Origin of the sequence: Rhodococcus maanshanensis NBRC 100610 (assembly GCF_001894865.1) — a bacterium.
GTDB classification, from domain to species: Bacteria; Actinomycetota; Actinomycetes; order Mycobacteriales; family Mycobacteriaceae; genus Rhodococcus_G; species Rhodococcus_G maanshanensis.
Genome location: NZ_BCXA01000008.1, coordinates 1 through 55,008 on the forward strand (window position 1 = coordinate 1; position 55,008 = coordinate 55,008).

A 55,008-nucleotide genomic window follows, 5' to 3' on the forward strand; every position below is an offset into this window, starting at 1 on the left:
GTCATCACCAGCCGGTGGGTGTCGGGGCCGGTCCGGATGAGCAGGAATCGCAGCAGCGGAGGCGATTTCATGTCGAATCCGTTGTGCCAGCAGGATGCCGGAGCAGATCTTCAGCGTCGAGGTCTTCCCGCCGCCGTTGGGTCCCAGCAGCGCGACCACGGCGCCCGGGTGCAGCGCGAGGCTCACCCCGTGCAGCACCTCGATCGCCCCGTACCCGGCGCGAACGTCGACGAGCTCGAGCAGCGGCTCGGGCACGGCACTCATGCCACCTCCTCGGTTCCGATGTAGGCGGCGATGACCGCCGGGTCCTTGCGCACCTGCTCCGGGGTACCCGACGAGATCAGTGCCCCGTAGTCGAGGACGTGGATCCGCGAACAGACCCGCATCACCAGCGGCAGGTCGTGCTCGACCAGGCAGATCGCCAGACCGTCCACGGCGAGCCGGACGAGCAGCTCGGCGAAGTCCTCGGTCTCCTGCTCCGTCTGCCCCGACGCGGGCTCGTCGAGCAGCAACACGCGCGGCGAGGTCATCAGCGCGCGTGCCACCTCGACCACCCTTGCCCGCCCGGTCGGGATGTCCGAGACGTCGCGGTGGGCGACATCGGTCAGCCCGGTCAGCTCGAGCAGCCGATCCGTCTCCGCTTCGATGTCCGCCCTGCCGCGGCTCCCGCTGCGGTGGATGTCGCCCGCCACCCGCAGGTTGTCGCGGACCGACAGCGACAGGAAGAGTTCCAGTCGCTGGAAGGTCCGGGCCAACCCGCGCTGCGCGCGCTTGTACGGTGCCATCCGGGTGACGTCGACGCCGTCCATGAACACCGTTCCCGCGGTTGGCTTCTGCAGCCCCGTGATCGTGTTGAACAGGGTCGTCTTACCGGCACCGTTCGGCCCGATCAGCCCGGTCACCGCACCACGTTCGACCGCGATGCTCACGTCGTTCACGGCGACGTGACCGCCGAACCGGACCGTGACGCCGCGCGTCTCGAGCAGCGGCGTCGACTCCGCGTCAGACATGGACACTCTCCCTTTCTGCTTCGACGGCCGACCCGCTGCCCGGCCAGGGCATGGCCGCGGGTAGACCCAGTTCGCGGTCGAGCAGGTCTCGGCCCTCCTGCGTGTACGGCTCGTCGATGCCGACCGACTCCGGCGGCCGGCCCCGGCGATCAGCGGCTGCGTCGCCGAGAACCGCACTCGGCATGACCATCTCGCCGACGACCGGCAACGCGAACACGGTGACGATGGTCAGGCTGGCGAACCACCAGTTACCGAGGGTGCCGCTCAGTGCTAGGACATAGAGCAGGGCGACAACGGCCGCGCCGCCGATCAACACCGGCTTGGCCTTGTGCAGCCGCCGGTAGCCCTCGACCACCTGGTGCACGCTGCCGCTCGGGTTGTGCCCGACACCGATACCGATCAGCGCGGGGCTCACCGCGGCGAGGTTGCCGAGCAACAGGTAGAGGCCCTCGAGTTCCGGCTGCGCCTTCGCCAGGTTGTTGAACGAGACCATGATGATCGAGAACCCGACGCCTGCCATCACCCCACCGAAGAGGGCGCCGCTGACGTAGCCGATGCCCGCGACCACCGTCAGCATCAACAGCGACAGGCTCAGGACGATCGTGAACGAATCACCGGAGACCGAGCCGAGGGCACTCGACATCAGGATGCCGCCGAGGCCGGCGATGCCCGCCGAGATCATGAACACGCTCAGCTTCAGCTTCACCAGGTTCTGGCCGAGCATCGCCGAGGCCGCAGGGCTGTCCTTCATCGCGGCCAGCCGCCGTCCGTATCCGCTGTTGCGCAGCGCCACCACTGCGACGCCGAGGACCGCGAAGGCCACCGTCACCGTCATCAGGAAGGTGGTCTCGTCGCCCAGGTCGAGCGGGCCGATCTGCAGCGGCGGGATCACCAGCGAGCCACCGGTGAACAGCGAGAACTTCACCCCGAACAGTTCGTGCTCGGTGGTGTCGCGCAGCACCATGTTGCTCAGGAACACGCCGAACGCCATCGTCGCCAGCGCCAGGTACAGCCCGCGCAGCCGCAGCGCGGGCAACGCCACCAGACCGCCGACAAGTGCGGCCGCCAGAACCCCGACCAGCACGCCGACGATCGTCAGTCGCTGGGCGAGCCCGGAGCCGGAGATGCCGAAGTGATAGACCACGATCGTGGCGACCGCCCCGAATGACAGCGGCGCCAGGTTCATCTCGCCCGCGTAGCCGGTGAGCAGCGTCAGCGACAGCGCGACGATGGCGAAGCAGATGCCGACGGTGAGCGTGGTGATCGCGGACTCGACCATCAGCAGCCGGATCAGATAGACGATCACCACGAGGGCGGCCCCCCACGCCACGGCCTTGCGGACGCTCGGCACGTGATAGCGCTCGCGGGTTCGGACGGCGGTGCCGCGCAGTCGGTCCTGCGGCAGCACGATCAACACCACGAACAGTGCGATCATCGGAAGCGAGACCCGCAGGTTCGAGGTCCACGTCCAGCTCGACGGCCCGTACCCGAGCAGATAGGTCCCCGCAAGGCCGAGCACGATCGCGCCGACGAAGGTGCGCGGGATGCTGCGCAACCGGCCGAACATCGCGGCCGCGAACGCGTCGATCACCAACAGCGTCAACATGTTCGCCTCAAGGGTTCCGCCACTGATCGGGGTGACGAGGATGCCGGCGAGCACCGCAAGCACCGAGCTCAGCGCCCACGAGAAGCCGGCGATCCGCTCCGGGTTGTGCCCGTTCATGCGCAGCAGGTCCGGGTCGTCGACGACCCCGCGCATGGTCGCGCCCATCCGGGTGCGGGTGAACAGCAGCCGCAGCCCGACGGCGATCGCGACCGCCGCGACGAGGCAGATCAACTCGTGGACGTGCACGGTCGCCCCGAGCACCGAGAACTCGGCGTCGTCGCCGAAGAACATCCGCAGGGTGCGGGGCTCCTCCGGATGCCAGAACCACTGGGAGGCGAACAGCATCCCCAGCATGATCGAGACGGTGACCACGATCTTGGTCACCTCCGCGGTGTCCCGCAGGCCCCGCATGATCAGGAAGTACAGGGCCAGACCCATCAGGGGGCCGAACACGCCGAGCACCAGCACCAGGGCGATCGGGGTCGGCAGATTCCAGCCGTATCGGAGCTGCCAGTAGACGAACGCGCCGAGCATGGCCTGCGCGCCGTGGGCGAAGTTGAAGATCCCCGAGGTGTTGTAGGTGAGTACCAGCCCGGAGGCTGCGATCGCGTACACGGCGCCGAGCACAAGGCCCAAGATCGTGAACGTCACGAATGTGTCCATGTGAGATCCCTTGGTCGAAGGTCGGGACCGAGATCAGTCCTGCGGCTTGATCACGTTCGGACCGAGGAACTTGGTCGAGATGCGGTCGGGACCCAGATCGGTGCCCCAGGTCGAGGGGTCGGTCTTGACGACGTACTCGGCTGCGCACTCGAACTCGCCCTTGTCGGCCGGGTACGCCTGGGTGTACTCGGCGCCCTTGAGCGAGACGGTCAGGCCGCACTCGGCAGGCATGTTCTTGCCGGGGTCGGTGGGGGCGTGCAGCCCGCCGCCGTCCCACTCGTGGATGTCGGCGAGCTCGTTCACCATGCACTGACGGGTCAGGTCCGAACCGCACTCCTTCGCCGCGGTGGCCCACAGCAGGAACGAGGAGGTCGCCTGCATCCCGAGCAGCGCGGTCTTGCCGCCCTTCGCGGACACCAGCTCCACGTACTTGCCGACCGCGGGCACGGAGTCGGCGTGCTCGAGCATCTGGAAGGTCATGCCTGCGTTGAGGTTGTCGAGCAGGCCCGACTCCTTGTTGAACTGCTGCGCGGCGTTCCCGTACCAGGTGGCCTCACCCAGGATGATCGGGTCGATGCCGACCTGCTCGACCGCCTTGAAGAAGTTGAACTCGTTCGGCACGGGTGAGCGCGAGGTCCACAGGCCCTTGACGCCGCACTGCTTGTACTTCTCCGCGAACGGGACGTAGCTCGGCTCGCCCTGGTAGTTCAGGGTGACGCCGCAGTCCTTGAGCTTGAATCCCGCGGCCTCGGCCATGGACCTGGACTTCGCCAGCGAGGTGATGATGGTCGGCATGGTCGACCCGACCAGGTCGAAGTCGTTCTTCAGGTCGGGGTGCGTCTGGGCCATCTGGAACCAGGCGGCGGCGTTCCCGTAGTCCACCGGGAACGGCACACCCTGATAGGTCATCGGGCCGTTGGCCGCCTCAGGGGAGACGGTGAAGCCGGGAACCGCGGCCATGTTGCACGCCACCCGGGTCTGCTCGGCGGTCTGGTCCATCGCGAAGCCGTGACCGACCATCATGAACTCGGACCGGCAGGCCTCCTGCATGACCGTGTTCGCCTGCGTCAACGCCGCGTCGTAGTCGGTCCCGACGATCGTGCGGCCGTTGATGCCGCCCTGCTCGTTGCACCAGTCGATCATCGCGGAGACGGCATCGGACATCTCCTTGTTCAGCCCGGGGCTCTGGGCGTAGCCGCGGTCGTCGCCGTAACCGATCCTGATCTCGGTGTCGGTGATCCCCTGATCGGTCGCGCCCTTCGCCTCGCCGTCCCCGCACGGCGAGTCGAGGGTGCCGAACGAGCCCGAGGACGCGGAGGCCTGCGAGTCGCCCGACCCTCCCCCGCCGGTCACACCGGTGACCGCATCGCCCCCGCGGTCGGTGGCACACGCGGACACCAGCGCGGCCGACATGGCCAACGCTGCCACCAGCCTGGCTGTCTTCTTTCGATTCACGATCGGTGCTCCTTCTCGGATACCCGGGGACCGGGCGGATTCCGTGGGGGTCGGATCCGAGCGCGCGGCCACTCACCCGGGCGGGTGAGACCTGCGTCACTCGATGCCGGGACGGTAATCAGCCGCGGGGAAGGCAATTCGCCGGTTCCCGGTGAGTGAGACCCCCGGTGAGCTTCGCCACATTTCGTTCCGGGCCATGACGGTTTGCAGGCCCACAGACGTCGTTGCGCGCGCCGTTCTGGACCCTCTCGAACCCCCAGGACCTGGCCCGACGGGCGGCGGCGTTGCGCGCTCGAAAGCACGCGCGAACAGCGGGTACAGACTCGACTTTTACGCGTTCGTAACGGAGGATCAAGGCCGTGAACGCGGAACTCATCGTTCTTCTTGTCGTAGTTGTCACAGCCCTCGGGTTCGACTTCACCAACGGCTTCCATGACACCGGCAACGCGATGGCGACGTCGATTGCAACTGGGGCGCTCAAACCCCGAGTCGCGGTTGCGCTTTCCGCAATCCTGAATCTGGTGGGCGCGTTCCTCTCGGTGGAGGTCGCGGCCACCGTCGCGAAGGGCGTGGTCAACCTCAGCTCCGTCGGCGGCGAGGATCTGCTGTTCATCGTCTTCGCCGGACTGGTCGGCGGAATCATCTGGAACCTGGCCACCTGGCTGTTCGGCATCCCCTCGAGTTCCTCGCACGCACTGTTCGGCGGCCTGATCGGCGCGGCCATCGCCTCCCTCGGGATGAACGGTGTGGTGTGGAGCGGCGTACTGAGCAAGGTGGTCATCCCGGCACTGCTGGCGCCGGTGGTCGCCGGCCTCGTCGCCGCGGCGGGCACCTGGCTGATCTACCGGATCACCCGCAGCGTCAGCGACGAGACCAAGGAATCCGGGTTCCGGTTCGGCCAGGTCGGCTCCGCGTCGCTGGTGTCCCTCGCGCACGGCACCAACGATGCGCAGAAGACGATGGGCGTGATCTTCCTGGCCCTGGTCGCGCACGGCACCATCAACGCCGACTCCGACATGCCGTTCTGGGTGAAGCTGAGCTGCGCGGTCGCGATCGCCCTCGGCACCTACCTCGGTGGCTGGCGCGTGATCCGCACCCTCGGCAAGGGCCTGGTGGAGATCGCGGCGCCGCAGGGCATGGCCGCGGAAGCGTCCTCCGCCGCCATCATCCTGACCTCCAGCCACCTGGGGCTGCCGCTGTCCACGACGCACGTCGCGACCGGCTCGATCATGGGTACCGGCGTCGGCCGCCGCGGCGCCGAGGTGCGCTGGGGCGTCGCGGGCCGGATGGCGGTCGCCTGGCTGATCACCCTGCCGTCCGCCGCGCTGGTCGGCGCCGTGTGCTGGGGCATCGCGCAGCTGATCGGCGGCCTGCCCGGCGTCCTGGCGGTGTTCGCGATCCTGCTACTGCTGGCGGGCTGGATGTACGCGCGCTCGCGCAGGCAGCCGATCGACTCGAGCAACGTCAACGCGGAATGGGACGGCGGCCTGATCCCCGCCGAGGACATCCCCGGACCGCCTGCGCCGCCGAACCCCACCCCCGCCCCCGCGCCTGCCGTCGAACCGGCCCCGCGCAACAACGTGACGGCCTGAGGAACTCGCAGACATGGATCTTCTCTCGAAAACCGTCGATTCGCTGTGGCAGGTTGTCGCGGTCGGACTGCTGCTCGGCGCGGGCCTGCCCGCGATCTTCGCGCTCGGCCTGCGGGCGCTCGACTCCGGTGCCGCGACCGATCCCGCGGCGGCGACCACCGATCCCGCGGCGACGGCGACCGCCCGCAAGCCGGTCGCCGTCATCGCCGCGGGCGCATGCTTCGCCGTGGTGATCGTGGCGATCATCACGGGCATCCTGTTCATCATGCAGGGCTTCCTCAGCCACACGTTCGGCATCGAGATCTTCTAGCGTCGGCCCACGAGTCGAGAGGCAACATTTCGTGACCTCAGCAAAACCAGCGTTCCCACTGTCCGTGCTGACCTGGCTGCAGGACGGGTACCCACAGGGCATCCCGCCGAAGGACCGCATCCCGTTGGTGGCCCTGCTGCACCACGCGCTGACCGCCGAGCAGATCAAGGACGTCGCCGTCGCGCTCGCCGAATCGCGGGGCGAGGGCGAGGACCCGACCGTCACCCGCGCCGAAATCGGCGAGCTGATCGAACACATCACCCACGAGGCCCCGTCGGATCACGACATCGCCCGGGTCCGGTCCGTGCTCGCCGCGGCCGGGTGGCCGCTCGGCGACGAGCCGTAGGGACGCACAGGCGTGGCCCTTCCACCTTTCCTCACCTCGATACTCGGATGGCTGCGTGCCGGGTACCCCAACGGCGTGCCCGAACAGGACTACATCCCGTTGATCGCCCTGCTCCGCAGGCGCCTGTCCGACGAGGAGGTCCACGCGGTCACCGACGCGCTGGTCGAGCAGTTCCCGCCGCCGATCGACAAGATCGACATCCAGGTGCTCATCACCAAGGTCACGGACGAGATGCCAACCGAATCCGATGTGGAGCGGGTACGCGCACACCTCGCGGCCGGAGGCTGGCCGCTCGCCGACGAACCCGGTGACGGGCCGAACGGGGCGGCAACCCTGCGCGCGCTCGACCGTGACGCCGAGTCGACCGCGGAGGGCGGGGCATCGGCGGACGGCGACACTCCCCCGGAGACCGGCTAACCGAGCAGCCCGTCGATGATCCCCCTTGCGATCGGCGCCGCCTCCGATTCCCCCATCTGCAGCGCGGTGTTGACCGCACTGAGCAGCGCTTCGATCTCGAAGGCCAGCGCCGCGGCATCCTTCCCCTGCGCTGCGCCCTGGTCCTGGGCCCGACCGATCTCTCGGATGAGCAGGTCGCGCCAGTCCCGCTGATCTGCTGCGATCGCGTCCCGCACCGGCCCAGGCCTGCTGTCGAACTCGGAGACGGTCGCGACCCGGAAGCAGCCGCCGGGGAACACCGGCGCCGACACGAAGTCGAACCAACGATCGATCAGCGCCCGTAGCCGGGGCAGCCCGCCGGGCTCCTTCAGGCTCGGCCGCACGACGTGCTCGATGAACACCTCCCTGGCCGCCTGCACCGCGGCCAACTGAAGGTTCTCCTTGGTGCCGAAGAGCGTCGCGACGCCACTCTTGCTCAGCCCGAGATCGGTGGCGAGCCTGCCGATGCTCAGACCGGTCAACCCCTCGACAGAGGCGACATCCACCGCATGCCTGGCGATCGACGCGCGGGCGAGCGCCCCCTTGATCAGCCGCTGGTCAGAAGTCTGAGCCGTGTCCACCATCGCTCCATTCTCCACGAGATCTTGCCAAATTGCACGAACGGTCGTACGTTCACTATCTACACGAACGATCGTACGTTTTCTTTGGTGCGGTCACCATCTCGTCGGACCACCTCCGAAAGGAACCCCCATGACCGAAGTGTCCGAGCAGGCGCCGCCTTCCCCGGCGCGGGTGTCATCCCGCATCGCGCTCCTGATCGCCTGCAGCGCAACCTTCGTCGCCTTCCTCGATCTCTCCGTCGTCAACATCGCATTCCCGGCGATCGCCAGGGACTTCACCACCGCTGCGCCGACCACCCTCACCTGGGTGGTGAGCGGCTATGCGGTGGCGTTCGCGGCGCTCCTGACGCCGGCAGGCCGACTCGCCGACAGCCTGGGCCGTCGGCGGGTCTTCCTCGTCGCCCTTGTCGGGTTCGCCGTCACGTCGCTGCTGTGCGCGGTCGCACCGAGCGCGCCGTGGCTGATCGGCGCCCGGGTCCTGCAGGGCGCGACCGCCGCGCTGATGATCCCGGCGGCCCTCGCACTGGTGCTGGCAACCACCGCCCCCGACCGGATCGCCGCCGCAATCGGGGCCTGGTCGGCCGCGGGCGGATTGGCTGCGGTGGTCGGCCCCGCGATCGGCGGCGCTCTCGTCGAGTCGTTCGGCTGGCGCGCCGTGTTCGTCATCAACGTGCCGATCGCGGCGGCTCTGGTGGCGCTCGGCGCCGGTCTCCGAACCGGCGACGCCGCGCCAAGGGAGGTCGGCGCACCGGCCGTCCCCGACATCGCGGGCACCCTCGCGGCGGCGCTCGGCATCGGCGCGGTGGTGGCGGGCGTGACCGAGGGGCAGAGTTGGGGCACGACGTCGCCCGCGACGCTGCTCACCGTCGGCGCCGGGCTGATCCTGGTGGCCGTCGCCCTTGTCCGGTCCAGGCGGCATCCCAGTCCGGCGATCGCGGTCGACCTGTGGCGCAACCGGCGGTACGCCCTGACCAATGCCACCTCGTTCGTGTTCGGTGCGGCGATGTTCGCCTGGCTGCTGGCCGGCCCGCTGTTCCTGGACGCGATCTGGGGGTACACCGTCCTGCAGTCCGCCGCGGCGCTCAGCATCGGAGCGGTGGCCGCGATGGTGACTGCCACGGTGACCGGCCGTGTGGGCTCCGCCAACGCACTGCGCCTGCTTGGGGTGCTGGGCGCACTGATGTTCGCATGCTCGGCACTCTGGGCGAGTACCGATGCGTTCAGCGCAACCCCCCGCCTGTGGTCCGTCTGGGTTCCGGCAGGCATCCTCGGCGGCGGCGGGATCGGATTCCTCGTCACGGTCCTCGGCACCGTCGCGGCGAGTTCCCTTCCGCCTCAGCAGTTCGCGTCAGGGGTCGGGATGAACCTGATGTCCCGCCAGGTCGGCGGCGCCCTCGGCGTGGGTGTGCTCGCCGCGATCCTCGCCGCCCACCCAGGCGATGCGTTGGCCGGCTTCCACCTCCTCTACTTCGCCTGCGCGGTCACCGCTGTGGTCGCCGGGATCCTCGCAGCGACCCTGGCCGAGAAGCATGCGGCCAACACCGACACCACGATTCTCACCGAGAGCAAGGGGTAGAAACGATGAGCCACAACACCATCCGAACCGAGGCAACGGATCCGATGTGCCTCGGCGCCGATGAGATCCGCGTCCTGCTGACCGACGCACCCTGGTCGCGGTTCGCCGTCATGGGCGACTCGATAGCGAAGGGCATCGGCGACCCCAGCCCCGGATACGAGACCTCCTCCTGGGCGGACCGGGTCGCGGCGGGATTGAAGGCGGTACGTCCGAACGTGTCGTACCTGAACACCGGGCGGATGGGCGCGACCAGCGCACAGGTCCTGGACGAGCAGCTCCAGACGGTGCTCGACTTCGAACCCGATCTGGTGCACATCACCTTCGGCGGCAATGACCTGTGGCTGCCGGACGCCGATCTCGACGCGATGGCCCGCAACATCGAGACCGCGTTCGCATCGGTACAACGTTCCGGCGCACAGATTTCCACGATCGCGCTGGCGGACGTTTTCATCGATCGACGAATGCAACCGATGAGGGACCGGATCTCGCACCTCAACGACGTCACTCGCGGGCTGGCCGCGAAATACGACGCTGTTCTGGTGGACCTGTGGGAGCACCCGCTCCGCTTGCGCCCGGATCTGATGAGCGCGGACCAGATCCACTTCACGATGAGTGGGTACGCCGTGGTGGCGTCGGAGATGGTGCGGGCACTTCACGACCGCCTCGCTCGACTAGCGCAACAGGCCCCGCTCTATTGAGGACCGGACATGTCCGCTATTGGTGTGATGGTGGATGTCATGACCTCCAAAGACAGCATTCGCCCGTTCCGCGTCGACATCCCTCAGGCCGACCTCGACGACCTGTCTGACCGCCTCGCCCGGTCCCGTCTCCCGGCTCCGTTGCCGGACGACGGGTGGGACACCGGGGTCCCGGTGTCGTATCTGCGGGAGCTCGTCGACTACTGGCGCGACGACTTCGACTGGCGCGAACAGGAAAGCACCCTCAACGCGCATCCGCAGTTCATCACCGAGATCGATGGGCAGAACGTGCATTTCCTGCATGTTCAATCCCCCGAGCCGGACGCATTGGCGCTGGTGCTCACACACGGATGGCCGGGGTCCGTGGTGGAGTTCCTGGACGTGATCGGGCCGCTGACCGATCCCCGTTCACATGGCGGCGACCCCGCGGATGCGTTTCACCTCGTGATCCCGAGCCTGCCCGGCTTCGGGTTCTCCGGGCCCGTCGCCGACAAGGGCTGGGACACAGCTCGCATCGCACGGGTCTGGGTCGAGCTGATGGCGCGACTCGGCTATGAGCGATACGGAGTGCAGGGTGGCGACATCGGCGCAGGGGTATCTCCGGAGGTGGGCAGGGTCGCCCCGCAACGCGTCGTGGGGGTCCACGTGAACGGCAGCCTCGGCGCCCCACTACACGAGATCGACGACGTCGAGCGGGGGTCGCTGACCGATCTCGAACGGGACCGGCTGGCACGGGTAGAGGCCTTCATGCAGGAGGAGTTCGGCTACATCTCGATCCAGTCCACCCGGCCGCAGACCCTTGCGGCGGGCCTCGTCGACTCCCCCGTCGGCCAACTGGCCTGGGTCATCGACAAGTTCCGGGAGTGGACCCGTCCGCGCACCACGCTTCCCGACGAGATCATCGACCGCAACCGACTGCTGACCAACGCGATGATCTACTGGCTGACCGGAACAGCCGGGTCCTCCGCATACGTGGGATACGCCCAGGAATCCGCTTGGGGTGCAACGAAGGAGCCCTCGGGCGTGCCGACGGGAGCGATCATGTTCGCGCACGATGTCGGAATCCGCAGATACGCCGAGACCGAGAACAGGATCACCCGATGGGTCGACGTGGAGGGTCGCGGCGGACACTTCGCCGCGCTCGAGGAGCCGGCGCTGCTCACCGACGACATCCGGGAATTCTTCCGCGACCTCCGGTGACCACCGTTCAGTGGGGTTGTTGCGGCCGGCTGCTACGGGAGACCGTCTTCGGCCGGCCGTTCACCCCGGCTGACCCCGGGCACCCTTAGCTCACCCCGTCGGCGTACATCGGTCTCCCTGCGGGCGTTGGCTTTTCGTCGGGCTCGCTGGAGGAGCTCTCGTGGGTGGTGGCGGTGGTTGATGCGGGGTGTCTGGTCGGGGTCGAGGTGTGGCGGCGGAACCCATTGGGTGCGTCCGGCGTATTCGGTGCCCTCGGGTGCGGTGCGGGTGTGCCAGCCGCCGGGGCCGTCGTGGATGAGGGCGTGGCAGGCGTCGCAGCCGAGTGTCAGGACGCCGATGTCGGTGGCGCCGCCCTTGGACCAGTCTCGGACGTGGTGGACGGCGGTCATCGTGGCGGGGGCGTCGCAGCCGGGTCTGGTGCAGCCGCGATCGGCCGCGATGAGGGCCAGCCGCTGATCCGCGGTGGCGAGACGCTTCGAGCGCCCGAGGTGCAGGGGCCTGCCGTTGTGGTCGAAGAGCACCAGAACGGGGTGCGATCGCTCGGCCATTTTCAGTGCGTCCCGGATGGGGAGGATCCCGCCGCCTGCGGTCGTGGCGATGCCGGTGGCGTGTTCGAGTTGGTCGAGGGTCATGGTGATGATCGCCGTGACCGGTAGCCCGCGATGGGAACCGAGTGCGCCGGAACCGAGGAGCGTGCGTAGTGCTTCCTTGATGGCGTCGTGGTTTCTTTGGGTGGCGGTGCGGGTGTCGCGGCCCGCCGCGGCGGCGAGCTTGTCGCGGTCGACGTGTGGGTGTTCGGCGTCGCCGGTGGGTGATTCGGGGTCGTCGGGGTTGTTCATCCCGGGCCGTGCCCATTTCGCGAGGATCGGTTCGAGCATGGCTCTGGTCTCGGGGTCGAGGTGACCGGAGATCGGGGTCATGAGGTTCTGGTCTTGGCGGCCGAGCCGGATTCCGCGCAGTCGCTTGCGGTCCTTTCCGTCGGTGAGGTCGCCGTCCGGGTTCAGGTAGGCAAGCAGGTCGTGCCCGGCCTTCTCCACGTCCTCCGGGGTCGCCGAACGCGCCAGGTCCGCCAGGATTTGCTCCGCGACCGCGACGTCGGAACTGCTGACCGCGTGCGGGATCTTGCGGATGACCTCACGTACCGCGCGGGCGTGATCCGGGCCGATCGCGCCGTCGCGTTGCGCGGCAGCGGTTTCGGGCAGATCCGCAGGCAATGGCTGACCGGAGAGCGCATGCCAGGTGCCCAACGACTTGGCCGCGGTGACCCGGGCGGAGGCGTCGGCCGCGGAGATCCGCAGCACCCCGACGAGCAGCTTGTTGACGGTCTTGTGGCCGAGCTTGCCCGGCAGGGAACGCTCGACGGCCTCGACAATCAGGTTGTGGCCGACCGCCGACGCCCGGCGCAAGGACTTCTCCAGCCGTGCGAGTGCGTCGATCAGTTCGCGATCGGCAAGGCTGGTCAGGTCGGCGTCACAAAGCTCGTCCACGACATCGGCGAGTCCGGCCAGCTGATCGCTGACCCGACCGGAAGCCCCGACACCAGAAGTCGAACTCATATTCGAACACTACCGCCGGGGTCCGACACGAATCGGACACACGAAGCGGGGCCCACGAGGGACCGCACCCCAGGTCAGGCAGTCGCGATCCGGAGCACGACGGCGGCGACTGCGGCCAGCCCGAGAACGACCGCGGGCGCGATCGCGTAGTCATGCGCCCGCACGTGCGCGACGACGGCGCCGACGAAGTACAGGGCCACCCCGATCGCCGCGGCGATGCCGATGACAGGCACCACCAGCCCGATCAGCAGGCCGGCCGCGCCCGCGGCCTTCGCGAGGGCGAGCCGCGGCAGCCAGGTATCCGGAACGCCCATCTCGATGAAGCCGTCGACCAGCTTCTCGTTCCGAGTGAAAGTGAGAAACGCCGACATGCTCAGCGCAAGGGCGAGGACCACGGCGAGGACGGCATAGGCGATGAACATGATGAACTCCAATGATTCAACCGGGAAGATCGTTGAACCGTACCAATGATTGACAAAGCTCCAAAATGGAGCGACTGATACCGTAGGGAGATGCCAGCAGCACAGGTCAACGGCGCTCCGACGGACCGTCTCGGGTTCCTCCTCGCCTGGCGCGGCGAGGCCACCAGCGCCCGGATTCGCGGCGCCCTCGCCGTCACCGGGCTGCACCCGCGCCAGGCGATGACGCTGCTGCACCTCGGCACCGGTCCGGTGAGCCAGCGCGAACTCGCCGACATGCTCGAGGTCGACCCCAGCCAGCTCGTCGCGATCCTCAACGAGCTGGAGGGCGAGGGCCTGGCCGAGCGTCGCAGGGACCCGGCCGACCGCAGGCGTCACATCGTGGAGATCACCGAGGCGGGCACGGCCGCCGTCCGGAAGGTCGACTCCGCACTGAACGACGCCGAACGCGAGCTGTTCGCCGCCTTCTCCGAGCGCGACCTCGCGTCGCTGAGGACCATGCTCGACCGGGTCGACGTGGCGTCGGTGCAGCACGAGTGCGCGGAGGACTGAATCCGTGACCGGCACGCTCGAGGTCCTGCCCGTCCGATCCGGCCCGGCCGCCCGCGAGGCACTCTCCCGGCTCGAACGCGCGCTGGCGGGCAACGGCCCGGCACTGCTCCCCGTGCCCGCCGACGACGACCGCGAGATCCGGCGCCTGACCGATGCCCTGCGCCCGGGTGAGCCGATCGACGAATCGACCGCCCTGGTCGTCGCGACATCGGGGACCACCGGGACACCCAAGGGCGCCCTGCTCACCGCCGCCGCGCTGCGCGCCAGCGGCGAGGCCACCCACGCCCGCCTCGGCGGGCCTGGATCGTGGCTGCTGGCACTCCCCGCCCACCACATCGCGGGGATCCAGGTGTTGTTGCGCGGCCTGCTGGCCGGCGCCGAACCCGTGATCATCGACGTCGCAACGGGTTTCGACCCCGGCCTGCTGCCGGATGCCGTCGCGGCGATGACCGGGCCGCGACGCTACACCTCGCTGGTGCCGACCCAGCTGATCAAAGCGCTCGAGCACCCGGCGGCGACCGCCGCACTGGCCGAACTCGACGCGGTGCTGCTCGGCGGCGCCGCCACCCCGGCGCCGGTGCTCGAACGGGCACGCGCCGCGGGCATCACGGTCGTCCGCACCTACGGGATGAGCGAGACCTGCGGTGGCTGCGTGTACGACGGGGTTCCGCTCGACGGGGTGCGGGTGCGGATCGCGGACTCCCGCGTGCTGCTGGGCGGGCCGGTGCTGGCCTCGGGATACCGCGGGCAGCCCGACCATCCGGCGTTCGCCGAGCCCGGCTGGTTCCGCACCGACGACGCGGGCCTGCTGTCGGACGGCGTGCTGTCGATCACCGGCCGACTTGACGAGGCGATCTCGACGGGCGGGCTGACGGTCGTCCCGCAGGTGGTGGAGGCCGCGCTGTCCGCCCATCCCGCGGTGGCCGAGTGCGCGGTGTTCGGGGTGCCCGATGCGCGGCTCGGCCAGCGCGTTGCGGCTGCGGTGGTGCCTGCCGCAGGCGCCGTGCCGACCCTCGAGGATCTGCGTGCCCACGTCGGACGGACCGTGGATTCGACCGCGGCGCCCCGTGAACTGCACCTGATGGCCGCGCTGCCACTGCGCGGACCCGGCAAGGTGGACCGCCGGGCACTGGCCGAGCAGTTCACCGCCAGCGCGACGGGATAACCCTCCCAGCAGCACGACGCGATCCTGGACGCGCACTCCAGGCCGCCTACCGGGGCGAAGTCACCTCGCTTGCACCGCGAACGCATCGATCGGTCGCGCCGTGACAACGCCTGCATGCGCGACGCAAGGCCCGTGCAAGGGCGGCCCCGCACTGTTGTGTCATTCGAATTCCACGAAAGGACACCGCATGAACCTCTCGGTTCCCCCCGCCATCGAAGCGGTCGGGTTGGTCAAGCGATTCGGCGACGCCACCGCAGTCGACGGCGTCAGCCTCACCGTCCCCACCGGTTCCGTCTACGGCGTGCTCGGCCCCAACGGCGCGGGCAAGACCACCACCGTCCGGATGCTCGCCACCCTGCTGCGACCCGACGGCGGTCAGGCCCGGATCTTCGGCCACGACGTGGTGCGCGAACCCATCGCCGTCCGCTCGCTGGTCGGCGTCACCGGCCAGTACGCCTCTGTGGACGAGGACCTCACCGCCACCGAGAACCTGATGATCTTCTCCCGGCTGCTCGGCCTGTCCCGATCGGACGCGCGCCGCAAGTCCGCCGAGCTGCTGGAGGAGTTCGACCTCGTCGAGGCCGCGACCAAGCCGCTGAAGAACTTCTCCGGCGGCATGCGCAGGCGCCTCGACCTGGCCGCCAGCCTGATCGCGCACCCGCCGCTGCTGTTCCTCGACGAGCCGACCACCGGTCTCGACCCGCGCACCCGCGCCCAGATGTGGGAGACCATCCGCCGACTCGTCGCGGAGGGGTCCACCGTCTTGCTGACCACCCAGTACCTCGACGAGGCCGACCAACTGGCCGACCGGATCGCGGTCATCGATCGCGGCAAGGTCATCGCCGACGGCACCGCCGACGAACTCAAGGCCTCGGTCGGGATGTCCGCGCTGCAGCTCAAGCTCGTCGACAAGGCGCGCGTCGAGCAGACCCGATCGCTGCTCGCCGAGTCGCTCGGCGTCGAGGTCGCGATCACCCCCGAGGCGGGCAGGCTCACTGCCCCGCTGACCGATCCGTCGGTCACCCCCGAGCTGCTGATCAGGCTGCGCGAGCACGGGATCGCGGTCGACGAGATCACGGTCAGCAAGCCCAGCCTCGACGAGGTCTTCCTCACCATCACCGGCCACGGAACCGACGAATCCGATTCCGCCGCAGCCGAGTCCGATACCGAACGGAGCGTCGCATGACCACCGCCACCCTCGCGCCCGACACCAGGACCACCCACCCGGGGCCGCCACCGGCGGCTCGGTCGATCAGCCTGAGCCAGACCGTCGCACAGTCGATCACGATGGCCCACCGTGGTCTGATCAAGCTCAAGCACAATCCCGAGCAGCTGTTCGACGTGGTGATCCAGCCGCTGATCTTCACTGTGATGTTCACCTACATCTTCGGCGGCGCCATCTCCGGCGACGTCGAGTCCTACCTGCCGATCATCATTCCCGGCATCCTCGTGCAGACCGTCATCACGGCCTCGATCGTCACCGGCACCCAGCTGCGCGAGGATATGGACAAGGGCGTGTTCGACAGATTCAAATCCCTTCCCATCGCCCGCATCTCGCCGCTCGCCGGCGCGCTGCTCTCGGACATGGTCCGCTACTTCATCGCCACCACCATCACCTTCGCGATGGGCCTGGCGATGGGCTACCGACCGGGCGGCGGCGTGATCGGCGTCGTCTCGGCCGGGCTGCTCGTCATTGTGTGCGCGTTCGCCATCAGCTGGATCTTCGCGCTGATGGGTGTGCTGATGAACAAGGCCTCGTCGGTGCAGGGCATCTCGATGCTCATCTTGTTCCCGCTGACCTTCATGTCCAACGCGTTCGTGCCCGCCGACACCATGCCGGGCTGGATGCAGGCCTTCGTGAACGTGAACCCGGTCTCGCACGTCGTCACCGCCGTGCGCGATCTGGCCAACGACGGCCACTTCGGCATCCACGTCGTGTGGTCCCTGCTCGGTGCCGCGATCATCGTCGCGGTGATGGCGCCGCTGACCGTCCGGACCTACATGCGCAAGACGTAACTGATTCGGCCACCCGTGCGCGCGTTCACCCCGACCTGGGGGGGACGCGCGCACGGTTGTGTCAACGCTCGCGCAACGCCGCGAGGATCTCGTCGCGTGCGACGCGCCGCGGCATCCGTTCGACCCGAGCCAGCTCCGCGTCCACCCGGTCCGCACCGAGTGCCTTTCGCGCCGCGGCGAGGTGCCGCGTCCTCTGCATCGACGGAAGGTCCTGTCGGGCAGCGACCCTGGTCGACAGGGCGATCATCCGCAACCCGCCCTCGGGGTTCCTCCCGGTCGCGATGTCGAAGCTGCCAACCGCGCACGCCACCCCACCGGTCTGCGGCAGATCCGGGTAACCGTCCGGGCCGAGGTGCGTCATGACCAGCCCCGCGTAGGTGTCGACCAGGTCCGCGATCTCTTCCCCGCGACCGGCGAGCGCGTGCGCGGCCACCGCCGCCGCCAACAGCATGAAGCCGAACGGATCGGGGTTCTGCCCCGCGTTCTGCCAGCCGACCAACTCCAGCGCGTGGCGGTATCCGCGCAGGCCGGCGTCCACCGAGCCCTCGGCCAGGTCCACCTCCGCCATCGCCGCCGCGATGGCGCCCGCGCTCTGTCTTGCATCGCCAAGCCCGAACGTCGAACGATCTCCCGCGGCGGACAGTTCCAACTGCTCGACAGCCGACCCGCCCGCGACCATCTCCCGTCGTGCCTCCTCGACCCGGCCCGCACCGACCAATGCCGCCCCGATATAGCTGCGCAGCGTGGTGCTCTCCTCGTACGCGTGCAGGTCCCAGAGCAACTCGGCTGCCCGCCGGTAGTGCCCGACCGCCTCGCCGTACCGCGCGGACTGCCCGGCCAGGCTGCCGAGGTGCTGTAGCACCATGGCCATGCCCCAGACGTCCCCGCCCGCCTCCGCGAGTTCCCTGGCCGCCGTGGCGTCGGCCCAGGAGCCGTACAGGTCCCCGCTGTTCTCCCGCAGGTTGGCCCGCGCCATGTACGCCGACGACCGTGCCCCCGGATCCTCGGACCGGATCGCGCGAGCGAGCTTGCGGGCCAGCCCCTTTCCCGTTGCGGGCATGACCACCAGCGAGGCGTTCATCCGCACCACCGCGTCGATGTCCGTCCGGGACGCGAGGACCCAGCGGAGCCTCAGCCGGGTCACCGCCAGCGCCCTTCCGACGCCACCGAATGCGGTGTGGCCGACGATCACCAGGTAGGTCAGTGCCAGGCAGTTCCCGGACAACAGGTCCGGGCCGTGCCGCCTCGGGTCGATCTCGAGGACCCGGGGCGCGAACCCGATCACCTCGGAATGGGCCCCACGGAAGGACCACGTGACACCGAGCACCGGGAACACCGTGAGTGCGCCCACCCCGTCACCGACGGACAGCGTGTGGCGAAGCACGGCGAGGAGGTTGTCGTGCTCGGCCTCGATCCGGAGGGCAGTGACGACCTGATGGCCGTCCAGGAAGTCCCGCACCGCGTCGAGGCAGAACGTCCGCGCCCAGGCGACAGTGCGCGCGGCGACCTCCCCCGACTCGTTCTCGCGGGCCAACTGCCCCTCGCCGAATTCCCGCACGGTCTCGAGCATGTGGTACCGCAGCCCCGACGAGTCTGCACCCTCGACGACCGAGAGCATCGACTGGTTGACCAGTCCGTCGAGGGCATCGGCGATGTCGGTCACCTCTCCCCACTGGGCCACCTCGACGGCAGCGGCGAGGGTGAAACCCGCAGGGAACCTGCACAATCGGCGCAGCGCGGCCTGCTGGTCCTGCTCGAGCAGATTCCAGCTCCACTCGATCACGGCCCGCAGGGTACGGTGCCGCTCCGGCGAGGTCCGGTCGCCGGAGCGCAGCAGCGCGAACCTGTCGTCGAGCCTGGCGTTGATCTCCGCCACGCTCATCGTGCGAACCCGGGCGGCGGCCAACTCGATGGCGAGCGGAAGCCCGTCGAGCGTCCGGCACAGTCGCGCGACCTCCACCGGATCGAGCAGGGCCGCCGGACGCACGGCCAGCGCACGGGTCCGGAACAGATCCGTTGCGGGCGATCCGGACTCGTCGATCACCAGGGGCGGCAACGGGTACACGGCCTCGGCGGTGATCGCCATCGGGGCCCGGCTGGTGGCGAGCACGGTCAGGTTCGCACTGGCCGCCACCAGGTCGGCCACCACCTCGGCGACGTCGTCGATCAGGTGCTCGCAGTTGTCCAGGATCAACAGCGTCGGCCGGGCCGACAGCGCCTCCCGGAGCCGGTCGCGAGCGTCGTAGCGCCTTGCCCTTGTCAGCGCGGTGCCCGGGGTGAGCTCCGCCTCGCTGAGCCCGAGCGTGCCGCTGATGGCCGCGACCACGTCCTCGCCGCTGCGCAGGGACGCGAGCTCGACGAGGGCGACAGGAACCCGCTCCGCGGCCCGCGAGCCGAGCGCGTGCGCCACCCGGGTCTTCCCGGTTCCGCCGGGACCGAGCACCGTCACCACCCGGGAGGTCGCCAGCAGGTCCTCGATCGCGTCCAGGTCCGCCTCGCGCCCCAGCAGCGCGTTCGGCGCCGCGCGCAGGCCGACCGCCATCAGGGCCGGCCGGGGCGCTGGGCGGGTGGGCTCCGGCGCCTCCCCCGAGGCCGCGCGCACCGGCAGGTCTCCGTTCAGCACAGCGGCATTGAGCCGCACCAGCCGCGGCGAGGGGTCGGTGCCGAGCCGGTCCGCCAGCCGCGCGCGGAGTCCGGCGAACACCTCGAGCGCGTCGTTCGCGCGACCGAGTCCGTACAGCACCACCATCAGCTGTTCGTGCGCACGTTCGTCGAGCGGGGCGCGCGCTGCCATCTGCTCGGCCAGCGGCAGCGCCTCGCCCAGCTCGCCAACCCCGACGAGGGCGACGACCTCGACCACGTCCAGCGCGGCCAGTCGCGCGTGCCCCTCCTCGACCAGCTCCCGCGCCAGGTCGCCTGCAGGCAGATCGGCACCAGGCTCCCCGCGCCAGAGCGCCCTTGCCCTGCGGATCGTGTCGATCGCCCCGCGCGGATCACCCTCGGCCATCAGCTGCTGTGCCTGCTGCTCCCACATCCGCGCGAGTGTGAGGTCGACCTGCGCCCGGGTGAGGTCGAGCCGATACCCGGCTGGCCCGATCTCGATCGCTCCCTCGGGCAGCGCCCCGCGCAGCCGCGAGATCTGGGTGTGCAGCGCATTGATCGGTGAACGCGGAGGAGTCTCTCCCCACACGTCCTCGATGAGTGACTGGGCGCTGCGGCTGCGCCCCGGCCTGCCCGCGAGGGCCACCAGCAGGCTGCGCGCCCTTGCCCCAGGCAACGGCACCAGCTCACCGCCTCGGCGCGTCGAGATTTCGCCCAAAAGGGACACCACTATCAGTGGCCGTGGATCAGCGGTCACTGCGGAGTCGCTCGTTTCGGGTTGCACCGGCGACAATGCTAATCGGAGCGGCGGTCCACAGCCGGATTGTGGGTAGGTGCAAGGATCGCCTCATGGCTTCTGTCTCGCAGTGGATCGAGGGTGCCCGACCGCGCACCCTGCCGAACGCGATCGCCCCGGTGCTGGTGGGTACCGGCGCCGCGGCCTCCCTCGACGGCGCGGTGTGGTGGAAGGCCGTGCTGGCGCTGGTGGTCTCGGTGGCGCTCATCGTCGGGGTGAACTACGCCAACGACTACTCAGACGGGATCCGTGGCACCGATGACGTCCGGGTCGGACCACTGCGGCTGGTCGGCTCGAAGCTGGCCTCGCCCGCCGCCGTGAAGCGGGCCGCGTTCATCTGTTTCGGGCTCGCCGGGGTGGTCGGGGTGGTGCTCGCACTGACCTCCGCCTGGTGGTTGATCCTGGTCGGCGCGCTCTGTATCGCCGGCGCCTGGTACTACACCGGCGGCAGGAATCCGTACGGGTACAGCGGGTTCGGCGAGGTCGCGGTGTTCGTCTTCTTCGGCCTGATCGCCGTACTCGGCACCCAGTTCGTCCAGGCGGAACGGATCGACTGGGCCGGCGCGGTCTCGGCCGTCGCGGTCGGGTCGTTCTCGAGTGCGGTGCTGGTGGCGAACAACCTGCGTGACATCCCCACCGACACTGAATCCGGCAAGCGCACCCTCGCGGTGCGGCTCGGCGATCGGGGCACCCGCACCCTGCACCTGGCACTGCTGGTGGTGCCGTTCGTCGTGACGCTGGTCCTGGTGGCCCGTACGCCGTTGGCCCTGGTCGGACTGCTCGCACTTCCGTTGGCGGTCAAGGCCAATGCCCCGGTGCGCTCCGGCGGACAGGGCCTGGCCCTGATCCCGGCGCTGGCCGGGACCGGGCTGGCGATGCTGGTGTGGGGCGCGACCACCGCGCTGGCGCTCGGCCTGGGCTGAGGACCCTCCAGAACGCCGAGCAGCCGAACGGCGCGGCCCCGGTTCCCTCAGCGCTTCGCCGAGGGCACCACCGCGGTGAGCACGAAGTTCACGATCGAGATGATCAGCGCACCCCAGACCGCCGTCCAGAACCCGTCCACGGAGATCCCGAAATCGGTCGTCTCGGTGATCCAGGAGGTGAGCAAGAGCATCAGCGCGTTGATCACCAGGGTGAACAGGCCGAGGGTCAGGATCAGCAGGGGCAGCGACAGCAACTGCACCAGCGGCTTGATGAAGGCGTTCACGACCGTGAACACGAACGCGATGAACACGACCACCAGGATGTCGTTGCCCGTCCCCCCGTCCGAGGTGGTGGCGATGTCGATGCCGGTCACCCAGGAGGCGGCCAGCCAGATCGCGATCGCATTGATCGCCAGACGAATCAGGAAAGTCATGGGTGCATGCTGGCACATCGGCGAGGCACGGGCGGCGCGGCGGCGGCCCAGCCGCTAGAAAGGACGGGTGATCCGTTCGGCCACCACCACAGACCTCGTCCACCTACCTGCCATCGAGATCGCCGCGGGCCTGCCGTTCCGCTCGGTCGGGATGGACGCGGTTGCCGACGACGCTCCACCGACGGTGAGCGAGCTGGCCGAGTATCAGCGCGCGGGCCGCGCCTGGGTCGCGACATCGGAGGACGATCTCCCGATCGGTTACGCGCTCGCCCTTGTGGTCGACGGCACCGCTCACCTCGAGCAGGTGTCCGTCGATCCCGCCCACGCGGGGCGGCGGCTGGGGGCGGCGCTGATCGACGAGGTCGAGCGCTGGGCCGCCGAGCGGAAGTACCCCTGGCTGACCCTCAGCACGTTCGCCCAGGTGCCATGGAACGCGCCGTACTACGAGCGACTGGGGTTCCGGGTGGTGCCCGCCGACGAGCTGACGCCCGGCCTGAGGGCGATCCGTGAGCACGAGGCGGACCGCGGCCTCGACGCGTGGCCCCGGGTGACGATGCGGCGCATCGTGGGATCGGCACTTTCCCCGCGGCCGGACCGGCGCGATACTGACTGAGGGAGGGCCCCGGCCGGGCTCGCGCACGCGGACGACCCGGGCGGCGCAACACCGGGGGCACGAGGAGCCATCATGAGCGTGGTCGTCATCCTGCATTTCGACGTCGCGGATGTGTCCGCGGCCAAGCAGTCACTCGCCGACAACGCCGCCTTGCTCGAGGAGATCAGCGGCGACGCGAAAGGTCACGGTGCCCGTCATCACCGGTTCGCGGCGAACTCGGGCGGATTGGTCGTGGTCGACGAGTGGGACAGTGCGGAGGGCTTCCAGCGCTTCTTCGACGGCAACGACAAGGTCGCACGGGTCACGGCCGCGGCAGGCGTCCAGGGCCCGCCGACGATCGAGGTCCTGGATCCGGTCGAGGCGGCAGGCACCTTCTGACCGGGCAGGCCGCCCCCAGGCCCTAGGTGTAGTTCCCGGGGACGTTGTGGACGCCGACGCGGCCGATGGGTGACTTGCCTCCGATCCCGGTGTGGGGTCGGTGGTGATTGTAGTGATGGATCCACTGCTGGTAGGTCGCTGCACGGGCCGCTTCGGAGGTGTACGTCTGGGCGTAGGCCCATTCGGCGGCGAGGGTGCGGTTGAATCGCTCAACCTTCCCGTTGGTCTGCGGTCGATATGGGCGGGTCCGCTTGTGGACGATTCCACCCAGTGCGGCGGCGAAATCTTTTGACCTATAGCAGGATCCGTTGTCGGTGAGCACCCGTGTGACGGTGATTTGGTGGGCGGCGAAGAAGGTGTTGGCGCGGTTCCAGAACCCGGCGGCGGTCTCCTTACGTTCGTCGCAGAGGATCTCGGAGTACGCCAGGCGGGAGTGGTCGTCGACGGCGTGGTGCAGGTAGGCGTAGCCCATCGCGGAGCGGTTCCTGCGGCCTATCTGGCGGCCGATCCTGCGGTGTCCACCGCCGTCGGGGATGCGACCGAGTTTCTTGATGTCGACGTGGACCAGGTCGCCGGGCTTGTCGTGTTCGTAGCGTCGGGCGGGCTCTCGCCGGACGGGCAGGCCGGTGGCCTGGTCGAGGTGGACGAGTTTGGGCATCTTGTAGCGCCGCAGGACCGCCTCGACGGTCGATCTGGCCAGGTGGAGGTGGTAGGCGATGCGGTGTGGTCCCCAACGGCGGGTGAATCGCAGCCCGATGATGCGGCGTTCGGTGCGGGTCGGGGTTTGGTGCGGGCACGAGTGTGGTCGCGACGAACGATCGACCATGCCGGCCTCGCCTGCGGCGCGGTAGCGGTCCGCCCACTTCTTCGTGGTCGACGGTGAGCACTGAAACCGTTCGGCGGCGCGACGGAGGGACCAGCCATCGGCGACGACGAGCCGTGCGAGGGCCAAACGACCACGGGGAGACAGGAAGGCATTAGCGTGTGACACGAGGACCTCTCGGTGGTCGGGGTGTGTGTGGTAACCACACCGATACCGGAGGTCCTCGCCTACTTCGTCACGGCACGCCGTTCGCAACCTGTCTGGGAACTACACCTAGGCCGCGCGGTCGAGCAGTTCGAGAATCCGCCTGCGCAGGTCCGCCGGGTCGAGCTGCGCCGCCATCACGTCGCGGGCACCCGCATCGTCTCCGCACAGGATGCCGAGCAGGATGTGCTCGGCACCGATATGGTCGTCCTTGCGCGCCAGTGCTTCCCGGAGTGAGAGCTCGAGAGCCTTCTTCGACGCCGCCGTGAACGGGACGTGCCCGCCGACCAGCCGCCCGAACCAGCCGCGCCGTTCGCCCGGTTCCGCACGATCGAGGGCGTTCTCGCCGAAGCCGGCGTCGAGGCTCTCCCGCACCGCGTCGAGATCGATGCCGATCGATCGGAGCGCCTCGGCGTCCTCCGCGCCGAGCGCCTGACCGCTCCGCGCCTCGGCGACCGCTGCCCGCGTCGCGTCGAGAGTGAGTCCGGCATCGTCGAGCGTGCGCCCCAGCGGTGTGCCCTCCGCCGCCGCGACGACGCCGAGCAGCAGGTGCTCGGTACCGATCTGCGGGGACCCGAGCGCCCTTGCCTCCGCCTGCGCGCCGATAACCGCGGTGCGCGCCTCGGTCGTGAACCGTTCGAACATGCCGCTACCTGCCCTTCCTGTTGTGTTTCTGGTGAACTGCCTGCCTGCTGACCTCGAGCGAGTCGGCGATGGCCTGCCAGGACCAGCCCTGCCTGCGGGCGTTCTGGACCTGGATCGTCTCCAGTCGTTCGAGGAGCCTGCGCAGTGCGAGCACCGCCCGCAGGCCCACCTTGGGGTCGGGGCTGCCCGCCGCGGCCGCCAGATCCGTTGCTTCGGTCATGTCTGTCAATCTAAATTGACACGTCGAACGTGTCAAGCAGGGTTGACACGAGTGGTCGCGGCCGGCCGGCGGTTACCGTGGTGATGAGTTGACGTCGACCAGAGGAGCTATACCGATGGCACTGCCCAAGACCGCCGTATCCGCGCTCGCCGCAGGAGGACTCGTCGGCGGCTTCGCCGTCGCCCAGCAGACGGGCAACCGACCGCTCGGCGGCGCCGTGCTGGCCGCGGTCGGCGCCGTGTGCACCACCAACTGGGCGCGGAGCTCGGGACCAGCGCGGGGCGCCGCGCTGCTCGCCACCTACCTCGGCGCGTTCGGCGCCTCGCATCCGCTGGCGAAGAAGATCGGCGCGTGGCCGTCGGTTGGCGCCGTGGCCGCGGGCACCGCGCTCGCCTCGCAGTTGATCAGCAAGGACTGAGTCCGGACCAGGGGCCCGTCAGCCCGCCTGCCGTCCGCTCAGAAGAGTGACTTCGGCCTGATGTGCGCGACGATGGCGTGGATGGTTCCGTCCGGGACCTCGAAGGTCTCGGTGATCTCGACGGTCATCAGACGCACGTCACCGACGCCGGCGTCCAGCAGATACGTGGTGGTGACCACGTCGCCGGACTCGGACATCCGCAGGTCCCTGATGCCCCGGATGACCCGGTACTGCGGGCCGTGCTCGAGGTCGCGGGTCATCTGCGGGCCGGAGAAGCCGGTCTTGAGCCCGGCCTCGACCCTGGTCGCGTCGGGGGCGAACTTCACGGCGGACGCGTCGTGCGAGACAAGCGCGTCGATGTAGGCCCGGGCCACCGCCTCGCGCTCGGTGTCGACCCGCGTCGGGTCGGCCGACACGGCGGGACCGGCGGCCGCGGGTCCCGCCGTGGCCACGACGGCCACCACGGCCATGGCGATTCCGGCGGCCGACAGGGCGAGAACTCGACTGGTGCGCATGGACGAATCGTAGCTAGAACCTGTTCCAGATGCGACGGGATCCGGGCGGACACGCACTGAATCCCGTCGTCCGTTCCGTCGCGGAATCGACCGGACTGCGAGACGATCGATACAGGCGAGAGCCGTGCCGCGGGCAATCCCGCCCCGCCGCCGCCCCGGTTCTCCGAACCGAACGGATCCGGACATGACCGCCGTGACCAAGTTCGCCCGACTGGCCGTACCCGCCACCCTCGCCGCACTGTGCGCGATCAGCGTCGGCGCTCCCGCCCTTGCCACCCCGCCGACTGGCGTGACCGCGGAGACCCTCGCCGAACTCGAACTCAATCCGATCCTGCTCCCGCCGCCGCCACCCGGGCACCCGCCGGTCTCCGACGAGGTGGAGGGCACCCTGCGCCGGATCGTGATCGCGCCGGGCGGCAGCACCGGTTGGCACCACCACAACGGACACGTCCAGGGGATCGTGGCCGCGGGCACGCTGACCCGGGTGCTCGCCGACTGCTCCCGGCAGACCTCGCCCGCGGGCTCCTGGGTCACCGAGGATCCCGGCGACGACCACGTCGGGCTGAACCTCGGTACCGAGCCGGTGGTCCTGCTGGTGACCTACGTGCTCCCCGACGACGAACCATTCTCCGAGGACGCGCCCGCGCACTGCCCCTGAGTGCACTCGACAGTGACGGACGAACCGACTTGACCTCAAGTTAACTCGAGGTTTTACGGTCGGTGCAGACGGGCGGGGAATCCGGGTATGTCGGACCCCCTCCGTAGCGTTGCACCGGTCACAACAACCCGAGAGGTCCACCATGAGCATGGAATCCGTCGCGTGGAGCTCGATGTACCGCATGATGAACTCCCACGACGAGAAGCGGCCGTTCTCGATGGCGACGGTCCGTCGAATCCTCGGCTTCGCCAAGCCGCACCACCGCAAGCTCGCCCAGTTCCTGCTGATCAGCGTCGTCACTGCCGCGCTGGCCGTCGCCACCCCCGTGCTGGCCGGACGCGTGGTCGACGGCATCGTCAACGGCTCCGACACCAGCGTCGTGATCAAACTCGCGGTGCTGATCGCGCTGATCGCGATCGTCGAGGCCGGCCTCGCCCTCTACAACCGCTTCCTGTCCGCGAGCATCGGCGAGGGCCTGATCCTCGACCTGCGGACCGCGGTCTTCGACCACGTGCAGAAGATGCCGATCGCGTTCTTCACCCGCACCAGGACAGGGGCGCTGGTCAGCCGTCTCAACAACGACGTGATCGGCGCCCAGCGGGCGTTCAGCGACACCCTCTCCGGGGTCGTCGCGAACCTGGTCACCCTCACCCTGACCCTGGTCGTGATGCTCAGCATCTCCTGGCAGATCACCCTGCTCTCACTGCTGCTGCTTCCCGTGTTCGTGTTGCCCGCCCGCCGGATCGGATCGCGGATGGCGCACCTGCAGCGCGAGGCCGCGAACCACAACGCGACCATGAGCACCCAGATGACGGAGCGGTTCTCCGCTCCCGGCGCGACGCTGGTCAAGCTGTTCGGTCGCCCCGCGGAGGAATCCGCTGAGTTCGCGACCCGCGCGGGCCGGGTGCGCGACATCGGGGTTCGCACCGCGATGGTGCAGTCCGCCTTCGTCACCGCGCTGACCCTCGTCTCCGCGCTTGCCCTCGCGCTGGTCTACGGACTCGGCGGTTTCTACGCACTCAAGGGTCAGCTCGACGCGGGTTCCGTTGTGGCCCTTGCCTTGCTGCTGACCCGGCTGTACGCCCCGCTGACCGCGCTCGCGAGCGCACGTGTCGAGGTGATGAGCGCGCTGGTCAGCTTCGAGCGGGTCTTCGAGGTGCTCGATCTCGAGCCGCTGATCGCCGAGAAGCCGAACCCGCTTCCGGTGCCGGACGGGCCGGTGTCGGTGGAGTTCGACAAGGTGCGCTTCGCCTACCCGTCCGCGGACAAGGTGTCACTGGCCTCGCTCGAGGAGGTCGCACAGCTCGACAACCGCGGCGGTGTCGAGGTCCTGCACGAGCTGTCGTTCCGCGTGGAGCCCGGCCAGATGGTCGCACTGGTCGGCTCGTCCGGCGCCGGCAAGTCCACCATCGCGCAACTCGTGCCCCGGCTCTACGACGCCGACTCCGGCGCCGTGCGGCTGTCCGGCGTTGACGTGCGTGAGCTGTCCGCCGCCTCGATCCGCGGCGCGGTCGGGATGGTCACCCAGGACGGTCATCTGTTCCACGAGTCGATCCGGGCGAATCTGCTCCTGGCCCGGCCCGAGGCGACCGAGGAGCAGCTGTGGGAGGTGCTCGGCCGGGCCCGCCTGACCGAGCTGATCGAGGCCCTGCCCGACGGGCTGGACACCGTCGTCGGTGAGCGGGGATACCGCCTCTCGGGCGGCGAGCGTCAGCGACTGACCATCGCCCGTCTGCTGCTCGCGCACCCGCGGGTGGTGATCCTCGACGAGGCCACCGCGCACCTGGACTCCACCTCGGAGGCCGCGGTGCAGGCGGCACTCGGCGAGGCACTGGCCGGCCGGACCTCGGTGGTGATCGCGCACCGACTGTCCACGATCCGGGCGGCGGACCTGATCCTGGTCATCGAGGACGGCCGGGTTGTCGAGCGCGGCACGCACAACGAGCTGCTCGCCGTCGGCGGACGGTACGAGGAGCTGTACCGCACCCAGTTCGCGGACACCGACGCGGAGGCGAAGGTCGCCGCGAGCTGAGAGGTCGGGCAGGCCGCAATCGACGATCGCGGCCTGCCCGAACCCGGCGTTCGGGTCGTGCCGGCTCCTGCCGGACCGGAACTAGGCGGTCCCCGCGACCGCGGCCAGCACAGATTCCAGCGCCGACGCGGTGACCGAGGAATCGAGTCCAACGCCCCACCGCGTGCCCCCGTCGATTCGGCACCGCGCGAAGGTGATCGCGCGGCCGTCGCTGCCCTCGCTCACCGACTGCGCCACCAGGCTCAGCACCTCCACCTCCCGCCCGTGCTCGGACAGGATTCGGGTCAGCGCCTCGACGGGTCCGCTCGCGGTCGCGGCACCCTCGACGGGCGCGCCGCCCACCGTGGCCTCGATCCGCAGCCGATCGCCGTCCTCCCGGTGCTCGACCGCCCACCGAGCGAGCTCGCCGTGATTGCCGTACTCGGCGAGCAGCAGGTCCCACAGCTGTTGCGCGGTCACCTCAGCCCCGCTGTCATCTGCGGTGCGCTGGACCCGCCGCGCGAAGTCGATCTGCAGGCCCCTCGGCAGGTCGATCCCGTAGCCGCTCAGCAGCAGGTACGCGATGCCGCCCTTGCCGGACTGGCTGTTCACCCGGATCACGGCCTCGTAGTCGCGGCCGACGTCACGGGGGTCGATCGGCAGGTAGGGCACGTCCCATGGCGCCAGGTCCGGATCCGTCCCCTCCGCCCGCGCCTCGGCGCGGTGTTGGGCGAGGCCCTTCTTGATCGCGTCCTGGTGCGTGCCCGAGAACGCGGTGTACACGAGGTCGCCGCCGTAGGGATGACGCTCGTGCACGCTGATCCTGTTGCAGTACTCCACCGTTCGCCGCACCGCGTCGAGGTCGGAGAAGTCGATCATCGGGTCGACGCCCTGCGCGTGCAGGTTCAGCCCCAGCGTCACCAGGTCAACATTCCCGGTCCGCTCACCGTTGCCGAACAGGCAGCCCTCCACCCGCTGCGCGCCCGCCAGCACCGCGAGTTCCGCGGCGGCGACGCCGGTGCCCCTGTCGTTGTGCGGGTGCACCGACAGGATCACCGAGTCGCGGCGATCGAGGTGCCGGTGCATGTACTCGATCTGGTCGGCGTAGACGTTCGGTGTCGCGATCTCCACTGTCGCGGGCAGGTTGTGGATCACCGGCCGGTCCCGGCAGGCGTCCCACAGTTCGGTGAGGCTGTTGCACACCTCGAGGACGAAGTCCGGCTCGGTCAGGTTGAACACCTCGGGCGAGAACTCGTAGCGCACCCCCGCCGCGGTGTCGCCGCACCTGGCCACGTCCTGCGCCGCGTCGAAGATCAAGCGGTGCAGCTCGTCTCGATCGCGTCCGAGCACGACCGACCGCCAGGTCGGCGCGGTCGCGGTGTACATGTGAAGCACCACGTTCGGCAGCCCGCGCACCGATTCGAAAGTTCGCTCGATGAGGTCGGTGCGGGCGGCGGTGAACACCACGACGGTGACGTCGTCGGGCACCAGTCCGAGCGTCGCCAGGTCCCGGACGAAATCGAAGTCGGTCTGGCTGGCGGAGGGGTAGCCGACCTCGATCTCCTTGTAGCCCATGGCGATCAGGTGCTCGAAGAAGCGGCGCTTGCGGGCCGGGTCCATCGGCTCGGCCAGCGCCTGGTTGCCGTCGCGCAGGTCGACGGGCACCCAGAGGGGCGCGACGGTGGTCCGGTTCGACGGCCAGCTGCGCTCGGTCGGCGGCACCTGCACCCGGTCGGTGTACGGCCGGTAGCGGTGCGAGGGCATCGGGGACGGGGCTTGGGGGTTCCAGTTCACGTGGGGCTCCTGTGCGGATCGGGATCGATCGACCGGCACGGCTGAACCCCGCGGCGGGGAGCCGGTCCGGTCAGACCCCGCCGCGGCGTCCGAGGAGCAGTCCGCGAATGGCCACGTCGGCTAAGCTAGACGAGATCAACTTGTCTGACAACCTGAGGAGTTTGCGTGGTCGCGACGCCCCGCCGAAATCTGCTCGCCGACCAGACCGCGGATCTGCTGTTGGCGCGACTGGGCGCGGGCGAATGGGCGGTCGGCGCCAAGCTCCCGGGCGAGACCACCCTCGCCGCCGAACTCGGCGTCGGCCGATCCACCGTCCGCGAGGCGCTCCGGATGCTCGCCGGACAGGGACTGCTGCGGTCACGGCAGGGTGCCGGCGTGTTCGTCGAGCGCACCGAACCGCTGGCAGCCGATGGCTGGGACGGCGTGCTCCGCGCCGAGGCCATCGCCGCGGTCGTCGAGGTGCGCAACGCGATCGAGGTGGAGGCCGCCCGACTGGCCGCGCAGCGCGCCACCGCGCGGGACGTGACGGCGATGCGGCGCGCACTCGATCGGCGCGCGGCGGCCGTGACCTCGGACCATCACGCCTTCGTCGAGGCCGACATCGCGGTACACCGCGCGGTGGTCGCGGCCGCACACAACCGGGTCCTGAGCGAACTGTTCGAGACCTTCGTGCCCCGGCTGACCGAGGCCCTTGTCGAGATGATCGAGCTGCTGGGCCTGCGCGAGACGGACAAGGAACCGGACGCCGACGAGCACCTCGCCCTGGTGGAGGCCATCGCGGCGGGCGACGAGGAGGCCGCGGTCCGGGTCAGCCGCGCGCACCTGGGCGCGATGCTCGCGGCGGTCAGGACGCCCGGCTGACCGCGACCATCGGCGACACCGGGCGAGGGGACGTCAGGCCGACCAGCGTCCAGTGGCCGCGAAGGACTCCAACACCTCGGTCGGCGCGGCCAGGTCGATGCCCTCGCCGCGCACCCACTCGTCGTTGAAATACGTTCCCGCGTAGCGTTCCCCTCCGTCGCAGAGCAGGGTCACGACGCTGCCCGTCCTGCCGGCGGCGAGCATCTCCGCGATCACACCGAAGGCGCCCCACACGTTGGTCCCTGTCGACCCGCCGACCCGTCGGCCGAGGACCTCGCTGACGTGCCTGGCGGCCGCGATCGACCCCGCGTCCGGCACCGCAACCATCCGGTCAACGACCTGCCCGACGAACGAGGGCTCGACCCGCGGCCTGCCGATGCCCTCGATCCGCGACGGCATCCCGGTCTCGTACGCGGCGGACCCGGTCTCGTAGCCGCCGATGAACGCGGAGTTCTCGGGGTCGACCACCAACAGCCGGGTGGCGTGCCTGCGGTATCGGATGTATCGCCCGATGGTGGCGCTGGTGCCGCCGGTGCCCGCGCCGACCACGACCCAGTCCGGAATCGGATGCTGCTCGAGCGTCATCTGCTGGAAGATCGACTCGGCGATGTTGTTGTTCCCGCGCCAGTCGGTGGCCCGCTCCGCATGGGTGAACTGGTCCATGTAGTGACCGTTGCACTGGGACGCCAGCCTGCTCGCCTCCGCGTAGATCTCCGAAGGACGATCGATGAAGTGGCAGCTGCCGCCCTGCGCCTCGATGAGCGCGATCTTCGCGGGGCTGGTGCTCCGCGGCATCACGGCGACGAAGTCCAGGCCGAGCAGCTTCGCGAAGTAGGCCTCGCTGACCGCGGTCGACCCCGACGACGCCTCGATCACCGTGGTGCCCTCGGTCACCCAGCCGTTGCAGATGGCGTACAGGAACAGCGAGCGCGCGAGCCGATGCTTGAGGCTTCCTGTGATGTGGGTGGACTCATCCTTGAGATAGAGCTGGATGTTCCACTCGACCGGCAGCGGATAGCGCAGCAGGTGGGTGTCCGCGCTCCGCTGGGAATCGGCGTCGATCAGCCGAACCGCGTTGTCCACCCAGTCCCGTGGCGCGCTGTGGTCGACGACCCCCATCGCGGCGGTCACTTGCGGCCGTCGGCGTCACCGGATCCGTCGCCGCGCAGCTTGGCCCGCAGATCGTCACGGTCCGCCCTGCGCCGGGCGTCCACCGCGGAGATCTCCTCGTTGACCCGGGTACGCAGCTTGCCGAACAGCACCAGCGAGAGCGGCAGCGCGATGATCACCGCGAAGATCAGCGCCACCAGCAGCGGCACGTCCACGTTCACCAACTGACTGACGCCGAGAATGATCGCCGCGATCAGGACGACGAGGCCGAGCCGGGCCACGGTGTACAGACCGAGATCCCGCGCCAGCGAGCGTTTGGCGTTCGACGGGGCGGGGTTCTGCGAGGAATCAGTCACCCTCCCAGGTTACCGACCCGCCGATCACGGGACTCGGGTGCCGGACTTATCCGATTTGCGAATTACCTCCGCTTTACCAAATCGGGATCGTTCGAGTACCCAGGGCACCGGGTGCCAGGATGTCCGCACCGTTCGTACCGCACAAGCGCATGGAGGATCCTCGATGAGCGCCCCGTCGTTCCGCGCCACCCAGGAATCGCTGCTGACCCCCGGTCAGGTTGCCGCCCTGTTCCACGTCGACCCGAAGACGGTCACCCGATGGGCTCACGCCGGACGCCTCGGCTCCCTGCGCACCCCCGGCGGTCACCGCCGATTCCGCGAGTCCGAGGTGATGGAGCTGCTCCGGTCGCTGACCACCGAGGCCACCACCCGCTGACCGAGTCCGGTCCGCCGCCTCACCCCCGCTCGGGTTCCGGCGGCACGGCGGCACCGTCGCGCGCATCGCGCTCGGCCCACTCGAGCAGGGGCGAGATGTCGAAAGTCGCGTCGTCGATCCCCTTGTGCAGGTCGCCGAGCTCCGCGAATCGAGCGGGCATCGTGCCGATCGTGAAATCCTCTGGCCGCGCACCGTCGATCTCGTCCCAGCGCAGCGGCGCCGACACCCGTGCGTCCGGGACCCCGCGCACCGAGTACGCCGCGGCCATCGTGTGGTCGCGGGCGTTCTGGTTGTAGTCGACGAACAGCGCCGCCGGGTCCCGATCCTTGCGCCACCACGTCGTGGTCACCTCATCCGGCGCACGCCGCTCGACCTCCCGCGCGAACGCAAGCGCCGCCAGCCGGACGTCGCCGAAACCGTGATCCGGCGCGATCCGGACGTAGACGTGCAGGCCGCGCCCACCCGACGTCTTCGGCCAGCCGGTCGCGCCGATCTCGTCGAGCACCTCGTGCACCACGGCCGCGACGCGGCGCACCCGGCCGAAGTCACACTCCGGCATCGGATCAAGGTCGATCCGCCACTCGTCGGGCCTCTCCGTGTCACCGCGACGGCTGTTCCATGGATGGAACTCGACCGTGCTCATCTGCACCGCCCAGGCGACGGCGGCCAGTTCGGTCACGCACAGCTCGTCGGCATACCTGTCGTAGCGAGGGAAGTGCAGGCGGACCGTCTCCAGCCAGGGCGGCGCGCCGCGCGGGATCCGCTTCTGGTGCACCTTCTCCCCCGCCAGCCCCTCGGGGAACCGGTGCAGCATGCACGGCCGCTCGTAGAGCGCGCGCACGATGCCGTCGCCTACGGACAGGTAGTACTCGACGAGGTCGAGCTTTGTCGCCCCGGTTGCGGGAAAATAGACGCGATCCGGGTTCGAGACGCGCACCATCCGGCCGTCGACCTCGATCTCGACGGCCGGACTCCCGCCCTTCCCGGCAGCCATGGTTCACAACGTATCCGGATCGGACGCCCGCTGGGCGGGATCTCGCCCTCGACATCGCCGATCCCGTGCGATACTGCAACACGTTCTACTTCGGGACACCGGTCCCGACCGTCCGATCAGGCTCGACAGCAGATGAGGTTTGCATGAGCGACACCGCCACACAGGCCGCCGGCGACAGCGTCACACCAGCGGTAGCGGGCTGGTTCACCACCGGCCCGGCACCGGCCCTGATCGGCACCTCGTGCCAGTCGTGCGGCACGATCTCGTTCCCGCGGGAGACCACCTTCTGCAAGAACCCGGCCTGCTCGGGCGAGGAGTTCGAGGACGTCGAGCTCTCCCGCCACGGCAAGGTGTGGTCGTACACCGACGCCCAGTACCAGCCGCCTGCCCCGTACATCCCGGTCACCGACCCGTACGTGCCGTTCGCACTGGCCGCGGTCGAGCTGCCGGAGGGCCTCGTCGTGCTCGGACAGGTTGCCGAGGGCTTCGGCGTCGACGACCTGAAGGTCGGCGACGACGTCGAGTTGGTCGTCGAACCGCTCTACACGGACGAGACCGGCGTGCGCACCATCTGGCGCTGGAAGCCGACCACCACCGACACGAACGCGAACGGAGCACAGGCATGAGCGGCGCAGGATCCAACAACGACGTCGCCATCCTCGGTGTGGGGATGCACCCCTGGGGCAAGTGGGGCCAGTCGTTCGTGAAGTACGGCGTCGCGGCGGCCAGGGCTGCCCTCGCCGACTCCGGCGTGAACTGGCAGGACGTCGACTTCATCGTCGGCGGCGAGACCGTCCGCAACGGCTACGGCGGCTACGTCGCGGGCGCGACCTTCGCCCAGGCACTCGGCTGGAACGGCGCCCGCGTCGCCACCTCGTACGCCGCGTGCGCGACCGGCGCCCAGGCGCTCGACACCGCTCGGGCCCGGATCCTGGCCGGCCTGTCCGACGTCGCCCTCGTGGTCGGCGCCGACACCACGCCGAAGGGCTTCCTGGCACCGGTCGCGGGCGAGCGCTGGGACGACCCGGACTGGCTGCGGTTCCGCCTGATGGGCATGACCAACCCGGCGTACTTCGCGCTCAACGCGCGCCGCCGCATCGACCTCTACGGCGCGACCGCGGAGGACTTCGCCGCGGTCAAGGTCAAGAACGCCAAGCACGGCCTGAACAACCCGTACGCCCGCTACCGCAAGGAGGTCACGGCTGCCGACGTGCTGGCCTCCCCCGTGGTGTCCAACCCGCTGCACCTGCTGGACATCTGCGCGACCTCCGACGGCGGCGCGGCGATCATCCTCACCTCGATGGAGTACGCCCGCAAGATGGGCATCGCGGAACCGGTTCGGATCAAGGCGATCTCGACCGTGACGCCGACGTTCCCGCAGACCATCATGGACATGCCGAACTTCTCCACCGACTCGGCCTCGGCTGTGCCCGCTCCCGAGCGGACCTTCAAGGAGTCGATCGGCTACGCGGCCTACGAGGAGGCAGGCATCTCGCCGGAGGACGTCGACGTCGCCGAGGTCTACGACCTGGCCACCTCGGTCGAGCTGGACTGGATCGAAGACCTCGCGCTGTGCAAGCGCGGCGAGGCCGAGCACCTGCTGCGCGCAGGCGAGACCACCATCGGCGGCCGGATCCCGGTCAACCCGTCCGGCGGCCTTGCCTGCTTCGGCGAGGCCGTGCCCGCCCAGGCGCTGGCGCAGGTCTGCGAGCTCACCTGGCAGCTCCGCGGACAGGCCGAGGGCCGTCAGGTCGAGGGCGCCCGCATCGGCATCACGGCGAACCAGGGCCTGTTCGGCCACGGCTCCTCGGTGATCGTCTCGGCCTGACCACACACGCCTGTCACGAACGGGCGGTTATCGGGGCATCGGCCGAAAGGTCTGCCCGATAACCGCCCGTTCGTGCGTCCAGACCATGGTGCCGCCGCGCCGTCACGCGGCTACGCTCGAATCAAGGAGGTGCGTCGTGATCTATCTGGTGACGCTGATAGCGCTGGTGATACTGGCGGTGCTGTTGTGGAAGGCCTTCGGTCCCGACACCTCCGCGCCGCCCGCGGGACGCGTTCTCGGCCCGGACGACGATCCGGAGTTCATGTGGCGGATGAACCATCGGACCCGCCCCACCACGGGCGAGAATCCCGAGAGCGGCCCGGTCGACCCCAAGGAGTGAGCGGGGCGCAACGGATCAGGGAGTCGGCGGCTTCGCCATCTCCTTGAACAGCTTGCTGGTCATCTTGACGGCCTGATCCGAGCCGTCCGCGTCCTTGACGAGGACCGCGAACGCGAGATCGCCCTTCGCCCCGTAGAACCACCGGTCGTCCTCGAACGAGCCGGTCATCCCGATGAGGTCGCCCTGGTCGGCCAGCATCGAGGCGGGCCCGCGGTGCACGTTCTCCCACATCATCGTGCGCAGCCGGTCGTTCACCTCCCGCGGCATCGGAGCGGGCGACTCGTTCGTGGTGGCCGGCTGACCCGCGGCGATCACCGGCACCGCGGTCGATCCGCGGGCGACCGACGCCGCGACAAGGGCCATCCCGAGGGGGCTGACCTTCACCTGCTTCTCCGAGTCGGGCCCCGACGCCGTCCTCACGAGGTTGGCGCCCTTGCCGTCGAGGTCGTCGGTCCGCTGTTCGAGGCCGGTGATCTCGTAGTCCATGCCGAGCCCGAGCTGTCGGCCTGCCTGCTGGAGGTCGATGTTCTGCGCGGTGGCCGCGGCCCCGACCACATCGAACGCCGACCCGGCCGGGAACTGCCCGGTGAACGCCACCGGCCCCATCTCCGCGGCCTGGTTGTTCTGGGTGACCGCCAGCAGCGCGCCGGTCGAGGGCTGCATCATCACGATCACCGCGGGCGTGCCGACGCTGACCACCGCCTCCTCCGCGGCCAGCTGCACCCGCGGGTCGAGGGTGGACCGGATGTCGGGCCCGGGCGGCCCCTGGAAACCGGTCTGCCGGATCGGCGTTCCGTCGGGGTCGACCGCGTTCACCGCCCAGCCCGCGGTCTCGTCGCGGTTGAGCTGCCAGACCTTGCGCATCGCGTCGACCATCGGCCCGGAGATCCTGCGGTCGTTGCTGATCAGCTTGAGTTGCTGAACGATAACGACGCCGGGCACGGCCCGCAGGTCGTCCTCGAGCACCGCGAAGTCGTCGTCGCGCAGGCTCACCGCGGTCACCCGCTGGCCCGGTGTCGCGGCCAGCTCCTGCATCAACGTCTGCCCCGTGATGAGCGGCGCGACCGGCTCGATGACCTTCGCCAGCCTGTTCGTGCTGAACACCGGGTCCGGCATGGCGGCGGGGTCGAGGGTGACCGTGTTGATCCGCTGCTCGGTCATCATCAGGTTCCCTGCGATGTCGAACACCCGCGGGGGCGCGGCGTCCGTGCGGTCGTACCGGAGGGTCCTTCCGTTGCCCAGCCCAGGCGCGAGGGTCTGCGGCTGCCACGACACCCGCCAGCCGACGCTGAGCTTCCTGACGCGGCCATTGATGTTGTACTGCCAGTTCTTTCCGTCGCCGAAGGTCCAGTCCGCTGTCGCGTTGAAGATCCCGGCATCGTCACCGAGCGGGATGTACTGGTTGACGTCGAACGTGGCCTTCTCGGCATGCAGGCCGTCGAAGGCCTGGGTGATGGCCGCCTCGGCCGCGGCCGGGTACGAGGTCAGCTCCGCGGCCGCGCCTGCGTCGCCCTCGGTGAGGGCGGCGGTGAAGCGCTTCACCACGGATTCGGGGTCGGTCTTCGGCTCATCGAAAAACCCGCTGACCACCCCGACCGCGAGGGAGAGTGCCGTGGCCAGCGCAATACCATTCCACATCCGAAGCCTGTGCCGGACCGCGCGCATGTTCCGATCATCCGCCCGAAGACCGTTATCGCAGCGAACACGGGGTCACAAGTCCGCCACAGTTGGGTGACGGAGCGCGAACGCTGAGCCTGACGTTCAGGGTCGGATCACGCGCCGCTCACGGTCCGATCAAGATCAAATCGCTTGTGTCAGAGCCGATCCTGCATCGCGAAACTCGACATCGGGAAGTCCGAGGCGACCGCGGCGGCCAGCTCGAGCAGGGCGTTCCTGGTCTGTGGGCGGAGCCGGTCGAGGTCGATCTCGGCGCCCTCCTCCAGGTGCGGGTCGAACGGGATCAGGCGCACGGCCCGGCAGCGCTGCTCGAAGTGCTCGACGACCTTCGCGAGGTCCACCTTGCCCGAGCGCGGCCGCACGGCGTTGACCACCGCCACCGACTTGCTCACCAGATCCGCGTAACCGTGCGCGTCGAGCCAGTCCAGCGTCGCCGACGCGCTGCGGGCGCCGTCGACGGAGCCCGAGCTCACCACGACAAGCGAGTCGGCCTCCTCGAGGATGGACTGCATCGCCGAGTGCATGAGACCGGTGCCGCAGTCGGTCAGCACGATCGAGTAGAACTTCTCGAGCATGTCGATGGTGGTCGAGTAGTCCTCGGCACTGAAGGCCTCGGAGACGGCAGGGTCACTGTCCGAGGCGAGCACCTCGAGCCTATGGCCGCTCTGCGAGGTGTACCCACGGACGTCGCTGTACTTCTCGATGCTGTCGGCGTCGCGCAGCAGGTTGCGCACGGTCGCGGGCGTCTCGAGCGGGATCTTCTGGCTCAGGGTGCCGCGGTCCGGGTTCGCGTCGACCGCGATGACCCGGTCGCCGCGCAGCGAGGAGAAGGTGGAACCGAGCGTCGCGGTCGTCGTCGTCTTGCCGACGCCGCCCTTGAGGCTGAGCAGCGCGATCTTGTAGCAGCCCTGCAGCGGCTGGTTGACCTGCTTGGTCAGCTCGAGGCGGCGCTGCTCCTTTGCGCTGTTCCCGACGTTGATGTACCGGCCCGACAGCTGGTACAGCGCCTTGCGCCACCCGGTCGTCGGAGCGGGCTTGACCTGCTTGAGCAGCAGCGACGTCGACAGGTCACGGGCCGAGACGACATGGTGCCGCTCGGGCGCCTGCGGCGCAGGGGCTGGCCCTGCCTGCGCGAACGGCTCCTGCGCCTCCGGACTCACGGACTCCCACGAACCGACGTTGTTCTCCGCCACGGCGGCACTCCCCCTGTTGCTCACTTCCCCCCGAACTCGTCCAATCGCCGAGTCCGCGCTGGGACAATAGCAGGCCGCGCGGTCTGGTTCCTATCGGAGAATCAGGTCAGGCCTGCATAGGAGTGCAGGCCGGAGACCACCATGTTGATGATGAACAGGTTGAACAGCATCGCGACGAATCCGGCGATGTTGATCCACGCGGCCCTGGTGTCGCGCCACCCGGAGGTCGCCCGCGCGTGCAGGTAGGCGGCGTAGATCACCCAGGCGATGAAGGACACCGTCTCCTTGGGGTCCCAGCCCCAGAATCGGCCCCAGGCCGCCTCCGCCCAGATGGCGCCGAGGATCACGCCCGCACCGAACAGCGGGAAGGCGATGATCGTGGTCTTGTAGGCCAGCCGGTCGAGGGTCTGCGCGTCGGGCAGTCGCTCGGCGACCTTGCCCCAGAAGCCGTCGCTCTCCTCGCCCTTCGGCTGCCGCATCCGGAGCAGGAACATCAGGCTCGCGACGCCGGAGACCAGGAAGATGCCGCTGCCGGTGGCCACGATGGTGACGTGAATGGGCAGCCAGAACGACCGCAGCGCAGGCACGACGGGCGCTGCGTCCGCGTACAGGACGGTCGCAGCCATGAACATCAGCGGGATCACAACGACGATCACGAACACCCAGAGCGAGCGGTAGGTCTGCTTGCGCAGCAGCACCAACCCCATCAGCATCGCGGCCGCGGTCGCCATCGTGACGAACTCGTACATGTTGCCGAGCGGGAACCGGTCGGTGGCGAAGCCGCGCAGCACGATCGAGCCGACGTGCAGCGCGACGCCGACGACCAGCAGCGCGAGCGCCATGTTGCCGAGCCGTTCGGACCAGGGCTTACGCGGCGCCTCGATCACCTTGCCCGGCACGGACGGCGCCGCGGGCCCGGCGCCGCCACCGGCGGCCACCAGTTCGCGGGCCTCGCGGGCCTGGACCTCGTTCGCCCGCGCGGTCGCGTACTGGGCGATCAGCAGCACGAAGGCAAGGACGTAGATCGCGAACGCAGACTCGAACGCCCAGTCGCTGTACTGGGCAATGGTCTCGTTGATCGGCATGGTTCTCTCCTGCGCCTCAGGCGCGGTTCTCCGAGGTGGTCTTCGAGGTCTCGAGGTCCGCGAGCAGACGGCTGCTCAGCCGGTCGAACTCGTCGCCCCAACCGGCCTGGTCGGTGCGGGCGAGCCCACCCAGCTCTACTACGGTACGTCGTCGATGCGGATCCAATGTATCCGACACCGTGTCGGCATCTGAATCGGCCGGGTACACCCGCACCCAGATCCGGCGCCGCTTGATCAGCAGCGACACCAGCAGGCCCGCCATCATCGAGATCGCGAACACCAACACCCACTGCTGCGCGGGGTCGTGCGAGACCTGGAGATTGACGAATTCCTTGGCCCCGTCGAACTGCACCTTGGTGCCGTCCGCCAGGGTCGCGCTCTCGCCCGGCCGCAGGTTGACCCGGTCCTGTTTGGCCATCCGGCCCTGGTTGACGAGTTCCTTGCTGAGCGAGAACAGCGACTGGGGATTGCCGGTGTCGAGCCCGGTGTCGCCCTTGTAGATGTCGATCGCGACGGCCGGATCGGTCATCGCCGGGTAGCTCGACGCCAGCAGGTTGCCGTGGAACAGCGCGGTCGGCGCGAACAGGCCCTCGATGCCGATCTGGTTCTTGCGACGCTCCGCGGGATCGGGGTACATCCCGCCGGGCGGGTCGAACCGCATCGCCCCGCTGGAGAGGAAGGTGGTCGCGTCGTCGGGACGCCACTGCAGCGTCTCGGTTCGCGTCTCCCCGTTCGGGAAGGTCACGGTGAACGTCGGCGCGTAGCCGTGGCCCTGCAGGTACACCCGGTCGCCCGCGACCCGCAGCGGATGGTTGACCTGCAGCCGGTCCTCGCGCCAGGTGTTGTTCACCAGGTCCTCGCCCGCCTGGTACTCGATGTTGGAGGTGAACATCTCGGCCTGGCCGTTGTCCAGGTAGTCGGCCTTGAAGTCCTTGACCTTCACGCACAGCGGCGTCAGTCCGGTGCCATCCTCCTTGTAACCCGCACGGAACCCATCGAACGCCGCGGGCGAGGTGGTGCAGAAGCCGGGACCGCCGGCGGCGATCACCACGACGTTGCCCTCGTATCCGAAGAGCTTTCCGAGGGCGATCGCGGCCAGCAGGCCGACCAGCGACAGGTGGAAGAGCAGGTTGCCCGCCTCGCGCAGGTAGCCCTTCTCCGCCGACACCGTGACCTCGCCCGGCCTGCCCGCGCGCAGCTCGCCGCCGGTGCGGGTGACCGTGCGCCAGCCACGCAGCTGCCCGCGGACCAGGGCCGCGACGGCCTCGGGCTCGTCGGCGACGGTGACCTCGGTGTGGTGCGGGAGCCGGGCCAGGTTGCGTGGCGCCGCGACCGGCTGCGTGCGCAGGGCCTTGTAGTGCTCCCAGCACCGGGGCGTGATGCAGCCGATCAGCGAGATGAACAGCAGGGCGTACACGGCGGTGAACCAGAAGCTGCCGAAGACGTCGAACAGTTCCAGCTTGTCCATCAGCGGACCGAGGGTGGGCCGGTTCGCGATGTACTCGTCGACCTTGCCCGCGTTCAGGCTGCGCTGCGGCAGCAGCGCGCCGGGGATGGCCGCGAACGCCAGCAGGAACAGCAGCACCAGCGCGGTCCGCATGGAGGTGAGGCCGCGCCAGGTGTTGCGCACCAACGCGACGCCCCGCCCGGCGAGGGATTGCCGCCGCGGCGGCGTCGGGGCCTGCCTGTCTTCTGTCACCGTCATATCGGCAACGTCACCTCCGAGATGAACGCGTCACGAACCCAACCAACGAAGACGTCCCATGCGCCGGTGACCAGGGCGACGCCCACCGCCACCAGCATCAGGCCGCCGAAGATCTGGATGGCGCGCGCATTGCGGCGCAGCCAGCCCACCCCACGCAGCGCGCTCACCGAGCCGAACGCCAGGATCACGAACGGCATCCCGAGGCCGATGCAGTACGCCACGATCAGCGCAACGCCCCGCGCGGCGGTCGCGCCCTCGGTGCCGGCCGCAACGGACAGCACCCCGGCCAGGGTCGGGCCGAGGCACGGCGTCCACCCGAGCCCGAACACCGCGCCGAGCAGCGGCGCTCCGATCAGCCCGGACACCCGCCGCGGCTCGAAGCGCACGTCCCTCTGCAGCGCGGGCACCAGCCCGATGAACACCAGGCCCATCGCGATGGTGATCACCCCACCGACCCGCTGCAGCACCTCCCGGTTGACGGTGAGGGCGGAGATCAGGCCGAACACCGATGCGGTCGCCAGCACGAAGACCACCGTGAACCCGAGCACGAACAGCCCGGCGGCACCCGCGACGCGCATGCGCGCTGCGGACCTGGTGTCGGTCTCGGTCTTGAGGGCGCCCGCCTCGGCCGCGGTCACTGCGGGTGCGTCCGCACCCACGATCCCGGCGAGATAGGACAGGTAGCCGGGCACCAGCGGCACAACACACGGCGAGGCGAAGGACACCAGTCCCGCGAGCACGCAGGCGCCGAACGCCAGCAGCAGCGGCCCGGAGGCCGCGGTGTTGCCGAAGGTCTCACCGATCCCGGCGGCCAGGACGGCGTCGTTCATGGTGCTCACTGTTCCCGCGCAACCCTCTCCACCACCGGCTGGAGATCCTCCGCCAGCAGTGCCTTGAGGAACACGGCCGCGACCCGGTGCTCCTTGTCGAGCACAAGGGTGGACGGGATGACGCTCGTCGGGAACTTGCCGCCGAGCGCGGTCAGGGTGCGCATCGACGGGTCGTAGACCGACGGATAGCCGACCTTGTTGTCGGTGACGAAGTCCTGGGCCTTGTCCTGCTGCAGGTCCCGGACGTTGATGCCGAGGAAGGCGACGCCGAGGTCCTTGGTGCTCTCGTAGACCTTCTCGAGGTCGTCTGCCTCACCGCGGCACGGCCCGCACCACTGGCCCCAGAGGTTGATGACCACCGGTTGGCCCTCGAAGTCCGACAGCGAGGTGGTCTTGCCCTCGACCATGAGGTCGGGCCCGGAGATGTTGCCGATGGTGCCGCGTTCGCTCGGCGGGTCGTAGAAGATCTCCGTCTGCCCGCCAGGCGAGACGAAGTCGAACGTGCCGCCCTGCGCGACGGCGTCGGTGCCGGTGCCGCAGCCGGCGGTGACGGCGGCGACCGCCAGCACCGCGGCAGCCACCCGGACGAACCGCCTCATGCCCCGGTCACCCTCGGATCGGACGCGCCCGCGGGCTCCGAGTAGACGATGTCGACCAGGGTGTCGCCCTCGTAGACCAGCGAGGTCAGCGAGGCCAGCCCGCACTGGCGGTGCCGCGGGTCGTGCCAGAGCCGCTCGCCCTGCAGGAACCTGCGCAGCGTCCACACCGGCAGCTGGTGGCTGACGCACACGGCCTCGTGTCCCACGGCGGCGACGCGCGCGGTGTTGACGGCGGCGAGCATGCGGTGCGCGATCTGCAGGTACGGCTCGCCCCAGGACGGGGTGAACGGGTCGCGCAGCTTCCACCAGTGCCGAGGCCTGCGCAGCGCGCCATCGCCGACCGAGACCTTGAGGCCCTCGAAGTCGTTGCCCGCCTCGATCAGGTTGTCGTCGGTGACGAGGGTCAGCCCGTGCTTCCCCGCGATCGGCGCCGCGGTCTCCTGCGCCCGCTGCAGCGGCGAGGCCACCACGTGGGTGATGTCGTGACCGGCGAGCACCGAGGCGACCGTCCTGGCCTGCGCCTGACCGGTCACGGACAGCCGGTAGCCGGGCAGCCTGCCGTACAGGATGCCCTTCGGGTTGTGCACCTCGCCGTGGCGGAGGACGTGCACGATGGTGCGCGACTCGGCGGGGTCGGGCGTCGGCGTCTGCTGCAGGGTGCTCACGTGGTTTGGCTCCGTGATCTAGGGGGTGCGGGATCTAGGTGGTTGGTGCCTGCGCGGCGGCAGCCGCCTTGGCTGCGGCCGGCAACGCGGCGGCGATGCGGTCGAACGCGGCGTCGTCGAGGGCAGAGGAGACGAACCAGGCCTCGAAGGCGCTCGGAGGCGCGTAGACGCCGCGCGAGAGCAGCGCATGGAAGAAGGCGGGGAAGCGCCAGGTGTCGCTCGCCTTCGCCTCCGCGTAGTTGGTGACCGGACGGTCGGCGAAGAACACGCTCACCATGGTGCCTGCAAATTGCACCTGGTGCTGCACACCCGCCTCGGTGAGGGCGTCGCCGAGCAGCCTGCCGAGGGTCGCGGAGTTGCGTTCGAGGGCGTCGTACACGCTCTGATCAGCGGCGCGGAGGCTGGCGAGCCCCGCAGCGACGGCGACGGGGTTTCCGGACAGGGTGCCCGCCTGGTACACCGGGCCTGCGGGCGCGAGGTGGCCCATCACGTCGGCGCGGCCGCCGAACGCTGCGGCGGGCAGTCCGCCGCTCATCACCTTGCCGAAGGTCATCAGGTCGCCCGCGACGCCGTCGATCCCGTACCAACCGGCCGAGCTGACGCGGAAGCCGGTCATCACCTCGTCCATGATCAGCAGCGCGTCGTGGGCGGTGCACAGCCGGCGCAGGCCCTCGTTGAACCCGGGCTTCGGCGCGACGGCGCCCATGTTGCCCGCGGCGGCCTCGGTGATCACGCACGCGATCTGCTGGGGGTTCGCGGCGAAGGCCTGCGCGACCGCGTCCAGGTCGTTGTAGGGCAGCACGATCGTGTCCGAGGCCTGCGCACCGGTGACGCCGGGCGAGGTGGGCAGACCGAGGGTGGCGACGCCGGAGCCCGCGTCGGCGAGCAGGGCGTCCACGTGGCCGTGGTAGCAGCCGGAGAACTTGATGATCTTGGTGCGGCCGGTGAACCCGCGGGCCAGCCGGACCGCGCTCATGGTGGCCTCGGTGCCCGAGTTGACCAGGCGGACCTGCTCGACGGGGGCGACCCGGTCGACGATCGCCTCGGCGAGCTCGATCTCGCCCTCGGTGGGGGCACCGAACGAGAGCCCGGTGGTCGAGGCCTTCTGCACGGCCTCGACGACCGCCGGGTGCGCGTGTCCGAGGATCATCGGTCCCCACGAGCAGATGAGGTCGACGTAGTCGTTGCCGTCGACGTCGGTCAGCGTGCAGCCGGACGCGTTGGCGATGAAACGGGGGGTACCGCCCACAGATTGGAAGGCCCGCACCGGGGAGTTGACGCCCCCGGGGATGACGGCGCCCGCCCGCTCGAAGAGCTGCGCGGAGGTGCTGGCGGGCTGAGAAGAGGCGCTGGTGGGAACAGTCACGGCCTCCAGTGTCCCAGTTGTCGAGATTTTGCCAACGACAGGGTGTAGGAGAGCGACCGAGGACACATCGGGGCGACCGACATCCCGGCCGATCGGACACCCGAAGTCGTGATGCCAGGATGTTCGGCATGGAACCGACGCTGGACGCATTGCAGGATCACCGACACGAGCTCTACGAACGCTTCGCGGTCGCACAGGTGGCCGTGTCCGCCGACGGCCGGGAGGTGTCCTTCATGGGCCCGATCGAGATCGGTGTCGAGGTCGGCGGGTTCGCGGTGATCGAGTTCGAGGGCGCGCGCCGCGTCGCGGTCCAGGTGCGGGAGGTCCGCATGGTCGAACGCGAGGGACCCCAGCTCGACTTCACCGTGCGCGACCAGATGGCGGAAATCGGTGTCGTCGCGGCCAGCGTCCGACCGCTGATGCGCTCGCTCGGCGGATCCGCGACCACGCTCGGCGAGTTCGACGGCGACTTCTTCCTGGAGCGACGTGCGGTCGAGCCGTTCGGTGAACGCCCGATCCGGCCCGCGACGGAGGACGAGGTCGCCCTGATCGCCGAGGGCCTCACCGGGACGGCGGCCGCCATCGAGATCGGGGTGCTCAGGCAGGCACCGAGCGTCCCGGCCACGCTGCGGTCGACGGGGTTCGCGCGGCACACCTTCATGTGCGGGCAGTCCGGCTCCGGCAAGACCTACACCACGGGTGGCCTGCTCGAGCGACTGCTCGGCTCGACCGAACTGCCGATCGTGGTGCTCGACCCGAACTCCGATCACGTGTTCCTCGGCTCCTGCGACCCCGAGGACTCCTCGCCCGCCGCCGAGCGCCACCGCGAGGTCGCGTCGGGGGTGCACGTGGCGCGGGCGCGCGGCAACGGCGCCGAACACACGTTGTGCCTGGACTTCAGCGACCTCGACCTCGACATCCAGGCGCTGCTGCTGCGGATGGACCCGATCCGCGACCTCGACGACTTCCGCGCACTGCGCCAGGTCACCGCGACGCTGACGGTGCCGTACTCCGTCGACGACCTGGAGGCCGCAGCCGCCGCGCACCACGACACCGAACGGCTCGCGGCCCGCATCGGCAACCTCCGGATCGGCGAGTGGGACCTGTGGCGGCGCGAGGGCGAGCGCTCGGCCGTCGAGTACGACGTGAGCCGCGCGCGCTGCGTGATCGTCGACGTCGGGAGCCTGTCGCGGCCGGACGAGCGGACCGCGGTCGCGCTGGCGATCCTCGGCAGGCGGTGGGCGGGCCGCCGGGACCGCGAGCCGGTGCTGCTCGTCATCGACGAGGCGCACAACGTGCTGCCCGCCACCACCGAGGACCCGCTGCTGGCGGCGACCGCCGAGCTCGGCGCGCTGATCGCCGGCGAGGGCCGCAAGTTCGGCCTGCACCTGTTCGTCGCCACCCAGCGGCCGGGCAAGGTGCACCCGAACGTGGTCTCGCAGTGCGACAACCTGGTGTTGATGCGGATGAACGGCGCCGCCGACATCGAGGACCTGAGCACCCTGTTCTCCCACGTGCCCGCGCCGATGCTGCACCGCGCGACCGGGTTCGGGCTCGGTCAGGCGCTGTTCGCCGGGCCGATCGCGCCGGTGCCGCTGCTCGCCCAGGTGGGTACCCGAGTCAGTCCCGAGGGCGGCGGCGACGTGCCGACCACCTGGGCGGGGTGAGGGTCGGCGTCAGAAGACCGGGCTGGGGCCGTCCACGATCAGGCCGTGGCAGACCCCGGTCGGCAGGCAGACCTCGTTGATCCGGACCATCCCGATCCGGGCGCCGTCGACGAGCCGGTAGAAGGTGAAGTTCCGGCCGTCGATGCTGTGCGCCCGGACGCCGGGCAGCGAGGTGAAGTCCTTGTTGGTGTTCAGCACGTCGTCCTGGGTGAGCACCGGGTTGACCTGGTACTCGGTGTGACTGCCGTCGGCCAGCAGGGTGTACGGAGCCGACGCCGCAGAGGCAGAGGCTGCGGGCGCGGCCGTGGCGGTCGCGGCCGTGCCGGCGGCGACGGCGATTGCTCCGAGTGTTCCGGCAACGATGCGGGTGACTGAGCTCATAGTTAGTCGATAGAACACGACTCGTGCACAGTTCGCCAGCGCAACGAATACCGATCCGGTCACGGGCCGTCCGGGCTCAGAGGTTTCCGCGCGCCGCCTGTTCGCGCTCGATCGACTCGAAAAGGGCCCGGAAGTTGCCCTTGCCGAAGCCGAGCGAGCCGTGGCGCTCGATCAGCTCGAAGAACATCGTCGGCCGGTCGCCGAGCGGCTTGGTGAAGATCTGCAGCAGGTAGCCGTCCTCGTCCCGGTCGACAAGGACGCCGCGGCGTTTGAGCTCGGCCACCGGCACCCGCACCCGGCCGATCCTGGCCCGCAGCTCGGGGTCGTCGTAATAGGCGTCGGGTGTGTCGAGGAACTCGACGCCCTCCGCACGCAGCGCGTCGACCGTGCGCAGGATGTCGCCCGTGGCCAGGGCCAGGTGCTGGCAGCCGGGTTCGCCGTAGAAGTCGAGGTACTCGTCGATCTGCGACTTCTTCTTCCCCGGCGCCGGCTCGTTGAGCGGGAACTTGACCCGATGGTTGCCGTTCGCGACGACCTTGGACATCAGCGCCGAGTACTCGGTGGCGATGTCGTCCCCGACGAACTCGGCCATGTTGGTGAAGCCCATCACCCGGTTGTAGAAGCGCACCCAGTGATCCATCCGGCCCATCTCGACGTTGCCGACGGCGTGATCGAGCGCCTGGAACAGCCGCTCCGGCGCACCGGGGCGGCGGACGAATCCCGAACTGCGCGGGGCGAATCCGGGCAGGTACACCCCGTCGTACCGGCTGCGGTCGACGAGGGTGTGCCTGGTGCTGCCGTAGGTGGCGATGGCGGCCAGCCGCACCGTGCCGAACTCGTCGGTGACGTCGTGCGGTTCCTCGAGGACGGTGGCGCCCTGCGACCGCGCCCGCTCGATGCAGCGGTCCACGTCGAGCACCTCCAGCGCCAGGTCCGCAACGCCGTCTCCGTTCCTGCGGTGCCGATCGGCGAGCGGGCTGTCGGGGCTGACCGCGCCCTCGAGGACGAACCGGACGGAGCCGGACTCGAGCACGAACGACTTGTGTTCGCGCTGACCGGTTTCCGGCCCCGCGTAGGCCACCAGGGTCATGCCCCAGGTGGAGACGAAGTAGTGGGCGCTCTGGCTGGCGTTCCCGCAGACGAACACCACCGCGTCCATCCCGACCACAGGGAACGGGTCGGCCGCGTCGTCGTGTTCGACCAGCCCGACGAGCCGGTGCAGATCGTTCGCGCGCAGGTGCGCGGCGCGCTCGCGCGGGGTCAACCGAATGTCCGCGATCGTCATGGATTCACTGTGACCTCGGCCCCTCACCTGCGCAACGATGAGGATTGACGCTGCTCAATATGTACAGAATGCTGGAGTGTGGCGGTGAATTGTTGGACAAGATGACCAGGAGCACACCGATGAGCATCGATCGCCTCGACGCCGACCTGCTCGAGCTCCTGCACGCCGAGCCGCGCGTGGGGGTGCTCGAGGCGTCGCGCCGGCTTGGTGTCGCCCGCGGCACCGTGCAGGCCCGCCTGAACCGGCTCGAACGCGACGGCGTGATCGCGGACATGGCCCCCACCCTGGACGCCGAGGCCCTCGGCTTCCCGGTCACCGCGTTCGCGACCCTGGAGATCGTCCAGGGTCGCGGGCACCGCGCGGTCGTCGAGCACCTCGTCGCGATCCCCGAGGTGCTCGAGGCCCACACCACCACCGGTGCGGGCGATGTGCTGATCCGGGTGGTGGCGCGGACACACTCGGACCTGCAACGGGTGATCAATCAGATCGTGGACGGGCAGAACGTGCTGCGGTCGTCCACGGTGATCGCCCTGGAGAACCAGATCCCGCTTCGCCACCTGCCACTGGTGCGGGCCGCCCTGGCGTGACCGCGCCTGCCGCCGTCAGTTCAGCGCGGCGCGGAGGGCTTCGGCGTACGCGCTCGGGTGGCTCGTGTTGCCGTTGTGGCCACCGGGGAACACGCGGACCTCTTCACCTCGCAGGTCGGCCAAGGCGACCGCGCACGCCCGGTCGAAGACGGTCTCCGGAGTCGCCCGGCCGACGGCGGGGACGATGCGGGTCGACGTTCGGCCGACCGCGGCGACGTCGAGTGTGTCCCGAATGATCGCGGAGAAGTCCTGCTCGACGAAGAAGTCGAAGTTGCGAATTCGCTGTGGCGACATCGGCATCGGCGTCAGCCCCGGCTCGACCTCCGTGCTGTGCGGGTCGATGCCGAGGACCTTCGCGACCAGCTGCAGGGTTCCCGCCAGCCCGTCGGTGCGATGGACCCGCTGGATCTCGGCCAGCTCGTCCTGGTGCTCGGCCCGGTGCCCGGGCGGCAACAGACGCGGGCTGACCGGCTCGTGCGCGACCAGGGTCGCGAGCTGCTCCGGGTGGCCGACCGCGACGTGGAGTCCGATCGAGGCACCAAGGCTGCACCCGAGCATCCGGGCCGGCTCGTCGGTGACCTCCGCGAGCAGGCGGTGGACGTCGTCGGCGTGCTGGGCAAGGGTCACGCCGCCGTCCGGATCGTCGAGGACACTCCTGGACAGGCCGCGCCGGTCGTACGTGACCACGGTGTAGTCCGCCTCCAGCCGGTCGACCAGGTCCCGGCTGCGGCCCGCATCCCCTTCCCCGCTCTGCGAGATCAGCAGGACGGGTCCGGCCCCCCTGACCTCGAAGTACAGGGATGCACCCTCCACCCGCAGTGATCCCGATCGGGTCCCCGTTCGGCTGCCCACGTTCATCGCACGCTCCTCTCGTCAATAAGTATCACAACAGATGTATCACATATGATGCATCTGTGTCGATGTAAAATCGGCCGCGTGAATGGCATCGACCTGTTCCTGCTGGGGCGCACCCTGATGAAGATCGGCGAGGAGGCGTTGCCCACCGACGGCATCGGCCGCCACCCGACCGGCACCCGCACCGTGCTGATCGTCGCCAGCGACATCCGCGACCACCCAGGAAGCGCCGTGGGTGAGATCGCGGCGCGGACCGGCTTCCCACAGAGCGCGGTGTCCGGCGCCGTCGCACGACTGAGGGAGGCGGAGGCGATCACCACACAGCCGGATCCTGATGACCGGCGGCGCGTACTCATCCACCCGGCCGCGGAGGTGTCCGACCGGATGGGCGAGGTCAGGGCGACATCGATCGAGACCGCACTTGCCGCAACCCTGGGAACCGACGACCCGCTGGCGATCGGCGAGGCGACCGCGCTACTCGAGGAATTGGCCCGCCGACTCACGCCCGACGTCATCGGCCAACTCCGAAAGGGCCAGCCCCGATAGGCCGCGGCGGGTCGCGAGCCGGTCATCTTCCTAAAATATGTAGACCGGTCTATATTGATCGCATGAAGAAGGGCGAGGAGACGAGGCTGCGGATGATCACGGTCATGGCGACCGCGGTCGAGGAGAAGGGCGTGGCGGCGACCGGCGTCACCGAGGTGCTCGAACGCAGCGGGGCGCCGCGCGGCTCGCTGTACTTCCACTTCCCCGGCGGCAAGGACGAGTTGGTCGCGGCCGCACTCCGACAGAGCGCGGACACGCTCGACGCACTGATGGCCGCCTCCCTCGGCGGCCCGCCCGCGGATGTCATCGCCCGGCTCCTCGAGGCGCTCGCCGACCGGCAGGTCGACTCCGACTTCACCAAGGGCTGCCCGATCGCGACCGTTGCCCTCGAGACGGCGGGCACCGACCCGCTCGGCGGGGTGTGCGCCGAGATCTACGCCCGCTGGGAGGCCGCCCTCGCGGACCTCATCGGCGACGCCGCGCTGGCCACCGAGGTCTTCGCCCTCATCGAGGGCGCACTGCTCGTCGGCCGGGTCCGGCGGTCCCGCGAACCCATCGATGCGGCGGTGCGCGCCGTCCGGAAACTACTGGAGACCTCATGAGCACGCCCGACACCCTCGTCATCGGTTCCACCGGACTGATCGGCCGGTGGCTGATCCCCGAGCTCACCCGCCAGGGCAGGCACGTCGCCGCGATGGTCAGGAACGCCGCCGAACGCGGCGACGAACTCCGCGACTGGGTGGCCGCCCACGGCGGGAACACCGAGCTGCTGACCGTCGTCGACGGGGACCTGACCGCGCCCGGACTCGGCCTTGACCCGTTGCCCGCCGTGCGCGACGTGTACAACCTCGGCGGACGGTTCGCCTTCGGGCTCACCGAGAGCGAGGCTCGCGCGGTCAACGTCGACGGGGCCGTGGCCGCGCTGCGCTGGGCGCAGGAACTGCCGCGGCTACGCCGGTTCGTGCACATCAGCGGGTATCGCGTGGCTGGCGCAACCGTGACCGCGACGCTCTACCGCGACAAGGGCGCCTACGAGGCGAGCAAGGTCGAGGCCGACCACGCCGTGCGCGATCACGCCGAGGCACACGGCATCCCGTACGCGATCGTCAACCCGTCGACGGTCATCGGCGACTCCGGGACCGGCGAGACCACCCAGTTCATCGGCCTTGCCGCGATGGTCCGCGACCTCCACCGCGGCAGGCTCCCCGTCATTCCCGGCGGCAAGGACGTCTGGGTCCCCGTGGTCACCGCGGACTACTTCGCCCGGTTCCTCGCCGCCGTGCCCGAGCACGCGGAACCCGGTGCGGCGCTGTGGGTTCTCGACGAGGACACACCGCTGCTCGGCGAGCTGCTCCGCGACGTCGCACGGACCCTCGGCGTGCGGCCCCCTCGATTCCACGTGCCGGTCGGGGTGATCCGCAGGCTGCCCGCGAAGCTGACCGGCGCGGACCCGGAGACCCTCGGTTTCCTCTCCGCCGACCGGTACCCGACCGATTCCGCACGGGCGCTCGCCGAGCGGGCCGGGCTGACCTTCCCTCCGCTGCCGCAGGCGATGCGGGCGTGGGTGGACTACCTGGTGGCGAGCGAATTCGGGAAACACGACCCCGCTCGAACGCCGGTCCGCTAGTCCGCCAACCACCCGCCGAGTGTGCAGCTTCCGACGCATCGCCCGAGAGCGTGCGCCGGCAGGTGCACACTCGGCGCGGGCGGCGGACGGTCAGGCCACCGGCAGGTGCGGCTCCAGCGCCCGCATGATCGCCGCGCGGGGCTTGGCACCGACCATCGTCGTGACCATTTCTCCGCCGATGAACAATGCCATGGTCGGCATGCCCATCACCTGATACTCCCTGGCCGTCCCCGGGTTCTCGTCGACGTCCAACGCGATGACGGCGAGACGACCGGACTCCTCGTTCGCGATCTGCTCGAGGACCGGCGCGACCATCTTGCACGGAGGGCACCAGCTCGCGGTGAACTCGACGAGGACCGGCGTCTCGGACGAGAGCACGTCGGCGGCGAAGGCGGCATCGGTGGTGGTGGCCAGGGACATGGAGCACTCCTTTGTCTCGGTACTGCTGTCTCGGTACTTGTTCTGCGATCGAGCGTCGGACGTCGGGTTCAGCGATTGACCTGGGCGATGACCCGTTCGTGCACATCCGCGTCCCCGCCGCATTCACACACCAGGCGCGCGGTAACCCGGCCCCCGCACCCCGTGTGCCGGTACACCACCTCGGGCACCCCGCCGTCGACGAGGTGCTTCTCCCCCCAGTCGGAGAACGCGGCCAGCACCGGCAACAGGTCGAGACCCGCCTCGGTGAGGACGTACTCCTGCCTGGCCCTGCTGCCAGGAACCCGGTAATCCCTGGTGGCCAGCACGCCCGCGGCGATGAGCCGCTGCAGGCGGTCCGAGAGCACCCCGCGCGGCGCGCCGGTTGCGGCCCGGAGCTCGTCGAAGCGGCGGAGACCGAGCGCGACCTCGCGAACGATCAGCAGGGCCCAGCGCTCGCCGACCACGGCGAGGGTTTCGGAGAGGGTGCACGTCACGGTCCTGAGTCTAGACTCAGGACTTAGATGCTGTCGAGACCCTCGATCGCGCGCTCGCCGGACGCCACCCGCCGTCGACCCGCGGCGATATAGTGGCAACTGTTGTGATCCGCATCACAAAACGGGCCGAGGGGGCGGCCCGCAGCTCGACGCCGGGAGGAACGCCATGCCCTTCTACCGCCAGGTCGGTCAGGTGCCGCCGAAGCGTCACACGCAGTTCCGCGCGCCCGGCGGCGAGCTCTACCGCGAGGAGCTCATGGGCGAGGAGGGGTTCTCCTCCGACTCCGCGCTGCTCTACCACCTCGGCACCCCCTCGGCGATCGTCGACTCGACGTCATGGGAACTCCCCGACCAGTCGCTGACCCCCAACCACCCGCTCAGGTCGCGGCACCTCAAGCTCCACGAGCTGGCCCGGAACCCCCTCGACACCGACCCCGTGACCGGCCGACGCCTCGTGCTCGGCAACGACGACGTCCGGATCTCGTACGTCGCCGCGCAGCAGGATTCGCCCCTGTACCGGAACGCGGTCGGCGACGAGTGCGTCTTCGTCGAGGCCGGATCCGCCACCGTCGAGACCGTGTTCGGGGCACTCGGGGCCCGCCGGGGCGACTACGTGCTGCTCCCGCGTGGCACCACCCATCGATGGCTGCCGAACCCCGGTGAACCTTTGTGCGCGTATGCAATCGAATCGAGCAGCCACATCGGGCCGGTCCACCGGTATCTGTCGCGGTTCGGGCAGCTGCTCGAGCACGCGCCCTACTGCGAGCGCGACCTGCACGCGCCGACCGAGCCGCTGCTCTGCGACGGCACCGATGTCGAGGTGCTGGTCAGACACCGCGGCAGCACCGGCCTCGTCGGTACCCGCCTGGTCTGTCCCACCCACCCGTTCGACGTCGTCGGGTGGGACGGTTGCCTTTACCCGTTCACCTTCAACGTCGCCGACTTCGAACCGATCACCGGCCGGGTGCACCAGCCCCCGCCCGCCCATCAGGTGTTCGAGAGCACCGGATTCGTGATCTGCAATTTCGTGCCGCGCAAGGTCGACTACCACCCGCTCGCCATCCCGGTGCCGTACTACCACTCCAACGTCGACTCCGACGAGGTCATGTTCTACGTCGACGGCGACTACGAGGCACGCAAGGGTTCGGGCATCGGCCGCGGCTCGATCTCCCTGCACCCCGGCGGCATCGCACACGGACCGCAGCCGGGGGCGGCCGAGGCCAGCATCGGCGCCGAGTTCTTCGACGAGCTCGCCGTCATGGTCGACACCTTCCGGCCGCTCGCGCTCGGCGAGGGCGGGCTGGCCGTCGAGGATCCCTCCTATGCCTGGTCCTGGGCGGGCCGGGGGCCGTCGTCATGACCGCGCTGCTGGCGCACCTGGTCGACGACGCCGGCCTGTTCGAGCCCACCGAGCTCGACATGGCGGCGGCGGTGGCACGCCACCGCCGCGATCTCGCGTCGGGTCAACCGATGCTCACGCACCGGTTCGTGTGCCCCGCGTCCCGGGTACCCGAGCTGCTCGGCCACCTCGACGCCGACGACCGCTTCGCGGTGCTCGTCACCGCGGACCTGTCCGCGCTCGCGGATGCCGTCGCGGCACTGCGCCACTCCCCCGGTGCCGAGTTGGTCGGCATCGAGTCGACGCTGACGCCGGCACCTGGAGACTGGAGCGACGCCCTCGCCGCGCTGATCGACGCCACCGGGGGCGGGCCCGCGGCGGTGCCGTTGTTCGTCGAGCCTGCGACCGTCGCCGATGCCGCCGGGGTCATCGCCGCGCTGGCCGAGCGCCGGGCCGAGAACGGAGCGTCGCTCGGGGTGAAGCTGCGCTGCGGCGGGACAGGGGCCGAGCTGTTCCCGACGCCGGACGCCCTGGCCGCCGCGCTGGTCGCGGCCGCGGGCGCGGGGGTGCCCGCCAAGGCCACCGCCGGGCTGCACCACGCGATCCGGC

The 55,008-nt window shown here is 69.6% G+C and carries 59 protein-coding genes (1 of these 59 only partly in view); 29 read left to right on the forward strand and 30 right to left on the reverse strand.

The features are described from left to right. The 4 genes from RM1_RS04845 to RM1_RS04860 all read right to left on the reverse strand — a co-directional run. The coding region (locus tag RM1_RS04845; RefSeq protein ID WP_143187323.1) for an ATP-binding cassette domain-containing protein at positions 1–264 on the reverse strand (264 nt) is incomplete at its 3' end. Continuing rightward, positions 261–1,010, reverse strand: a complete 750-nt coding sequence (locus RM1_RS04850) for an ABC transporter ATP-binding protein (RefSeq protein ID WP_072750250.1) — start codon at positions 1,008–1,010, stop codon at positions 261–263. The genes RM1_RS04850 and RM1_RS04845, both read right to left, overlap by 4 nt. Then, a complete protein-coding gene (locus RM1_RS04855; protein WP_072750251.1) occupies positions 1,003–3,279 on the reverse strand; it encodes an ABC transporter permease in 2,277 nt (758 codons plus the stop codon). The genes RM1_RS04850 and RM1_RS04855 overlap by 8 nt, the downstream gene beginning before the upstream one ends. Positions 3,280–3,312: 33 nt before the next feature. After that, on the reverse strand, positions 3,313–4,692 hold the full coding sequence (locus RM1_RS04860) for an ABC transporter substrate-binding protein (protein ID WP_425528676.1): 1,380 nt from the start codon (positions 4,690–4,692) through the stop codon (positions 3,313–3,315). Between the two features lie 401 nt (positions 4,693–5,093). On the opposite strand from RM1_RS04860, the gene RM1_RS04865 reads away from it, so the two are divergent. Genes RM1_RS04865 through RM1_RS04880 form a run of 4 tightly spaced genes read left to right on the forward strand, consistent with a single transcriptional unit; the run spans position 5,094 to position 7,399 of the window. After that, positions 5,094–6,326 carry an inorganic phosphate transporter gene (locus RM1_RS04865; RefSeq protein WP_072750253.1) on the forward strand — a complete coding sequence of 411 codons (1,233 nt, stop codon included), beginning with the start codon at positions 5,094–5,096 and terminating at the stop codon, positions 6,324–6,326. A gap of 13 nt (positions 6,327–6,339) precedes the next feature. Then, positions 6,340–6,636, forward strand: a complete 297-nt coding sequence (locus tag RM1_RS04870) for a hypothetical protein (protein ID WP_072750254.1) — start codon at positions 6,340–6,342, stop codon at positions 6,634–6,636. A gap of 31 nt (positions 6,637–6,667) precedes the next feature. Continuing rightward, on the forward strand, positions 6,668–6,982 hold the full coding sequence (locus tag RM1_RS04875; RefSeq protein ID WP_072750255.1) for a DUF3349 domain-containing protein: 315 nt from the start codon (positions 6,668–6,670) through the stop codon (positions 6,980–6,982). Positions 6,983–6,994: 12 nt separating this feature from the next. Further along, positions 6,995–7,399 (forward strand): DUF3349 domain-containing protein, encoded by a 405-nt coding sequence (locus tag RM1_RS04880; protein ID WP_083576537.1) that lies wholly within the window; start codon positions 6,995–6,997, stop codon positions 7,397–7,399. Here the strand turns inward: RM1_RS04880 and RM1_RS04885 are convergent. Beyond that, positions 7,396–8,001, reverse strand: a complete 606-nt coding sequence (locus RM1_RS04885) for a TetR/AcrR family transcriptional regulator (RefSeq protein WP_072750256.1) — start codon at positions 7,999–8,001, stop codon at positions 7,396–7,398. The two genes, RM1_RS04880 and RM1_RS04885, sit on opposite strands and share 4 nt — an antisense overlap. A 127-nt stretch (positions 8,002–8,128) precedes the next feature. Here RM1_RS04885 and RM1_RS04890 point away from each other — a divergent pair, with 127 nt between their 5' ends. The 3 genes from RM1_RS04890 to RM1_RS04900 are packed head-to-tail and all read left to right on the forward strand — an operon-like array spanning position 8,129 to position 11,472. Further along, positions 8,129–9,574 (forward strand): MFS transporter, encoded by a 1,446-nt coding sequence (locus tag RM1_RS04890; RefSeq protein WP_072750257.1) that lies wholly within the window; start codon positions 8,129–8,131, stop codon positions 9,572–9,574. 5 nt (positions 9,575–9,579) lie between these two features. Further along, entirely contained in the window at positions 9,580–10,272 is a 693-nt protein-coding gene (locus tag RM1_RS04895; protein WP_072750258.1) for an SGNH/GDSL hydrolase family protein, read from the forward strand. A gap of 39 nt (positions 10,273–10,311) precedes the next feature. Continuing rightward, a complete protein-coding gene (locus tag RM1_RS04900; protein ID WP_072750333.1) occupies positions 10,312–11,472 on the forward strand; it encodes an epoxide hydrolase family protein in 1,161 nt (386 codons plus the stop codon). Positions 11,473–11,504: 32 nt separating this feature from the next. Here RM1_RS04900 and RM1_RS04905 read toward each other — a convergent pair whose 3' ends face one another. Both RM1_RS04905 and RM1_RS04910 read right to left on the reverse strand, forming a co-directional pair. Further along, entirely contained in the window at positions 11,505–13,028 is a 1,524-nt protein-coding gene (locus tag RM1_RS04905) for an HNH endonuclease signature motif containing protein (protein ID WP_072750259.1), read from the reverse strand. 74 nt (positions 13,029–13,102) lie between these two features. Beyond that, a complete protein-coding gene (locus RM1_RS04910) occupies positions 13,103–13,450 on the reverse strand; it encodes a DoxX family protein (protein ID WP_072750334.1) in 348 nt (115 codons plus the stop codon). Positions 13,451–13,540: 90 nt separating this feature from the next. Between RM1_RS04910 and RM1_RS04915 the strand changes: the two genes are divergently transcribed. The 4 genes from RM1_RS04915 (at position 13,541) to RM1_RS04930 (ending at position 17,180) form a co-directional block, all read left to right on the forward strand. Then, entirely contained in the window at positions 13,541–13,999 is a 459-nt protein-coding gene (locus tag RM1_RS04915; RefSeq protein WP_072750260.1) for a MarR family winged helix-turn-helix transcriptional regulator, read from the forward strand. Between the two features lie 4 nt (positions 14,000–14,003). Further along, complete coding sequence (gene menE / locus RM1_RS04920) at positions 14,004–15,164, forward strand: o-succinylbenzoate--CoA ligase (RefSeq protein WP_072750261.1); 1,161 nt, start codon at positions 14,004–14,006, stop codon at positions 15,162–15,164. A gap of 187 nt (positions 15,165–15,351) precedes the next feature. Beyond that, positions 15,352–16,350, forward strand: coding sequence for an ATP-binding cassette domain-containing protein (locus tag RM1_RS04925; RefSeq protein ID WP_072750262.1), 999 nt, complete (start codon positions 15,352–15,354; stop codon positions 16,348–16,350). After that, on the forward strand, positions 16,347–17,180 hold the full coding sequence (locus RM1_RS04930) for an ABC transporter permease (RefSeq protein WP_072750263.1): 834 nt from the start codon (positions 16,347–16,349) through the stop codon (positions 17,178–17,180). The genes RM1_RS04925 and RM1_RS04930 overlap by 4 nt, the downstream gene beginning before the upstream one ends. Positions 17,181–17,241: 61 nt before the next feature. On the opposite strand, the gene RM1_RS04935 is transcribed toward RM1_RS04930, so the two are convergent. Continuing rightward, the gene (locus tag RM1_RS04935) at positions 17,242–20,463 is read right to left on the reverse strand and encodes an AfsR/SARP family transcriptional regulator (RefSeq protein ID WP_245816045.1); all 3,222 of its coding nucleotides are present in this window, start codon (positions 20,461–20,463) and stop codon (positions 17,242–17,244) included. A gap of 167 nt (positions 20,464–20,630) precedes the next feature. Here RM1_RS04935 and RM1_RS04940 point away from each other — a divergent pair, with 167 nt between their 5' ends. Next, on the forward strand, positions 20,631–21,500 hold the full coding sequence (locus RM1_RS04940) for a 1,4-dihydroxy-2-naphthoate polyprenyltransferase (RefSeq protein ID WP_072750265.1): 870 nt from the start codon (positions 20,631–20,633) through the stop codon (positions 21,498–21,500). Positions 21,501–21,547: 47 nt separating this feature from the next. Here RM1_RS04940 and RM1_RS04945 read toward each other — a convergent pair whose 3' ends face one another. Further along, positions 21,548–21,934, reverse strand: coding sequence for a phage holin family protein (locus tag RM1_RS04945; protein WP_027500704.1), 387 nt, complete (start codon positions 21,932–21,934; stop codon positions 21,548–21,550). A gap of 67 nt (positions 21,935–22,001) precedes the next feature. Here RM1_RS04945 and RM1_RS04950 point away from each other — a divergent pair, with 67 nt between their 5' ends. Together RM1_RS04950 and RM1_RS04955 are read left to right on the forward strand one after the other, a co-directional pair. Next, positions 22,002–22,547, forward strand: coding sequence for a GNAT family N-acetyltransferase (locus RM1_RS04950; RefSeq protein WP_072750266.1), 546 nt, complete (start codon positions 22,002–22,004; stop codon positions 22,545–22,547). 72 nt (positions 22,548–22,619) lie between these two features. Beyond that, a complete protein-coding gene (locus RM1_RS04955) occupies positions 22,620–22,925 on the forward strand; it encodes a hypothetical protein (RefSeq protein WP_072750267.1) in 306 nt (101 codons plus the stop codon). Between the two features lie 22 nt (positions 22,926–22,947). Here the strand turns inward: RM1_RS04955 and RM1_RS04960 are convergent, their stop codons facing one another. The 3 genes from RM1_RS04960 to RM1_RS04970 form a co-directional block, all read right to left on the reverse strand. Then, positions 22,948–23,916 carry an IS481 family transposase gene (locus RM1_RS04960; protein ID WP_072750268.1) on the reverse strand — a complete coding sequence of 323 codons (969 nt, stop codon included), beginning with the start codon at positions 23,914–23,916 and terminating at the stop codon, positions 22,948–22,950. A 105-nt stretch (positions 23,917–24,021) separates the two neighbouring features. Next, positions 24,022–24,597, reverse strand: a complete 576-nt coding sequence (locus tag RM1_RS04965) for a Clp protease N-terminal domain-containing protein (protein ID WP_072750269.1) — start codon at positions 24,595–24,597, stop codon at positions 24,022–24,024. A 4-nt stretch (positions 24,598–24,601) separates the two neighbouring features. Continuing rightward, on the reverse strand, positions 24,602–24,817 hold the full coding sequence (locus RM1_RS04970) for a hypothetical protein (RefSeq protein WP_027500706.1): 216 nt from the start codon (positions 24,815–24,817) through the stop codon (positions 24,602–24,604). A 115-nt stretch (positions 24,818–24,932) separates the two neighbouring features. Here RM1_RS04970 and RM1_RS04975 point away from each other — a divergent pair, with 115 nt between their 5' ends. Further along, entirely contained in the window at positions 24,933–25,235 is a 303-nt protein-coding gene (locus RM1_RS04975) for a hypothetical protein (RefSeq protein WP_072750270.1), read from the forward strand. A gap of 38 nt (positions 25,236–25,273) precedes the next feature. Here the strand turns inward: RM1_RS04975 and RM1_RS04980 are convergent, their stop codons facing one another. After that, the gene (locus RM1_RS04980) at positions 25,274–25,750 is read right to left on the reverse strand and encodes a DUF8021 domain-containing protein (RefSeq protein ID WP_072750271.1); all 477 of its coding nucleotides are present in this window, start codon (positions 25,748–25,750) and stop codon (positions 25,274–25,276) included. Positions 25,751–25,934: 184 nt separating this feature from the next. Between RM1_RS04980 and RM1_RS04985 the strand changes: the two genes are divergently transcribed. Continuing rightward, positions 25,935–26,408 carry a cupin domain-containing protein gene (locus tag RM1_RS04985; protein WP_072750272.1) on the forward strand — a complete coding sequence of 158 codons (474 nt, stop codon included), beginning with the start codon at positions 25,935–25,937 and terminating at the stop codon, positions 26,406–26,408. Between the two features lie 142 nt (positions 26,409–26,550). Then, entirely contained in the window at positions 26,551–28,440 is a 1,890-nt protein-coding gene (locus RM1_RS04990; protein WP_072750273.1) for an ABC transporter ATP-binding protein, read from the forward strand. A gap of 81 nt (positions 28,441–28,521) precedes the next feature. Here RM1_RS04990 and RM1_RS04995 read toward each other — a convergent pair whose 3' ends face one another. After that, complete coding sequence (locus RM1_RS04995; protein ID WP_174562915.1) at positions 28,522–30,183, reverse strand: 2-isopropylmalate synthase; 1,662 nt, start codon at positions 30,181–30,183, stop codon at positions 28,522–28,524. Positions 30,184–30,378: 195 nt separating this feature from the next. On the opposite strand from RM1_RS04995, the gene RM1_RS05000 reads away from it, so the two are divergent. Continuing rightward, positions 30,379–31,074: a FadR/GntR family transcriptional regulator gene (locus tag RM1_RS05000; RefSeq protein ID WP_072750275.1), complete on the forward strand. Its 696-nt coding sequence runs from the start codon at positions 30,379–30,381 to the stop codon at positions 31,072–31,074. Positions 31,075–31,107: 33 nt separating this feature from the next. Here RM1_RS05000 and cds1 read toward each other — a convergent pair whose 3' ends face one another. Together cds1 and RM1_RS05010 are read right to left on the reverse strand one after the other, a co-directional pair. Then, on the reverse strand, positions 31,108–32,193 hold the full coding sequence (cds1, locus tag RM1_RS05005; RefSeq protein WP_072750335.1) for an L-cysteine desulfhydrase Cds1: 1,086 nt from the start codon (positions 32,191–32,193) through the stop codon (positions 31,108–31,110). An 8-nt stretch (positions 32,194–32,201) separates the two neighbouring features. Then, a complete protein-coding gene (locus tag RM1_RS05010; protein ID WP_072750276.1) occupies positions 32,202–32,540 on the reverse strand; it encodes a DUF4229 domain-containing protein in 339 nt (112 codons plus the stop codon). 163 nt (positions 32,541–32,703) lie between these two features. Here RM1_RS05010 and RM1_RS05015 point away from each other — a divergent pair, with 163 nt between their 5' ends. Continuing rightward, positions 32,704–32,916, forward strand: coding sequence for a BldC family transcriptional regulator (locus RM1_RS05015; protein WP_072750277.1), 213 nt, complete (start codon positions 32,704–32,706; stop codon positions 32,914–32,916). Positions 32,917–32,935: 19 nt separating this feature from the next. Here RM1_RS05015 and ligD read toward each other — a convergent pair whose 3' ends face one another. Beyond that, positions 32,936–33,910 carry a non-homologous end-joining DNA ligase gene (gene ligD / locus RM1_RS05020; RefSeq protein WP_072750278.1) on the reverse strand — a complete coding sequence of 325 codons (975 nt, stop codon included), beginning with the start codon at positions 33,908–33,910 and terminating at the stop codon, positions 32,936–32,938. 143 nt (positions 33,911–34,053) lie between these two features. Between ligD and RM1_RS05025 the strand changes: the two genes are divergently transcribed. From RM1_RS05025 to RM1_RS05035, 3 genes are all read left to right on the forward strand, one after another. Then, positions 34,054–34,536, forward strand: a complete 483-nt coding sequence (locus RM1_RS05025) for a Zn-ribbon domain-containing OB-fold protein (protein ID WP_072750279.1) — start codon at positions 34,054–34,056, stop codon at positions 34,534–34,536. Beyond that, on the forward strand, positions 34,533–35,738 hold the full coding sequence (locus RM1_RS05030) for a lipid-transfer protein (RefSeq protein ID WP_027500718.1): 1,206 nt from the start codon (positions 34,533–34,535) through the stop codon (positions 35,736–35,738). The genes RM1_RS05025 and RM1_RS05030 overlap by 4 nt, the downstream gene beginning before the upstream one ends. 136 nt (positions 35,739–35,874) lie before the next feature. Next, entirely contained in the window at positions 35,875–36,078 is a 204-nt protein-coding gene (locus RM1_RS05035; protein ID WP_027500719.1) for a membrane protein, read from the forward strand. A gap of 15 nt (positions 36,079–36,093) precedes the next feature. On the opposite strand, the gene RM1_RS05040 is transcribed toward RM1_RS05035, so the two are convergent. The 8 genes from RM1_RS05040 to hemL form a co-directional block, all read right to left on the reverse strand. Continuing rightward, on the reverse strand, positions 36,094–37,716 hold the full coding sequence (locus tag RM1_RS05040) for an NTF2-like N-terminal transpeptidase domain-containing protein (protein ID WP_072750280.1): 1,623 nt from the start codon (positions 37,714–37,716) through the stop codon (positions 36,094–36,096). 176 nt (positions 37,717–37,892) lie between these two features. After that, positions 37,893–38,948: a MinD/ParA family ATP-binding protein gene (locus tag RM1_RS05045; protein WP_425528673.1), complete on the reverse strand. Its 1,056-nt coding sequence runs from the start codon at positions 38,946–38,948 to the stop codon at positions 37,893–37,895. Between the two features lie 101 nt (positions 38,949–39,049). Then, positions 39,050–40,033 carry a c-type cytochrome biogenesis protein CcsB gene (gene ccsB / locus RM1_RS05050; RefSeq protein WP_072750281.1) on the reverse strand — a complete coding sequence of 328 codons (984 nt, stop codon included), beginning with the start codon at positions 40,031–40,033 and terminating at the stop codon, positions 39,050–39,052. A 16-nt stretch (positions 40,034–40,049) separates the two neighbouring features. Then, complete coding sequence (gene resB, locus RM1_RS05055) at positions 40,050–41,738, reverse strand: cytochrome c biogenesis protein ResB (RefSeq protein WP_072750282.1); 1,689 nt, start codon at positions 41,736–41,738, stop codon at positions 40,050–40,052. Next, positions 41,735–42,568, reverse strand: coding sequence for a cytochrome c biogenesis CcdA family protein (locus RM1_RS05060; RefSeq protein WP_072750336.1), 834 nt, complete (start codon positions 42,566–42,568; stop codon positions 41,735–41,737). The genes resB and RM1_RS05060 overlap by 4 nt, the downstream gene beginning before the upstream one ends. A 5-nt stretch (positions 42,569–42,573) precedes the next feature. Next, entirely contained in the window at positions 42,574–43,167 is a 594-nt protein-coding gene (locus RM1_RS05065; RefSeq protein ID WP_037176073.1) for a TlpA disulfide reductase family protein, read from the reverse strand. Next, positions 43,164–43,832 (reverse strand): histidine phosphatase family protein, encoded by a 669-nt coding sequence (locus RM1_RS05070; RefSeq protein WP_174562914.1) that lies wholly within the window; start codon positions 43,830–43,832, stop codon positions 43,164–43,166. The genes RM1_RS05065 and RM1_RS05070 overlap by 4 nt, the downstream gene beginning before the upstream one ends. A gap of 34 nt (positions 43,833–43,866) precedes the next feature. Further along, entirely contained in the window at positions 43,867–45,198 is a 1,332-nt protein-coding gene (hemL, locus tag RM1_RS05075; RefSeq protein ID WP_072750284.1) for a glutamate-1-semialdehyde 2,1-aminomutase, read from the reverse strand. Positions 45,199–45,326: 128 nt separating this feature from the next. Here hemL and RM1_RS05080 point away from each other — a divergent pair, with 128 nt between their 5' ends. Beyond that, on the forward strand, positions 45,327–46,865 hold the full coding sequence (locus tag RM1_RS05080) for an ATP-binding protein (RefSeq protein ID WP_092667747.1): 1,539 nt from the start codon (positions 45,327–45,329) through the stop codon (positions 46,863–46,865). Between the two features lie 9 nt (positions 46,866–46,874). On the opposite strand, the gene RM1_RS05085 is transcribed toward RM1_RS05080, so the two are convergent. Together RM1_RS05085 and hppD are read right to left on the reverse strand one after the other, a co-directional pair. Beyond that, positions 46,875–47,246: a hypothetical protein gene (locus RM1_RS05085; protein ID WP_072750285.1), complete on the reverse strand. Its 372-nt coding sequence runs from the start codon at positions 47,244–47,246 to the stop codon at positions 46,875–46,877. 76 nt (positions 47,247–47,322) lie between these two features. Beyond that, complete coding sequence (gene hppD, locus RM1_RS05090; protein ID WP_072750286.1) at positions 47,323–48,531, reverse strand: 4-hydroxyphenylpyruvate dioxygenase; 1,209 nt, start codon at positions 48,529–48,531, stop codon at positions 47,323–47,325. Between the two features lie 119 nt (positions 48,532–48,650). On the opposite strand from hppD, the gene RM1_RS05095 reads away from it, so the two are divergent. After that, positions 48,651–49,118, forward strand: coding sequence for an Lrp/AsnC family transcriptional regulator (locus tag RM1_RS05095; protein WP_027500731.1), 468 nt, complete (start codon positions 48,651–48,653; stop codon positions 49,116–49,118). Positions 49,119–49,133: 15 nt separating this feature from the next. Here the strand turns inward: RM1_RS05095 and RM1_RS05100 are convergent, their stop codons facing one another. Further along, positions 49,134–49,976: an alpha/beta fold hydrolase gene (locus RM1_RS05100; protein WP_072750287.1), complete on the reverse strand. Its 843-nt coding sequence runs from the start codon at positions 49,974–49,976 to the stop codon at positions 49,134–49,136. 78 nt (positions 49,977–50,054) lie between these two features. On the opposite strand from RM1_RS05100, the gene RM1_RS05105 reads away from it, so the two are divergent. The 3 genes from RM1_RS05105 to RM1_RS05115 all read left to right on the forward strand — a co-directional run bounded on the left by RM1_RS05105 (position 50,055) and on the right by RM1_RS05115 (position 52,146). Then, a complete protein-coding gene (locus RM1_RS05105) occupies positions 50,055–50,519 on the forward strand; it encodes a MarR family winged helix-turn-helix transcriptional regulator (RefSeq protein ID WP_218019675.1) in 465 nt (154 codons plus the stop codon). A 62-nt stretch (positions 50,520–50,581) separates the two neighbouring features. Then, the gene (locus tag RM1_RS05110; RefSeq protein WP_072750288.1) at positions 50,582–51,121 is read left to right on the forward strand and encodes a TetR/AcrR family transcriptional regulator; all 540 of its coding nucleotides are present in this window, start codon (positions 50,582–50,584) and stop codon (positions 51,119–51,121) included. Beyond that, positions 51,118–52,146 carry an SDR family oxidoreductase gene (locus RM1_RS05115; protein WP_072750289.1) on the forward strand — a complete coding sequence of 343 codons (1,029 nt, stop codon included), beginning with the start codon at positions 51,118–51,120 and terminating at the stop codon, positions 52,144–52,146. The genes RM1_RS05110 and RM1_RS05115 overlap by 4 nt, the downstream gene beginning before the upstream one ends. Before the next feature lie 90 nt (positions 52,147–52,236). Here the strand turns inward: RM1_RS05115 and trxA are convergent, their stop codons facing one another. Continuing rightward, the gene (trxA, locus tag RM1_RS05120) at positions 52,237–52,566 is read right to left on the reverse strand and encodes a thioredoxin (RefSeq protein WP_072750290.1); all 330 of its coding nucleotides are present in this window, start codon (positions 52,564–52,566) and stop codon (positions 52,237–52,239) included. Between the two features lie 68 nt (positions 52,567–52,634). Then, positions 52,635–53,060 (reverse strand): winged helix-turn-helix transcriptional regulator, encoded by a 426-nt coding sequence (locus tag RM1_RS05125; RefSeq protein ID WP_072750291.1) that lies wholly within the window; start codon positions 53,058–53,060, stop codon positions 52,635–52,637. 166 nt (positions 53,061–53,226) lie between these two features. On the opposite strand from RM1_RS05125, the gene RM1_RS05130 reads away from it, so the two are divergent. Both RM1_RS05130 and RM1_RS05135 read left to right on the forward strand, forming a co-directional pair. After that, the gene (locus RM1_RS05130; protein WP_072750292.1) at positions 53,227–54,420 is read left to right on the forward strand and encodes a homogentisate 1,2-dioxygenase; all 1,194 of its coding nucleotides are present in this window, start codon (positions 53,227–53,229) and stop codon (positions 54,418–54,420) included. Then, a protein-coding gene (locus tag RM1_RS05135; RefSeq protein WP_072750293.1) for a hypothetical protein crosses the window boundary here: on the forward strand, positions 54,417–55,008 show its 5' portion. Its footprint extends 299 nt past the window's final position; the window shows 592 of its 891 coding nt (coding positions 1–592); its start codon is at positions 54,417–54,419; its stop codon lies off the right edge, out of view. The genes RM1_RS05130 and RM1_RS05135 overlap by 4 nt, the downstream gene beginning before the upstream one ends.

Bases quoted from the DNA above. Each gene is read 5' to 3' on its own strand.
- RM1_RS04850 (WP_072750250.1), bottom strand. From the start codon at position 1,010: ATGTCTGACGCGGAGTCGACGCCGCTGCTCGAGACGCGCGGCGTCACG.
- RM1_RS04855 (WP_072750251.1), bottom strand. From the start codon at position 3,279: ATGGACACATTCGTGACGTTCACGATCTTGGGCCTTGTGCTCGGCGCC.
- RM1_RS04860 (WP_425528676.1), bottom strand. From the start codon at position 4,692: ATGTCGGCCGCGCTGGTGTCCGCGTGTGCCACCGACCGCGGGGGCGAT.
- RM1_RS04870 (WP_072750254.1), top strand. From the start codon at position 6,340: ATGGATCTTCTCTCGAAAACCGTCGATTCGCTGTGGCAGGTTGTCGCG.
- RM1_RS04885 (WP_072750256.1), bottom strand. From the start codon at position 8,001: ATGGTGGACACGGCTCAGACTTCTGACCAGCGGCTGATCAAGGGGGCG.
- RM1_RS04890 (WP_072750257.1), top strand. From the start codon at position 8,129: ATGACCGAAGTGTCCGAGCAGGCGCCGCCTTCCCCGGCGCGGGTGTCA.
- RM1_RS04895 (WP_072750258.1), top strand. From the start codon at position 9,580: ATGAGCCACAACACCATCCGAACCGAGGCAACGGATCCGATGTGCCTC.
- RM1_RS04900 (WP_072750333.1), top strand. From the start codon at position 10,312: ATGACCTCCAAAGACAGCATTCGCCCGTTCCGCGTCGACATCCCTCAG.
- RM1_RS04905 (WP_072750259.1), bottom strand. From the start codon at position 13,028: ATGAGTTCGACTTCTGGTGTCGGGGCTTCCGGTCGGGTCAGCGATCAG.
- RM1_RS04910 (WP_072750334.1), bottom strand. From the start codon at position 13,450: ATGTTCATCGCCTATGCCGTCCTCGCCGTGGTCCTCGCCCTTGCGCTG.
- RM1_RS04915 (WP_072750260.1), top strand. From the start codon at position 13,541: ATGCCAGCAGCACAGGTCAACGGCGCTCCGACGGACCGTCTCGGGTTC.
- RM1_RS04925 (WP_072750262.1), top strand. From the start codon at position 15,352: ATGAACCTCTCGGTTCCCCCCGCCATCGAAGCGGTCGGGTTGGTCAAG.
- RM1_RS04930 (WP_072750263.1), top strand. From the start codon at position 16,347: ATGACCACCGCCACCCTCGCGCCCGACACCAGGACCACCCACCCGGGG.
- RM1_RS04940 (WP_072750265.1), top strand. From the start codon at position 20,631: ATGGCTTCTGTCTCGCAGTGGATCGAGGGTGCCCGACCGCGCACCCTG.
- RM1_RS04945 (WP_027500704.1), bottom strand. From the start codon at position 21,934: ATGACTTTCCTGATTCGTCTGGCGATCAATGCGATCGCGATCTGGCTG.
- RM1_RS04955 (WP_072750267.1), top strand. From the start codon at position 22,620: ATGAGCGTGGTCGTCATCCTGCATTTCGACGTCGCGGATGTGTCCGCG.
- RM1_RS04965 (WP_072750269.1), bottom strand. From the start codon at position 24,597: ATGTTCGAACGGTTCACGACCGAGGCGCGCACCGCGGTTATCGGCGCG.
- RM1_RS04970 (WP_027500706.1), bottom strand. From the start codon at position 24,817: ATGACCGAAGCAACGGATCTGGCGGCCGCGGCGGGCAGCCCCGACCCC.
- RM1_RS04975 (WP_072750270.1), top strand. From the start codon at position 24,933: ATGGCACTGCCCAAGACCGCCGTATCCGCGCTCGCCGCAGGAGGACTC.
- RM1_RS04980 (WP_072750271.1), bottom strand. From the start codon at position 25,750: ATGCGCACCAGTCGAGTTCTCGCCCTGTCGGCCGCCGGAATCGCCATG.
- RM1_RS04985 (WP_072750272.1), top strand. From the start codon at position 25,935: ATGACCGCCGTGACCAAGTTCGCCCGACTGGCCGTACCCGCCACCCTC.
- RM1_RS04990 (WP_072750273.1), top strand. From the start codon at position 26,551: ATGAGCATGGAATCCGTCGCGTGGAGCTCGATGTACCGCATGATGAAC.
- RM1_RS04995 (WP_174562915.1), bottom strand. From the start codon at position 30,183: ATGCCCTCGCACCGCTACCGGCCGTACACCGACCGGGTGCAGGTGCCG.
- cds1 (WP_072750335.1), bottom strand. From the start codon at position 32,193: ATGGGGGTCGTCGACCACAGCGCGCCACGGGACTGGGTGGACAACGCG.
- RM1_RS05015 (WP_072750277.1), top strand. From the start codon at position 32,704: ATGAGCGCCCCGTCGTTCCGCGCCACCCAGGAATCGCTGCTGACCCCC.
- ligD (WP_072750278.1), bottom strand. From the start codon at position 33,910: ATGGCTGCCGGGAAGGGCGGGAGTCCGGCCGTCGAGATCGAGGTCGAC.
- RM1_RS05025 (WP_072750279.1), top strand. From the start codon at position 34,054: ATGAGCGACACCGCCACACAGGCCGCCGGCGACAGCGTCACACCAGCG.
- RM1_RS05030 (WP_027500718.1), top strand. From the start codon at position 34,533: ATGAGCGGCGCAGGATCCAACAACGACGTCGCCATCCTCGGTGTGGGG.
- RM1_RS05040 (WP_072750280.1), bottom strand. From the start codon at position 37,716: ATGTGGAATGGTATTGCGCTGGCCACGGCACTCTCCCTCGCGGTCGGG.
- ccsB (WP_072750281.1), bottom strand. From the start codon at position 40,033: ATGCCGATCAACGAGACCATTGCCCAGTACAGCGACTGGGCGTTCGAG.
- resB (WP_072750282.1), bottom strand. From the start codon at position 41,738: ATGACGGTGACAGAAGACAGGCAGGCCCCGACGCCGCCGCGGCGGCAA.
- RM1_RS05060 (WP_072750336.1), bottom strand. From the start codon at position 42,568: ATGAACGACGCCGTCCTGGCCGCCGGGATCGGTGAGACCTTCGGCAAC.
- RM1_RS05065 (WP_037176073.1), bottom strand. From the start codon at position 43,167: ATGAGGCGGTTCGTCCGGGTGGCTGCCGCGGTGCTGGCGGTCGCCGCC.
- RM1_RS05080 (WP_092667747.1), top strand. From the start codon at position 45,327: ATGGAACCGACGCTGGACGCATTGCAGGATCACCGACACGAGCTCTAC.
- RM1_RS05085 (WP_072750285.1), bottom strand. From the start codon at position 47,246: ATGAGCTCAGTCACCCGCATCGTTGCCGGAACACTCGGAGCAATCGCC.
- hppD (WP_072750286.1), bottom strand. From the start codon at position 48,531: ATGACGATCGCGGACATTCGGTTGACCCCGCGCGAGCGCGCCGCGCAC.
- RM1_RS05095 (WP_027500731.1), top strand. From the start codon at position 48,651: ATGAGCATCGATCGCCTCGACGCCGACCTGCTCGAGCTCCTGCACGCC.
- RM1_RS05100 (WP_072750287.1), bottom strand. From the start codon at position 49,976: ATGAACGTGGGCAGCCGAACGGGGACCCGATCGGGATCACTGCGGGTG.
- RM1_RS05110 (WP_072750288.1), top strand. From the start codon at position 50,582: ATGAAGAAGGGCGAGGAGACGAGGCTGCGGATGATCACGGTCATGGCG.
- RM1_RS05115 (WP_072750289.1), top strand. From the start codon at position 51,118: ATGAGCACGCCCGACACCCTCGTCATCGGTTCCACCGGACTGATCGGC.
- trxA (WP_072750290.1), bottom strand. From the start codon at position 52,566: ATGTCCCTGGCCACCACCACCGATGCCGCCTTCGCCGCCGACGTGCTC.
- RM1_RS05130 (WP_072750292.1), top strand. From the start codon at position 53,227: ATGCCCTTCTACCGCCAGGTCGGTCAGGTGCCGCCGAAGCGTCACACG.